The organism is Thiomicrospira sp. S5 (assembly GCF_003991075.1).
GTDB classification, from domain to species: domain Bacteria; phylum Pseudomonadota; class Gammaproteobacteria; order Thiomicrospirales; family Thiomicrospiraceae; genus Hydrogenovibrio; species Hydrogenovibrio thermophilus.
In genome coordinates, this window is record NZ_CP014470.1 from 1,435,863 (window position 1) to 1,491,408 (window position 55,546).

Genomic DNA, 55,546 nt, shown 5'->3' on the forward strand with positions numbered 1-55,546 from the left:
AGGAATTTGGCGGTGATTTGTCCGACACGACCAAAACCGAGCAGAACCACGTGGTCGGAAAGGAATTTGGTGTCTTCTTTGATGACACTTTCCATTTCGGCAAAGTCGTTTTGATAACTTTTACGGCAAAAACGGTTGGCGATGCGACCGTTGTATTTGATGAGGAAAGGTGTGGCAACCATGCTGAAGACGGCGGATGTTAACAAGATTTGGCCGAGCTGGTGTGGCAGCAATTCGTAAGTGAGCGCCAGGGTGATTAAGACCAAACCGAATTCGCCGACTTGAGACAGGGAAACGGCCGTGCGCAGGCTGACGCCGTCCGGTTTTTGAAACAGGCGCATAATACCGAAAATGACAATGGTTTTGACCAGCATAATGCTAAGGGTAATGGCCATAATGGTTAAAAAGTGGGTTTGAATCAGCTCCGGTGAAATCATCATCCCGACGGTGATGAAAAATAACCCCAGCAAAATGTCCTGGAAGGGGCGGATGTCGGCTTCGATCTGATGACGGTATTCGGTTTCGCCGAGCATCATCCCGGCCAGGAAGGCGCCGAGTGTCATGGAAATTTCCATTTCTTCGGTAAAGGCGGCTGCGCTTAAGACGACGGTGAGGACGGTTAAGGTGAACAGCTCTTGGGATTTTGATGAGGCGACCTCATGGAACAAAGGTCGCAGGATATAGCGCCCGGCAAACAGCATGACCACAACCACGATGGCCCCTTTTAAAAAGGCCATGCCCAGTTCGGTCGGCAGCGATTGACCGGCGGCCGTGCCGAGTGCGGGAATCAAAATCAATAACGGAATGGCCATGATGTCCTGGAAAATCAGGATGCCGACGGTGGCGCGGCCATGCCGGGTTTGGATTTCGGACTGTTCCGTCAATTGTTTGATGACGATGGCGGTTGAGGACAAAGCGAAAGCACTGGCGATCACGACGCTGGTTTCCACGCCAAAGCCCAACAGATAAGAAACGCCGAAAACGACCAGGCCTGTCATGAGAACCTGTAACCCGCCGAAGCCGAATACCATCCGGCGCATGGACATCATTTGCGTCAGCGAGAACTCCAAACCGATTGAGAACAGCAGAAACACGATGCCGAATTCGGCGAGGAAACTGATGCTCTTTTCGCTTTGGATGAGGCCAAAACCGAAAGGCCCGACAATGACCCCGACCAGAATGTAGTTCAGGATGGCCGGCAAATGCAGTCGTCGGGAAATCGAAACCAGGCCGACAGTGATGATGAGCAGTAAGACGATATTTAAAAGGATGTGATCAAACATAGTGTCCGGGTTAACCTGTCTCTAAATTAAAGCGCATGGAGTAATCAATCGCTCGAATGTGTTTGGTGATCGCGCCTGTGGAGATAAAGTCAACGCCCGTTGTTGCCAACTCCGCCAAATGGGGCAGTTCGACATTGCCGGAGACTTCCAGCTTTGCCTGATGATTTACCATTCTAACCGCTTCATGCATGTCCGTCAGCGAAAAATTATCCAGCATAATAATGTCCGCGCCGGCTTCGAGTGCTTGCTTGACCTCGTTGAGGTTTTCGGTTTCCACTTCAACGGTTTTTCCGGGGTGATGCTGGCGCGCTTGCTGAACAGCGGCGTCAATGCCGCCTGCGGCCATGATGTGGTTTTCTTTCAGTAAAATAGCGTCGTACAGGCCGATGCGATGATTGGTGCCACCGCCGCAGTGAACCGCGTATTTTTGCGCTAAGCGTAAGCCCGGTAGAGTTTTACGGGTGTCCAGCAAGCGCGTTTGAGTGCCCTGGAGTTGTTCGACGTATTGACGGGTGATGGTGGCGGTGGCCGATAAGGTTTGCAGAAAATTCAAAGCACTGCGTTCACCGGATAAAATAGCCGCGGCCGGACCTGTGAGCTCACACACAAGCGTGCCGTTGGTGGCGGCTTGGCCTTCATTGCAATGCCAGTGGATTTTAATGCGTTCATCAACCTGTCGCATGACCTCGTCAAACCAGGGACGTCCGCAGACGATTGCGTCTTCTTTCGCAATGACGCTGGCTTTCGCCATTTGGTGTTCGGGTAGGAAGCTGGCGCTGAGGTCGCCGTCGCCGATGTCTTCGTTCAGCGCGTTTTCGACGTTGGTGTGCAAATCATTAAAATAGTTTATTTCTGACATAGGCCTGATGTTCGGTGTATTTAGTCTAAACGGTTCGATTCTTATCCATGTGAGTTCTCATGGCCGATTCTTTTGGATTATACTATCTGGCATATGAAAAGCCCATTAACACTTGACCCGAATAGCCATCTTTTTCAAGGCGCACGCTACATCCCAAGCCCGAATGCCGACGACCGTCCGGAAGAGTCCGATTTGCAATTGATTGTGATTCACGGTATTAGTTTGCCGCCCGGCCGTTTCGGGGGGAAGGGCGTGGAACAGTTATTTACCAATTCGCTGAATCCTGACGAAGATGAATACTATAAACAAATTCAATCACTTAAAGTGTCATCACATTTGTTTATCAACCGCGCAGGCGAGTTGTTTCAATTCGTGCCGCTCAACAAGCGGGCGTGGCATGCCGGGGTGTCGCAGTTTGAAGGTCGCACGGCGTGTAACGACTTTTCCGTCGGTATCGAGTTGGAAGGCACGGATGAAACGCCTTATACCGCATCGCAATATGAAACTTTGAAACAGGTAATTCAGGCAATGACGGAAACCTATCCGTCGCTTTCGTTGGATCGCATTCGCGGCCACAGTGATATTGCGCCAGGTCGCAAGACCGATCCGGGACCTTATTTTATGTGGGAATTTATCGAGTCGCTGAAATCGGGTTAGGGAACCGGATTATGCAATCCAACCGTTGCCTCCGGAATCGGATGGCGGCGGGCGGCGTTTGGGCCTGAATTTCATACAGGGCTGACCGGACGATTCGAAAACGACGACACTCGGCAACTGTTTGGTTTTGAAGCCAAAGGCTTTGCAACCGCGCGGTTGGTTGGCATCCCAGGTCACAAAGAAATGTTCGCATTGAAAGCAGTCGATGTGCGGGTTGTCGGAATTAGTTTTCTTCATTGTTGGCAATAAGTTTTTTTTGAAATGCGATAGTTAAAATTTATGCTATGATGCCCGACACGAAATAACTCGCGTGACGGGTGGTTTCCCCGGATGGTTTTTCGTATACTTAAATTCACATCGTCGGTCTTGTGAGGCGCGGGATTCAACGCCTAATCACGCATTTTACAAGAAATGGATAACTTTTAAAAAGGGTTTAAACATGAGTCAAGTCGGCCTATTCTATGGAACGGATACAGGAAACACCGAGCGTGTTGCGGATATGATTAAAGACAAGATCGGAAGTGATCTGGTGGATGTTCATGATGTTGCCACGGCCAGTCCGGAAGATTTTGCCAAATACGATAAGATCATTCTGGGGCAACCGACTTGGTATTACGGCGAGCTGCAAAGCAGTTGGGATGATTTCTGGGAAGACTTCAAAGCCATTGATTTCACCGGCAAAACCGTGGCGTGTTTTGGTTTGGGTGACCAGGCGGATTATGCGGAGTATTTTTTGGATGCGATGGGCATGATGCATGACATCGCCTTGGAAAACGGTGCGACGCCAGCCGGTTATTGGTCCACGGACGGTTATGAATTCGACGAATCCAAAGCCGTGACCGAAGACGGTGACTTCTTCGTCGGTTTGGCTATCGACGAAGATCAACAACCGGAAATGACGGCCGAACGCGTTGACCAGTGGGTTGATCAAGTCAAAGAAGAAATGGGGCTGTAAGCCATTTTTTTTGAGAGGAAACCCCGGTTTGAACGGGGTTTCCGAATTCGAGTTTTCCATCAAAACCACCAGGCCTGGTGGTTTTTTGCATTTAGCCTGCCATCAAACTTTCAAAAAGCCGTTGTTTTTTCACATAAGTGAATGATTTTCTGTTTGAAAACGGCAGGAAAGTGTTTATAATACTGCGCTTTCAGTTTGTTTAAATTCTGAATTTCCTTGCTTCACCGGTCCAAATCGGGCTTGGGAAGCTTAGTTTTAATCCATAAGGAGATCAATAAATGCGTCATTATGAAGTCGTATTTTTAGTGCACCCTGATCAAAGCGAACAGGTTCCTGCAATGATTGAACGTTACCGTGGTCTGATCGAAGAGAAAGGTGGAGCAGTTCACCGTCTTGAAGACTGGGGTCGTCGTCAACTGGCTTATCTAATCAACAAAGTCCACAAAGCACACTATGTTTTGATGAACATCGAATGCGACCAGGAAACACTGGACGAGTTGGATAATTTGTTCTACTACAACGACGCGGTTTTGCGCAACATGTTCATCAAGCGTAAAGAAGCTGTTACTGAGCCGTCCGTTATGGCTTCTCAGAAAGAAGATAAGCGTAGAGGAGAGTAATCATGGCTAGAGGTTTTGGAAGAAAAAAATTCTGTCGTTTCACGGTAGAGGGTGTTAAAGAGATCGATTACAAAGATCTGGATACCTTGAAAAGCTACATTACTGAAACAGGTAAAATCGTTCCGAGTCGTATCACTGGAACCAGTGCTAAATACCAGCGTCAGCTAGCTACGGCTATCAAGCGCGCTCGTTACTTGGCGCTATTGCCTTATACGGATCAGCATAAGTAATTCGTATTTGTATTAGGAAGCAAGCAAAGGACAGACAATGCTAGGTGTTGCCAACTATGTGATGAAAGGACCGATGCAGGCCTTTATCGCAATACTGTTGTTATCCGCACTGACTGTCTGGATCGCACCGCTGGGAATTCTGGTGGGCGCGATTATTTCACTGGTGACGCTCAGAATCGGTGAAATTGAAGGATTGAAAGTTTTAGCCGCTGCGGTGGCGACGACACTGGGGCTGACGCTGTTTATGTCCGGTTCGATTTGGCCGGGCGTGGTCGGTGTCATCGAGTATATGCTCCCGATTTGGCTGTTAAGCTGGGTCTTACGCAACACCAGTTCCATGGCGTTGAGTTTGAGCCTGAACATGTTGATTGTCGGAGCGGGTGTTATCGCCTTCCACCTGGCCGTCGGGGATACCGCGGCTTGGTGGCAGCAAGTGTTCAAGGAATTTGTGCAACCGGTTTTCGAGCAAACCGGAACACCGTTCCCACAAGCAATGTTTGAAGACCTGACTCAGGTCGCAACCATGTTGCTCGCCATGTTTGTGGTGGTACTGTGGTTCTCAATCGTGTTGTTGGGGCGTTGGTGGCAAAGTGCCTTGTATGTGCCGGGACAATTCCGCACCGATTTTTATGAAATTCGGTTGCCGAAAGGAATCGCCGCGCTGGCCGTCTTTGTGGCGCTGGTCGGGTTGTTTACCCAAAACGGTTTGATTCAGGATTTGTCCGGCGTATTGATGGCGGGGTTGATGTTCCAAGGCTTGGCCGTGGCGCATCACACTGTCAACAAGCGGCAGATGAGCTCAATGTGGTTGGGTGGCTTGTATGTGCTTTTGTTTCTGTTTCCGCAGGCAGTTTTAATTTTAGCAACCATCGGTTTGATAGACATTTGGGTGGATATCCGAAACCGATGGACAGAGACCGAGTAAGGTCTTAAAGAATTTAACTTTAGAGGTTTTAGCCATGAATGTTATTTTACTTGAAAAAGTACAGAACCTAGGATCCTTGGGTGATCAGGTTACTGTTAAATCAGGTTTTGCACGTAATTTCTTGATTCCGCAAGGAAAAGCCAAGCCAGCGACCAAAGAAAACATCGCTGAGTTTGAAGCGCGTCGTGCTGAGTTGGAAAAACAAGCGGCCGAAGCATTGGCAGCGGCTCAAGCGGTTTATGAACAAATGAACGGCGTGGTTGTCACGATCGAATCCGTTGCCGGTGACGAAGGGAAACTGTTCGGTTCCATCGGTACGGCGGACATTGCAGACGCTTTGTCAAATGCCGGTTTTGAAGTCGAGCGTAAAAACGTTCGCATGCCAGAAGGGGCAATCCGTTTCGTTGGTACATTTGAATTCGACGTTGAGTTGCACTCTGATGTCGTTGCATCCATCACGGTGGATGTGAAACCAACAGAGCAATAATAAATTGTCCTGAAATTTCTGACGTTTTGTCAGCTTGAAAGCGAGGTTTATCCTCGCTTTTTTTTGTGTTTTTTTCATGAAAACACGCTGCAAGCCGCACTGTTTGTCCGGCTTCGAATCCAATATGAAATTGAGTCCAAAATCGGGTAATTCCCCGTATAATAGTAACCTTCTTCCGACACGATAATGATGGAATGGTTTGACCGCCGAATGACTCAAGAAGCCTTATTCAAAACTCCGCCGCACTCGATCGAATCCGAACAGTCCGTTATCGGTGGCTTGCTGTTGGACAATGAAAAATTTTCCGACATTTCCGTGGTGCTGAAAGTAGAGGATTTCTATACCCATCAACATCAATTGATTTACGGGGCGATCAGCCAGCTCAGTGAACGCAATAAGCCGTTCGATCTGGTCACAGTCATTGAAATGTTGGAATCCACCGGAAAGTTGGAAGATGTCGGTGACAAACAGTATTTGATTGACCTGGTCTCCAATACACCGGGTTCGGTGAATATCGAGTTCTACGCCGAAACCGTTCGTGAAAAGTCGATTTTACGATCGCTGATAGCGGTGTCCAATGAAATTTCCGAAACAAGTTATTTCCCGCAGGGAAAAGACATTCGCGAAGTATTGGATTTGGCGGAATCGCGTGTCATGGGCATTGCCGAACACGGCTCCGGTAAACAACGCGAATACGAAACCATGGAAACCTTGTTGAACCGTGCGGTCAGCACCATCGACGAGCGTTTTAATTCCGATGGTTCCATTACCGGTTTGGCGACCAAGCTGACGGAATTCGATGAGGTGACATCCGGGTTGCAGAACGGCGACCTGATTATCGTGGCCGGGCGACCGTCGATGGGGAAAACTACCTTTTCGATGAACCTGGCGGAGAATGTCGCCATGCAAGGCAGTCCGGTGGCGGTTTTCAGTATGGAAATGCCAGGTGAGCAGCTGGTCTTGAGAATGATCAGTTCCATCGGCAAAATCGATGCCGAGCGCATTCGAACCGGTAAACTGCAACAAGAAGACTGGCCAAGTCTGAACAAGGCCGTCAGTATGCTGTCGCAAACCCAGTTTTTCATTGATGATACACCGGCATTGATGATTACGGATCTGCGTGCCAGGGCACGCCGTATCGACAAAGACATTCGTGACGCCCAATACAAAAAAGCAGTGGAAGCCGGAGAAGAAAATCCCGAAGAAAAGGTCACGGGGCTTGGGTTGATTGTGATCGATTATCTGCAGTTGATGCGGGGTTCCACCAATACCGATAACCGGGTCAATGAAATCTCGGAAATTTCCCGTGGCTTGAAAGCGATTGCCAAGGAATTGAATGTGCCGGTCATTGCGCTGTCTCAGTTGAGTCGTAACCTGGAACAACGTCCGGATAAGCGTCCGAAAATGGCGGATTTGCGTGAATCCGGGGCGATTGAGCAGGATGCCGATTTGATTATCTTCATCTATCGTGACGAAGTGTATAATCCGGATACCGATGACAAAGGTACGGCGGAAATCATTCTCGGCAAACACCGTAACGGTGCCTTGGCCAATATTCGCCTGACCTTTATGGGGCAATACACCAAATTCGAAAATCATGCCGGCTTCGATGTGCCCGACGACCCTTATTAACGTAACCGTAAATCGCCTGCAAAAAGGTAATCACAGGATGTCTCAACAACCTTTCTCGATACGCCGGGTGACGATGCCATGACCGCGTACCGTCCGATTCAAGCCCGAATTCACTTAAATGCGCTTCGCAATAATCTGAAGGTGGTAAAAACCTTTGCGCCGAAATCTAAGGTGCTGGCCATTATCAAATCCAACGGTTATGGACATGGCGCCGAACGTGTAGCACGCGAGTTGGCCGAGGCCGATGGTTATGGCGTGGCCTCGATTGATGAAGCGATTTTTTTGCGCCAAAAAGGTTTTTTACACCCGATTGTGATTTTGGAAGGACTGTTTTCCGAAGTGGAACTGGACTTGGCGATTCAGCATCGGCTGGAATTCGCCGTGCACAACTGGGAACAATTGAATTGGCTGAAAACCAGCCATGTAACCACTCCGTTAACGATCTGGCTGAAGCTGGATACCGGCATGCATCGCTTGGGCTTTGACGAACGAGATATGGAACGGGTGTTGACTGCCATCGATCGTTTGCCGATGTCGATCCATTTGAACCTGATGTCGCATTTCGCCTCCGCGGATACGTCCGACGATTTCACTCAGCAGCAGCTGACCACGTTCAATCGTGTTGCACAGACACTGAACTGTCCGAAAAGCCTGGCCAATTCGGCTGGTGTTCAGCGTTACCCACAAAGCCATTTCGACTGGGTGCGTCCCGGCATTATGCTGTATGGCGCTTGCGCAACCGACGAAATGGTGCCGGGCTTACAACCGGCCATGACGTTGGCATCGGAAATCACCAGTTTAAAATGGATTGAAGCGGGTGAAACCGTCGGATACGGCCAAACCTGGCGGGCGGAACGTCGCAGTCTGATTGCGGTGGTGGCGGCCGGTTATGGCGATGGTTATCCGCGATGTGCCCCGGCCGGCACCCCTGTGCTGATTCATGGGCAGCGTTTACCGATGGCGGGGCGGGTGTCGATGGATATGCTGACGGTGGATGTGACCGATATGGCCGACCATGTCGCGCTGGGCGATGAAGTGATCCTCTGGGGGCAAGGTTTACCGGTGGACGTGATTGCTCAGGCGTGCGGCACCATTGGTTATGAATTGTTGTGTGATGTGACTCAACGCGTACCGAGAGTTGAGGTGAAGGACTGATGGCCGACGATAAGCGCATTGAGCTTAAGCAGAAACAGCGAGGGTACGATGGCTTTTTCAAAATCGACCGTCTGACTTTTCGCCATACCCTGTTTCGAGGTGGCTGGACACCTTGGATTGATCGGGAATTGTTTGGCCGTGGCCAAGCGGTGGTGGTGCTGTTGTACGATTTGGCGGCGGGAAAAGTGGTGCTGGTCGAACAATGTCGGGCGGGCGCTTTGACGCATGCGATGGTACAAAACGACCAGGCCTGGCTGATTGAGCCGGTCGCGGGTATGATCGATGAAGGCGAAACCAAACTTGAAGCTTGTGCGCGGGAAGCCTATGAAGAAGCCGGTGTTGCCGACGCCGAATTTGAGTTTATCTGCGAGTTTTACCCCAGTCCCGGCGGCAGTGATGAGATTTTGCATTTGTATGCCGCAGAAGTTGATTCCGTGGCCTTGCCCGATCATGCCGGGCAAGCTCATGAGGTGGAGGATATCCGTTTGGTGAAAATGGATTTCGAAACCGCAAAAGGCAAATTGATGCACGCTGAATTCAATGTTGCCAGCACCATTATTGCCTTACAATGGCTGTTTTTTCAAAAGCTCTAAACGCTCCAAATGCCTTGAGGATAACGTTGTCTGATGTTTTGTTTATTTAAAAATTCCCTTATCGCTTATCCGCTGAACTGGCTGGTGTGGTTGGCCAGTTTGGGCGGAACTCTTTATTGGCTGTACTTCGCCTTCATTGAAAAAGCCTTTTTGCAGAAAGTCTTTGCCGGGCAGGCTTTGTTTGTCGATTTGTTGCTGGGGCTGCCGGTTGTGCTGGTGTTTGCACTGGTGGTGTATGCCATGATTTTCTGGGGGCTGAAGGTTTTAATCATTTTGTTCTGGTCGGATAAAATCATTCAGTTGCCAAGTGATGCCTCCGAATTGAGTGATGAGTTGGATCCAGCTTTGGAAGACGGTTATTGGGAACAGGAAGCGTCCGAATCGAATGGTTCTCAAAAAAATGCTCCTGCCGATGTGGATTCCGAGGAGTTAAAATCGGCATCCGATTCCGACAAACCGACGTCGCATGACAAGTAACGCCAACGCTCCGGCCGGAGCCGCTTATTGGTTGGAACTGAAGCAGCTGGTTCGATTGGCGATTCCGATTTTGCTGGCACAGTTGGCGTTGACTGGGCTGGGTGTGGTGGACACGGTGATGTCCGGCCAAGTCGGCACCGATGATCTGGCGGCCATCGGTTTGGGTTCAAGTTTGTTATTGCCGGTGTTCATGATTTCCACCGGTGTTCTCTTGGCGTTGACGCCGATTGTGGCTCGCCAAAAAGGGCGTGAAGCCTGGGGCGATGTCACGCAATTCCTTCATCAGGCGATTTGGTTGGCTCTACCGCTGGGGCTGGTGTCTTTATTCGTTCTAATGCATCTGCAATGGGTCTTGGACTGGCTCGCTTTACCGCAAGCGGTGTACCGTCTGACCGACGATTATCTGTTTTACATTGCTTTCGGTTTGCCTGGCATTGCGCTCTATCAGGCGTTCCGTTTTTTCTGGGAAGGGCTGGGGCTGACCGTTCCAACCATGATTATCAGCGGATTGGCGTTGGTGATGAATATTCCGTTGAATGCGGTGTTTATTTATGGCTGGGGGCCAATCGAAGCTTATGGCGCTGCGGGGTGTGGCATCGCCTCCGCCATTGTGATGTGGTCGATGTTATTGATGGCGGTGCTGTATGTACTGGCATCGCGCCATACCTCGCATTTGGTCTCCTTACATTGGAGCCGGTTCGGCTTGCCCAGTTGGCGAAACGGCATTCGTGACCTGTTGGCGCTGGGAGTACCCAATACGCTGGCGTTGCTGTTTGAGGTCAGTCTGTTCAGCTTTATCGCGCTGTTCATCGCCCAGCTCGGAGCGGTGGTGATTGCCGCGCACCAGGTTGCCATCAGTTATACCTCCATGGTCTTTATGATTCCGTTGAGCATGGCGATGGCGATTACCGTCCGCACGGGGTTGGCCTACGGGCAAGGGCGTTTACAGGCTGTGAAACAGTCGTTGGCAACGGGAATCGGTTTTTCAGGCCTGGTCAGTTTGGTGACGGCCGGGCTGACGTATTGGTTGGCTTATCCGATTGCCGCGCTTTATTCGCCGGATGCGGACGTGATTGCACTGGCCGGCAGTTTATTATGGCTGGCGGCGATGTATCAGCTTTTTGATGCGATTCAGGTCGGGTGCGCCGGTGCCTTACGCGGGTTACACAGTACCCGAATCATCATGGTGGTTACTTTCATCAGTTATTGGGTTATCGGCCTCGGGTTAGGCTATGCGCTGGCATTCGGCGATTGGTTTTGGGCGCCGCAAGGGGTAATGGGGTTCTGGATTGGTATTTTGCTGGGCTTGATGTTGGCCGCAGTGCTGTTATCGCTTAATCTGCGTCAGCGGGTTCGTTATTTGGTGACAACCGGGGAGTTGCAATGAGTGAGTCGCTTTGTCCATGTGGTTCGAAAAAACCTTATGCCGAGTGCTGCCAACCGTTTCACCAAGGCGAAGCGTTTCCGGCCTCCGCTGAGCAATTGATGCGCTCGCGTTACAGTGCCTATGCATTGCATCTGAAAGACTATTTATTGCAAACTTGGGATAAAACGACCAGGCCTGGTGATTTTTCATTTGAATCCGGCCTTAAATGGCGTAAGTTGCGAATCGTGAAAACCAAACAAGGCGGTGTGCAAGACGGGAAGGGCATGGTTGCGTTTCGTGCCGAATATGAATTAGATACCGAATCCGGTGTTGAAAAAGGCGTGATGACGGAAAAAAGCCAATTCCGGCGTGACGATGAAGGACACTGGGTGTACGTCAGTGGCGAGGTGTCCTAAGGCTTTTTATTCAGTGATCGGAGGTCTGCCCCTTCGAATCTGTATTTTGGTCGGTCTGAGCGGTTTTGTCATCCTTGTTTTTGAAGACTCGGTACAGCCACCACATGGCCAAACCGACCACGGTCAGGCTGACAATCAGCATTATCAGGGTAATCAAAAGAGCGGAACCGACATCATCCAAACCGATACTGTGCATAGACTTTTTTCTATCCTCGTTCGTTCCCGCCAGCGTCAGCAGGAATCCGTAAAATTTCCCTTTGCAAAGGTCATGTAACATTCTACAATACAGAAGCGATTGATAGTGAAATTTAAATCGCTCCCATTAATCCGTTACGAAGTGTTTGTCGAATGGCCCAAACCATCTCAGAATTGGAAAAAGAAAGAGCCGAGTTGCTGAAAGCAATCGAAAGCCAGGCTCAGCAAATGTCTTCATCGCGCCAAAGCCGCGATACCCACACCTCCGAACATACTTTGAATGATTGGCTCAATGCCGCAGAGGAAGTTATGCCCAGTACCCCGAAAAGACCGACGTCATCCAATAATACCCAAGCACCTAAATCCAAAAACAAAGCCTCTTTTTTCGGCGTAGTGATTATGTTGTCACTGCTGTTGACGATTCTCGGGGTGGTGTACATCGCTTACACCAGTATTCATAATGAGCTGCAAAAAGTCTTGGCGGTCAAAGAGGATTCGATGCGCGAAGTCACTTTGTTGAAAGAATCGGTGGCGGAGTTGCAGAAATCCGTGGCAACCGGTGGTAAAAGCGAATTGTTTGACCAGCTTCAAAAACGTGTCACTGCCTTGGAAAACGAGTTGGCGGCCTTGAAAAAACAACCGGTAGCCGCGGCTGAAACAGTAGAAAGCCAAACCGTCACCGAAACGGTTCAATCTGCTGATACCTTGGCGCCGAATGTGGTGACCACCGATATTTTGGAACAGAAGCTTCAAGAGTACACCCAGGGGATTGATAAAAAGCTTGAAGTGATTCTGAAGCACTTACATATTAATCCGGCTGAGATGGAAGCGGGGGCTCAGGAGCAGGGAGCCGCGAATGTGTCTATTAAGGAAGAGACAATTGACGAACCGTCCGTAGCGGAACCGGCTCAACCGAAAGTGAAACCGTTGGACCTACCGGTGGTGCGTTTGGTAAAAAAAGTTCAAAAACCGGCCGAACCGACCACTGAAGCTCCTGTGAAAAACTACACAGCTGACGTGAAATGGTTGTTGGAAGAACCCGCTTTTAATTACACCTTGCAGTTGGCCAGTATGCAAGAGCGCAGCTCGGTTGAAAAAATGATTCGTGAAAAAGGTCTGGACGGGGCCAAAATCATTCCATTGGAACGAAAAGGCGAGGCCTATTACGTTTTGTTGACCGGCAGTTATGCCTCTCGCACCGAAGCCGATAAAGCCGCTAAGCGTTACAAGCAAAATTTCGGCATTTCGCCTTGGGTACGTAAAATCAAAGACTTAAGCAACAAACTCGATTGATGCGCGAAAAAAGGCGCTTTTTAAGCGATTTTTCGTGGAAAAACGTTTGACTTGCCCAGGGAATCTCTCTATAATTCGCACATCTTTTCACAGCGCCAGTGTGATGAAATTGGTAGACATGACGGATTCAAAATCCGTTGGTGGCAACACCGTGGCGGTTCGAGTCCGCCCACTGGTACCATTTACTTTTCGTATATTCTCTATATACGACCGTAGCTCAGCTGGTTAGAGCACCACCTTGACATGGTGGGGGTCGGTGGTTCGAATCCACTCGGTCGTACCAAATTTCTTGATTTTAATTCTGCAGATCAAATTATTTATTCTCGTTAAGCTTCTGTTTTTACTTTTCTGATAAGCCCTAAAGGTTTTGTTATAAAAAATCCATATCCAGAAACCATCGTTATGGCATAGATTGGATAAGTAGGATGTCGTATACTTTATGGATGGTAACTAACCTTTCTTTTTGTAAGGAATAATGGAATGTGTCGTTGCCTGTTTTAATAAAGCATGGAGGAGCGTATTCAGTGAGAAAAATCACGATATTAATGATCGGTCTAGGCCGTATTGGCGGCAAGTTTTATGAGCAGTTTAGTGATATGAACTCGGATCAAGTGGAAATCATCGCGATTAGCGAGCCGAATTTTGAAAACCCTTTGGTGGACGATGCTGAAAAGAAGGGAATTCCGAATTATCCGCAGTTTGAAGAAGCCATTGAGCGTTTCGGTGAGGGAATCGATATTATTATGGATACCTCGAATCGGCCGGAGCTGAAGCAAGCGATTCGTCAGAAGTTGGTGGATAGCGGCAACCAGCACAGTGTGGTTGTGCCGATGGTGGTGGATTATCTCATGTGGTATTTGTTGCCGGGTGCCGAAGCGATTCCGCAATCGCATCATAAAAATATCGGTTACTGAAACACTTAATCGAAATTCGTTTAAAAAAGCGTTGTTATCGGCGCTTTTTTTATGGATTTTTTTCAGGTCGAAATCTACCTGAAACCCCCTGTTTTAAAGGTTTTTGCGTCGGTCTTTGTCGACCTTTGAGAACAAAGCAAGTTTTTAAGCATTTTTATTTATATTTTTTATGAATCGCCATTAATTTATTATTAATTTCTTATATAATCCTTGGCCAAACATAATGCAACAGTGGTGTCACACTGTGCCAACGTCACTCTGAATGTCTTGTTTTCAATGTTTTGACCTCGTTTTGAGGCTGAGGATACTATGACCATTCGAACAAAATTAATTTTGTCTTTCGCAGCTATGTTGCTTCTTACAGCCATTCTCGGGCTGACAACCTTATGGGAAACGCAGCGGCTTTCCACTTCTCAAGACTTAATCGTCAGTGACCGCTTGCCGAAACTGGCTGCGGTGAATACTATTCAAGCACTTAACCCTCGTATACAGCGGGACTTTCGGGAGTATTTATTGGTTACGGATGAAGCGTCTCGTGATGTTTTAATGAAGCGTATTTCGAATTACCGTCAAGATGTTGCTAAGCAGTTCGAGTATTTGAAACAAAATACACATTCCGAGAAAGGGAAGCGTTTGCTGGCGGATTTGGAAGCGAAAAACACGGATATGATTGACGTTAATAATCTGGTGGTCGAATGGGTGAAAAATGGTTATGAAGAGCAAGCCAAACAGACGTTGCTGGATTCATCCTCTCGCGAAAAACGAGTTGCTTTGAGAGAGGCGTTGCGGGCCATTGCAGAGCATCAGGATGCGCAAGCGCGTCAAAGCGGTGATGAAGGCATGCGAATTGCCAATGAAACCCGAATTGTAGTGACGGCGATTTTGGTCGCCGGGTTGATTTTCGGTGTCTTGATGGTGATGTACATTCTAAGAAGTGCGGTCAAGCCGATTAAGGAAATGCAAAACGTGATGCAAGCCGTTGCGCAGGACGGTAATTTCAAACGTCAGGTGCCGGTCAATAACGAAGATGAAATCGGCTTGGCGTTGGTAGCGTTTAACCAGTTGTTGAAAAACTTGGATGAAGCCATCGAACAAACCGGTGTGGTCGTGATGGCGCTGTCGCAAGGGGATTTCTCCAAGCGCATTACCGGCGAATTTGTCGGCAGCTTGAATGACGTCAAGCAGGGCGTTAATACTTCGGTGGAGCAGGTTTCGAGCACAATGGCGGAACTGAATCAATTGATGCAAGCCATGGCGGGTGGTGATTTTAAAGCCAGTTTCGATGTCGATGTAAAAGGCGAATTTGCTGAAATCGCCAGCAGTGCAATGGCCACGGTGAAGGGACTGGATCGTGTGATTTCCGAAATCAACGGCGTGATGGCGCAAGTGGTCGATGGACAGTTCTCGGGGCGTGTTAAGGCCGATGCGGAAGGGGATTTGGCTAAGTTGAAAACGTCCATTAACGAAACGCTGAATAACCTGGAAAGTGTGATGCGCAATATCGGGGAAGTACTGCAAGCGCAGGCGCAGGGCGATTTCACCAAAGAAATCACCACGGAATGTCATGGGCAGTTGAAAGAGTTGAAAGACGCGATTCATTTCTCCTCAACCAAAATCAGTGAAGTCATTGCCCAAATCAGCCACAGTAATGAAGTGGTGGCGTCGGCCGCGAATGAGTTGGCACAAGGCTCGAGTGATTTGTCGTCTCGTGTTCAGCAGCAAGCAGCCGCGTTGGAAGAAACTTCGGCCACCATGGACCAAATGGCTTCGACCGTGAAACAAAACACCGACAATGCCATTCAGGTCGCGGACATGTCGCAGCAAGCCAGTGAAGAAGCCGGGCAAGGCATGACGGTGATGAAGCAAACCATTGAAGCCATGAATGGCATTAAGGATTCCAGTCATCGTATTGCCGATATCGTGACCTTGATTGACGGTATCGCTTTCCAGACCAACTTGCTGGCCTTGAATGCGGCGGTGGAAGCGGCGCGTGCCGGTGACCACGGGCGTGGTTTTGCGGTAGTCGCCGGTGAAGTCCGTGCCTTGGCGCAAAAGTCGGCGGAAGCGGCTAAGGAAATTAAAGATTTGATCGAAGAAAGCGTTAGCCGTGTCGAAAACGGTAGCCGTCTGGCGGAAGATTCCGGGCAATCCCTGGAATCGATTACCGAAGTGATTCGCCAAGTGAATGGCATGATTAATGAAATCTCCAAAGCGTCACAGGAGCAAACCACCGGCGTGGAACAAGTGAATCGTGTGGTGACGGATATCGACCAGATGACGCAGCAGAATGCGGCGTTGGTGGAAGAGTCTGCTTCGGCTTCGGAAGAGTTGAACGAGCAGGCGAATGAAATGCGTGAAGCGGTGGCCTTCTTTAAAGTGGTTGGGGGCTATACGACTAAGGCACTTGAAGCGGAAGCTGCATTGAATGCACCCAAAGCTTCTAACCTGGCCGCTCTGGAAAGTAAACCGGCGAACAATACCGAGAAGCCGGCTCTCACCAAACCGGCCTCTAACTCGGAAAAAGCGTTGGAAAATGAGGGTGAGTGGTCCACCTTCTAAAGGGTGACGCTCTTATTGACCTGATTAAATCCCGGCTTTAGCCGGGATTTTTGTTTGCGGCCACTGAAATAAAACGTGATCCCAACAAGGCGGTTCCAAGCCCGAACAGGAAGCCGAAGGTGATGGTGTATACAAACGACAACCAGCCGAAATAACTGATGAGCGTAAAGCTCAGCATACCGACCAGAATGGTTAAAATCGCCCAGGCCTGGTTGATTCGTTGTTTTAACGCCAGCCAGATAATCAATGGACCGAACGCTGAGCCGAGTAGCCCCCAAGCATCCAAGACCAAGCTGAATACGGTTTGGTTGTTGGATAAAGCGATGGAAACGGCGACGACCAGAATGGTGAAGGTGGCGAGTTTGGTCAACATCAGACTATTGGTCGGCGTGTTACGCAAATCCCGTGTCAAAGACGCAGAGCAGGACAGAATCAGGGAATCCACCGTTGACATGGTGGCGGCAAACAGCGCCGCCAACATCAAACCGGCGAACATGTCCGGCATCAGTTGATCCGCCAATAACGGCAGAGCCATTTCGGCATCGAAGTTGTCGGTGGAGGGAATCAGCAGTCGGCTCAGCAAGCCGACAATGATGGTCAGGCTATAAAATACCGTAAACCAGCCGTAGTAATAAAATTGCATTTCTCTGGGCGTGCGATCCGGGTGAAGCGTCATAAAGCGAATCACCACATGCGGTTGACCGATAACGCCCATGCCGCCGAATACCCAGCCGATAATGAACAAGAGGGCGGAAAATGGGTTTAAGTCGGATGGGAACCAGAACATATAGTCGCTGGATACCTCATGCAATAAATGATTGATGTCGCCAAAACTGCCCAGTGATGCCACGCCGAAATACACCATTAGCAACATCCCGCCTAGCATCACAATGGATTGCGCCACGTCGGTCCAAATTGAGGCGCGCAAGCCGCCAACCAGACTGTAGACGAAGATAATGACCGCCGCCAACAAGATGCCGGTTTCCCTTGGCCAGTCCAATAAGGCTTCGGTGGCTTTGGTGCCGGCTTTTAATTGCGCTGCCGCGTAGATGGTGAGGAACAGAATGGTCAATAGGCCAATCAATTGACGAAGCCGGTGTGCGCTGGGGGCTTTCATCCAATGCAGAATCAGCCCGCCGAACGAATGGACTTCATCGTTTTGCGCCTGGGTTTGAATGGCTTTGACGGCTTGGCGCTGCACCAGCCAGTCACCGAAAATCCAGCCGACCATCAGCCAGATGGATGATAATCCCATAAAGTAGGTGGCGCCGATCATACCGATGAACATGAAACCGCTGTTATTGGTGGCCACCGCGGACAGCCCCACTAAAGCCGGGTGGACGCTCTTGCCGGCTACAAGGTAGTCTTCGGTGGTTTTTCGCGAGAAGAAGTAACTGGCGACACCGATGAAAAAGAATAGGGACAGAAAAAACAGAAAGGTATATAAAATCATAGACATCCGAAGGGGTGGCAAAAGTAAAAAGGAGTGTTGTTGGAAAAAGGCTGATCGACCAGGGGACCGGTGAAGAGAGTTGAGCGGAACGAATAGGACTGTGCGAGAGTCGTCGTCCGATCGTGCGAAGCTATTAAGCTGTCGATAATAAGGCCTTTTTTTAGGGTGTTTAAATTGGCATTCATCCTAACAAACCGTTTCCGGGATGGCAAATTTGGTGTGAAACGGGATTTTCATTTTGCGTGATTAAGCGTATGATTTGAAGGGTTGTTCAGACGTCTCTTCGGAGGCATTTCAAAGCAGTGTTTAGGAGGCAAAGATGGCAGTTCAAAAACACGGTATTTCGTTGGGCATCCAACGGGTCGGCGCGCAGTTTTTTCTGGCGTTGACCGCAGTAGGAAAACTGACGCACGAAGATTATGAAATGATGACCCCTATGATTGATTCGGCTCTGGAAGGGGTTAAGGAAGCGAAGATTCATGCCTTAGCCGATTTAACCGAAATGGAAGGCTGGGAAATGCGAGCCGCTTGGGATGATTTTCGGCTGGGCATGAAGCACCGCAATCAGTTTGAAAAAATCGCCATTTTAGGCAATAAAAAGTGGCAGGAGTATTCGGCGAAAGTGGGTAAATGGTTTGTATCCGGTGATATTCAATACTTTGAAGACGAGCAAGCGGCGTTGGATTGGTTACAAGAGCCGTAATCGTTAACGTTATCTCTAATATCAAAAACCACCAGGCCTGGTGGTTTTTTGTTTTAGGCTTGGGACGCCTCATGGTCCTTGTATTCTTCGACCATACTGGGATCGAACCGGGTTTGGTTGATGTCGATGCCAAGATTGACCAGACGTTGTACCAGTTGTTCTTTTTCGGATTTAATCTCAATCAGTTCGTGGCTGTTTTCTTCCAATTGATACATTTGGGTGAGCCCCAGGTGATAAAAACGTAAGATTTTCAGCGCTTTTTCGTCGTCATGGTTGGCTTTGGCCTTGACCTTGTCGATGACATTGGTGATGTGCATGAGGTTGCGTTTCAGGCGCCAGCCGTACATGGCTTCGTTCATCCAGGCGCTGTCCTTAAAGAAGAAGCGCACAATTAAGCCGGTAATCACCAGGCCGACAAATGCGCCCAATAAATTCAAGACGATGTGGTTCGAGCTGTAGGGTCCGAGGTATTCCACGAAACTGGTGGCGGTAATCATTCCGATGACAATGAAAATCGCCATGATTTTCAAGGTCGCATTACGGGTTTGTTTGCGGTAAAACGCCGGGTCAATGTCTTTGATTTCGAACATAACCAATTCCTCAGTGAGATTCCCGACTAAGTCGGGCGCGATTCTGGTAATGGCAAAATCTTAGCATGACCGTTACAGGGTTGCGAGTTAAACCCATCGATTTTTCGGAAACGACCAGGCCTGGCGAATTTTGATTTTCCATCTGACGGGGGAATGAAATCACGGTATAATCTTGCGTTTTTAAGCCGTTACCGAAAAACATTACTCGAAAACAGAGTCCAAAACCGAACCGGCGCTCAGCGCCCGGTAAGCAAAACTATGCGACGACAAGATTTTTACTTTGACCTGCCCGAAGAACTGATTGCGCAGCAACCGACGGAAGAGCGTACCCAAAGCCGACTGCTGGTGATGGAAGCGGACGGTGGCGTATCCGATCAACATTTCCGGGACTTACTGTCGTATCTGAATGAAAACGATTGTTTGATTTTCAACGACACCAAAGTGATTCCGGCCAGACTGTTCGGGCAAAAATCAACCGGCGGTCAGGTGGAACTGTTGATTGAACGGGTGCTGGATAATGAACGGGTCTTATCGCATGTGCGTTCCAGTCGGGCCCCGAAGGCCGGTGCCGTTCTGCACATCGCCGATGCGTTCGAGGCCGAAGTATTGGGGCGTGAAGGCGCGTTGTTCGAATTGAAGCTTTCACAAAAAGAGTCGGATTTGTCGGCGTTGGAATTGATTGAAGCGCATGGTCATATGCCGTTGCCGCCGTATATCGAGCGCGAAGACGAACTGGAAGATAAAGAACGCTATCAAACGGTGTACTCCGCCAAACCGGGGGCGGTTGCTGCACCGACGGCGGGGCTGCATTTTGATGAGGCCCTGTTGGAACGCATTCGTGCCAAAGGCGTATCGACCGGGTTTGTAACGCTGCACGTTGGCGCCGGCACCTTTAAGCCGGTGCAGGTGGATGACATTGCCGAGCACGTTATGCATTCCGAAGTCATTGAAGTCTTGCCGGAAACCGTGGCGTTGATTGAAGAAACCAAACGTAAAGGCGGGCGGGTGATTGCCGTGGGCACCACATCGGTTCGCTGTTTGGAAAGCGCCGCGCACTTTTCCGGTGACGGGCCATTGCAACCTTATCAAGGTGAAACCGATATTTTCATCACCCCGGGGTACGAATTCCAAGTGGTGGATGTGCTTTTGACCAATTTTCACCTGCCGGAATCCACCTTGATTATGTTGGTGTCGGCGCTGGCGGGGTATGAGCGCACCATGCAAGCCTATGCCCACGCCGTGGCGCAAGGTTACCGCTTTTTCAGTTACGGCGATGCCATGCTGGTGCATCCTGCTCAGAAAACGGCTGCGAAGGCTGGATGACGCCAAACACATAACGAATGGATACAATTGAATGAAATTTGAATTGGATAAACAAGATGGGCGCGCGCGTCGCGGCCGATTGATTTTTGACCGCGGCGTGGTGGAAACGCCAGCCTTTATGCCGGTCGGCACCTACGGTTCGGTCAAAGGGATGATGCCAGAAGAAGTGGCCGACACCGGCGCCCAGATTATTTTGGGCAATACTTTCCATTTGGCGATTCGTCCGGGGACCGATATTATCGAACAGCACGGCGATTTGCATGATTTCATTAACTGGCCGGGCCCGATTCTGACCGATTCCGGCGGGTTTCAGGTGTTCAGTCTCGGCAAAATGCGCAAGATTGTCGAAGAAGGGGTGCATTTCCGTAACCCGGTCAATGGATCGCGTTTGTTCATGGGGCCGGAAGAATCGATGGAAATCCAGCGCAAATTGGGTTCCGACATCGTGATGATTTTCGACGAATGCACGCCGTATCCGGCGTCGCACGAGGTGGCGGCCGAGTCGATGCGTTTGTCGCTGCGTTGGGCGGAGCGTTCCAAAAACGCGCATGAAGGCAACCCTTCGGCCTTGTTCGGTATTGTGCAGGGCGGTATGTATGAAGATTTGCGTGAAGAGTCCATTCAGGCGTTGATGGAAATCGGTTTCGACGGCTACGCCATCGGCGGCTTGTCGGTGGGCGAGCCGAAAGAAGAAATGATGGCGACATTGGATTTCACCGAACCGCATATGCCGACCGACAAGCCGCGTTATATGATGGGCGTCGGTAAGCCGGAGGACATTGTCGAAGCGGTCCGTCGCGGCATTGATATGTTCGACTGTGTGATTCCGACTCGCAATGCTCGAAATGGCTTCCTGTTTACGCACACCGGTGTCGTCAAAATTCGGAACGCGGTGCACAAGACCAGTTTGGAACCGTTGGATGCCAAGTGTGATTGCTATACCTGCCGCAATTATACTCGGGCTTATCTGCATCATTTAGACAAGTGTGGTGAAATCCAGGGGGCACGCCTGAACACCATTCATAATCTGCATTATTACCAGTTATTGATGAAAGGGTTGCGGGACGCCATCGCATCGAATTCATTGGACGCTTTTGTAGCGGATTTTTATGCTGAACGAGACGAGGCGGTACCGCCGTTGTGACAATCCGATGATGTCAGATTTTGTTAATAGAATTTTCAAATTTTTTATGCAACAATAACGCAGTTAATTTTAAGGAGAAAAATATGATTTTGATTTCGGATGCCATGGCAGAAGGCGGCGCGGCCGCACAAGGAAGTGGTTTTGAAGCGTTGCTTCCGTTGGTTCTATTGTTTGTGGTGTTTTACTTCTTGTTGATTCGTCCACAGCAAAAGAAAGTCAAAGAGCATAAGAAGTTGGTTCAAGCTCTGGGGAAAGGCGCGGAAGTCGTCACTTACGGTGGTTTGGCCGGTAAAATCCGTGAATTGGATGAAAACTTCGTCGATTTGGAAATCGCCGACAACGTGACTGTGAAAGTTGAGCGTCAAAACGTTGCACGTGAGTTGCCGAAAGGAACATTGAAAGGGACTGCTGAATAAGCAGGCACCAAAACGACAAGGGGCTGATTGGCCCCTTTTGTTGTTTTAAGGGAAGCACTTGCACGTATCGAAATCCACGGTGCGTGTTCTCTAGGCTAGCACCTTAGCCGTTTTTTGGAAAAATACGACCATGTTTGAATCAAGACAAAAAGTCATCAGTAACCAGTATCCTGCCTGGAAATATCTGTTATTACTCGTTGTCATTGTGCTCGGGCTGATTTATGCAGCTCCGAACCTGTTTGGCGACGATCCGGCGGTACAGGTATCGCCGGCCAAGTCGGTGCAGTTTGATGCCAGCACTGAAAAAACCATTGAGTCCACTTTGGCAAAAGCCGACCTGGAACCGAAATCCTTAAAATATCAAAACGGTCAGTTCCTGATTCGTTTTCATAATGCGGACGACCAGCTGAAAGCCAAAAGTGTGCTGAAAGACGTTTTGGGCCGTCAAGCTGTTGTGGCCTTGAACTTGGCACCGGCTACGCCGGAGTTTTTGAGAGCGATGGGCGCACAACCTATGTACCTCGGTTTGGATTTGCGTGGCGGGGTGCATTTTTTGATGGACGTCGACATGGAAGCGGCCATCGAGAAAAACTACAACCGTTATGTGGATGAAATCAAAGCCACTTTCCGAAAAGAGCGCATTCGTTACCTAGGCGTGGAATACCAGCAAGATCACTTGATGGCTAAGTTCCGCGATGCGGCCAGCGTGGAAGCCGCTGACAAAGCGCTTCAGGAGGCCTATCCGGCTCAGTTCAATCTGATTCAAAAACCGGACGAGCATGCATTGGAAATCCGCTTGCTTCCAAAAACATTGGAAGAGGCGCGTACCTATGCGCTGAAGCAAAACATCACCACTTTGCGTAACCGTATCAACGAACTGGGGGTCGCTGAGCCGGTGATTCAGCAGCAAGGTGATCGCCGTATTGTGGTGCAGTTGCCGGGCGTTCAAGACACGGCTAAAGCAAAGGAAATCCTAGGCGCGACAGCGACGTTGGAATTCCGTCTAGTGGAAGAAAAAGGCGATGCGGCACGTGCTGAAAAAACCGGTTATGCGCCGAACGGTTCGCGTTTGTACCATTTCCGAAACGGTCGCCCGATTTTGCTGAAACGCAGTGTGATTGTGACCGGTGACAATGTTATCAATGCGCAGTCCGGTATCGATCCGGAATCCGGTTCGCCGGAAGTGACGGTGACCTTGGATGGCGTCGGCGGACGTAAGATGCTGGCGACCACCAAAGAGAATATCGGTAACCGCATGGCGGTGGTGTTCATTGAAAACCGTATCGACACCATCGAAAAAGGCGATGAAACCATTAAAAAACGTGTGACGACTAAAGATGTCATTAACGCCGCAGTGATTCGCGGTCAGTTCGCCAACCGTTTCCAAATCACCGGTTTGGACAGTCCGCAAGAAGCGCAGGATTTGGCGTTGCTGTTGCGTGCCGGGGCTTTAGCGGCACCGATGGAAATCGTTGAAGAACGTACTGTCGGACCGAGCTTGGGGCAAGACAATATCGATCAGGGCATGATGTCCGTGGTTGTTGGCTTCTTGCTGGTATTGGTGGTGATGGTCTGGCGTTATAAAGTGTTCGGCATGATCGCTAATGTGGCTCTGACCTTGAATTTGGTTCTGATTGTCGCGGTGCTATCGTTGTTGCAGGCGACTTTGACGTTGCCGGGGATTGCGGGCATCGTCTTGACCGTCGGGATGGCGGTGGATGCCAATGTATTGATTTTCGAGCGGATTCGCGAAGAGTTGCGTAATTCGTCGGTGCAGTCGGCCATTCACGCCGGTTATGAAAAAGCCTTCGTGACCATTGCCGATGCCAATATCACCACCTTGTTGGCGGCGGTTGTCCTATTCAGTTTCGGTACCGGGCCGATTAAAGGCTTTGCGATTACACTGTCCATCGGGATCATTACCTCCATGTTTACCGCCATCTTGGGTACAAGAGCGTTGGTGAACGCGCTATACGGCAATAAGCCGGTAGAAAAATTATCGGTTTAGTCAGAGGAAACACAATGAGCGCACAAGTAGAAAAACAGTATAACTTTATGGGCCATCGCCGCTTGGCGATGGGGGTTTCATTGGCTTTCGTCATTTTGTCGGTCGTCGGTTTGTTTGTGAAAGGGCTGAACCTTGGGATCGACTTCACCGGCGGGACGATTATCGAATTGTCGTATCAAGAACCGGCCGATGTCGATAACATTCGTGACGCCTTACAGGTCAGCGGCTTTGACGAAGCGGTGGTTCAGAACTTCGGTTCGGCGGAAGACGTTTTGATTCGCATTGCGCCGCGCGACGGCGTGAATTCCGCGCAAATCAGCAATATGGCGATGGACGGATTGCGGGATAACCATTCCGACGGTTTTGAGTTGCGTCGTGTCGAATTCGTCGGTCCGCAGGTTGGGGATGAATTGACTGAAGACGGTGCTTTGTCGGTGATTTATGCCTTGATCGGGATTTTGATTTACGTGGCGTTACGTTTCGAGTTCCGCTTCTCCATCGGCTCCGTGGCGGCCTTGGTGCATGATGTGGTCATCACGCTGGGCGTGTTCGCCTGGACGCAAGCCCAGTTCGATTTAACGGTGCTGGCGGCGTTACTGGCGGTCATCGGTTATTCCCTGAACGATACCATCGTGGTCTTTGACCGGGTGCGGGAAAATTTCCGAACCCTCCGAGACGGCACACCGGAGGAGGTCACGAATTTGGCCATCAACCAAATGTTGTCGCGTACTATCATGACGTCCTTGACCACCTTGCTGGTGCTGATTGCCTTGTTTGTTTTGGGCGGTGAAATCATTCACAACTTCGCACTGGCCTTGATTGTCGGTATCGTGGTCGGGACCTATTCCTCTACCTATGTCGCCAGCTCCATTGCATTGGCATTGGGCGTATCGAAGGAAGATTTGATGAAGCCGGTAAAAGAGGGGGCGGATGCCACTGCGCAGGAAGAAGAACTGAACCGCATTTTCCTGGAGCAGGAAGCGGAGCGTGAAGCGCGCGATGCGGCCAAGCAGAGCAAGCGCAAAAAATAACCCAATTTCAAAACAGCAAATTGGAAATATAAAAAAAAGACCAGGCCTGGTCTTTTTTTATGTCTGCCGTTCAGTGAACGACATGGAACCGATTGAGCTTAATGGTGCGTGGACGACACCGGCAGTTGTTTGATGTCGGAGGCCATTAAGGCTTCGATCTGTTCTTGTGTCAGATATTCATGTTCGTGCTCAGGCTGTTCACGCTTGACGGCGCTGGGCATGTCGAAATCCAGGTGCTTCAACTGTTTTTTATTCATGGTGTTAATAAAATTCTGTAGTGCCTGAATGACTTGGCCGTTCAAATCTCGGTTGGTTTGTTCCAAAATAATGTCGTGCAATTGATTAACCCATTTCATCTGCGTGGTGCGGACGCGCTCGGCGTGCTCTCTTAAACGATTGTTCTTCAAGGCTTCCGGATAAGCGGCGGTCAATTCTTTGATGTCGTTAATAATCATTTCTGCAATCTGGATGGTCTGTTCGGACGTGGTTTCCAAACGACGATCGATGTAATCCAAACAGGTACTGACTTTTTGTGATGTATTCATTTTACTCGCCATAATGATGTTCCCCAGTGTTTGATTGTCAATTTGTTGACGTTTTAACGCCTGTTGGTTTTATTCAAACAGAACTATTACAAGAAGCATGCCAGAATGTAATTGTATTTAAGTGATTGAAAGTGAAATATTTTTTGTGAAATTTGAGTGTCATTTAATTGTTGTTTTTGGGTGGGGTATGCTGAATTAAATGACACTTAAGGCTTTGAATTCGGTAAACTTTCGCTTTTTTAGACCATAACGGTTGCAAATGGCACAACGGATTTCAACGGTATTTCGAGGACAGGATTTCTGGGTGGTGAATAAGCCGGCCGGCTTGGACTTTCACAGCGAAGCGGATGAGGCGGGCGAAAAACAGCCAGGCCTGGCCGTTTTGTTACAACAGCAGTATGAATTGCCCGAACTGTATCCAGTGCACCGTTTGGATAAGATGACATCAGGCCTGGTGGTTTTTGCCCTTAACTTGTCGGCGGCTCAGCGTTTTCAAATGCTGTTTGAGCAGCGCGACGTGGAGAAATATTATCTGGCGATTTCCACGCACAAGCCGAAGAAAAAGCAAGGTTGGGTGAAAGGCGATATGCTTCCGGCACGGCGAGGCAGTTGGAAATTGGCCACCACACAAACCAACCCGGCCGTGACGCAATTTATTTCCCAAAGTTGTCGGCCCAATGAGCGTTGGTTTCTGTTGAAACCGCATACCGGCAAAACCCATCAGCTGCGAGTGGCCTTGAAAAGCCTTGGCGCACCGATTGCGGGGGACCGTCGCTATGATGCGGTGGAAAAAGCACAACACGAGGACCGAGGTTATTTACATGCCTATGCGCTGCGCTTTGAGTACGATGGCGAAGACTATGAGTTTGTTCTGAAACCGGAGCAGGGCGAGCGCTTTTTAAGTGACGCCGCCGACGCTTGCCTGATTGAATGGCAAGCGCCTTGGCGATTTTTTAAGATGAAAGAGAAGCAAGATGACCGATAAAACGCCTGAAAAACCTTTTTGGGAAATCAAAACTTTGGCGGAAATGACGTCGGACGAGTGGGAGGCGGTTTGCGATGGCTGTGGTTTGTGCTGTTTGACCAAATTACAGGACGATGAGAATGACGAAATTGTCTACACTCGCGTGGTCTGCCCGTACTCGGATACCCAAACAGCGGCGTGTTCCGATTATGCCAATCGTTCGGTGAATGTACCCACCTGTGTGAACTTGACGGTGGACCGGGTGGCGGAGTTCGATTGGTTGCCGGACACCTGCGGTTATCGAGTGTTATTGCGTGGCGATCCTTTACCAGACTGGCATCCTTTGGTGTCGGGCCATAAAGACTCGGTTCAAAAGGCAGGGGTCGGGTTGTTGGCGATTCCGGTCGTGGTGGACAGACCGGGACTGGATTATGAAGAGTATTTAATGGAAAAGCCGTAAGTCATGCCGTGAGCCATATTAAATACGGGTTGAACGCAGATAATGCAGATAATCGATACAAAAAAAGCGCTGGAATGTCACCATTCTCAGCGCTTTTTCGTTGAAGCTTTTGGTCAGCGTTTAGTGCTGGTGACCGCCGTCTCCGTGTGCGTGGCCGTGCTCTAGCTCTTCTTCGGTGGCATCACGCACGCCCATGACTTCGATGTCGAAGTTCAAATCTTTGCCCGCCAACGGGTGGTTACCGTCCACGGTGACCGTTTCGTCTTGAATGTCGGTGATTTCAACCGAGTGAACGCCTTGTTCCGATTGGGCTTCGAAACGCATGCCAACTTCCAGATTATCGACACCTTGGAACATGCTTTTCGGAACGCCTTCCTGAATCAGGTTCGGTTCCACTTCACCATAGGCTTCGCTGGCCGGGATATTCGCATTGAATTTATCGCCGGTGCCTTTGCCTTCAAGCTCTTTTTCCAAACCAGGAATAAGATTGGAATGACCGTGTAAATAAGCCAGCGCCTGACCGTTTGAAGAATCGATTAAGTTGCCTTCGGAATCCGTCAAAGAGTAGTTGATCATGCCAACTTTATTTTGTTCAATTTTCATCTTAAATCCTGTTTGTTCGTGTTTTGAATCATTAGAACCTGTATCATACAGATTCTAAAAGCCGTATTGGAGAAAATAGACGTGTTGTGGTTAAAAACTTTTCATATTCTGTTTGTGATGTCCTGGATGGCGGGAATCTTTTATTTACCCCGTATTTTCGTGCATTTTGTCGAAGGTCAGGCGGCCGGGCAGCAGGTGGATCGTTTGGCCATCATGGCGAAAAAACTCTATCGTTTTATGACCATTATGATGGTGTTGGCAATCGGGACGGGAATCTGGTTGTGGTTGGCGTATTGGCCGCTGGCGCAGGGCATGGGATGGCTACACGCCAAAATCGTCTTTGTGATTTTGATGTTGGCGTATCACTACTGGACGAAAAAGCGTACCGATGAAATGCAACAAGGCCATTTGGACCATAGCGGGGTTTATTACCGTTGGGCGAATGAAATCCCGCTGGTACTGACCATCGTGATTTTGATTCTTGTTGTGGTCAAACCGTTTTAACCACCGAATCGGATTGATGCGATGAAAGCTTATCCAGACATTCAGCTCGACTTCAAACTGGCCCCGAAAACCGAAGCGGACGTTTATTTGAATGATGGTGTGCAACCGCTGGAGATTGAGCAAACGGGGCCGTTTGTGCGTAACCGGCAAGGTGATCTTGTCTGTATCGATACGCGCCATGCACTGATTTCCAAGGATGAAGGTAAAAGCTGGCGACCGGTTTCCTTGTTTGATAGTGATGACTTTGAGGTGCAAGACACCCAAAGTTTATGTGTGACCGAGTCAGGCGTCATTGTGCTGGGGTTCTTGAACATGGCAAAGGTGCACTTCAACTGGCACCGTAAAACTAATAAACCGACCAAAAACACTTTTTTAGCCTTGTGGACGGTTCGCAGTTTGGATGGCGGTTATTCCTGGGAGGCGCCAGTATGTGTCTCAGAAGGGTATTGTGGGGCGACAACTACAATGATTCAGCTTGACAGTGGCGAGCTGGTGATGGCTGCACAAAACTTGGATTATGAGGCCGGTCGTCATTACAGTTTGACCTATCGCTCGGAAGACGAAGGCCAGACTTGGCAAGCCAGCAATAAGCTTGATAACGGTGGGCAAGGTCATCATGGCGGATGCTATGAAGGCAGTTTGGTTGAACTGAAAGACGGGCGGGTTTGGTATTTGATTCGCACCAATCTTGATTGGTTCTGGAACGTTTATTCCGAGGATAAAGGTCGCACCTGGACGCAGTTGACGCCGGGTATGGAAGCCAGCAGTTCGCCGGGCATGTTGTGCCGTTTGCAAAGTGGTCGGCTGTTGTTGGCTTACAACCCGCTGGCGAACACGCAAGATGGTACCGCGCCGCGAGTGGCCGGACTGTTCTCCGAAGTCGCCGCTTCGTGGTACCGAGCCGAATTGTGTTTGATTTGGTCGGACGATGATGGCCAGACTTGGTCAAAACCGAAAGTGCTTGCGCAGTGCGATGGCGCCTGGTTGTCTTATTGTTATCTGTTTGAAGCCAGGCCTGGCGAGATTTGGCTAACGACCATGCAAAGTCATTTGAAAATATCGTTTTTGGAAAAAGACCTGCTTTAACCCTCGTTTAAACGTTTCTATTCTCTCAATTCTTTGAATAAGAATGTCCTCTTTGTGTGTTTCTTTACGGTGGAATCGAATAAAATACCCGCAGTTTAAAGCAAGGCATGCGGGCCAGGAACGCAAAGGAAATTATTATGTCGCAACAGAACCCGACCGTTGGAATCGTGAGTTTGGGGTGTCCGAAAGCTACCGTCGATTCGGAGCGGATTCTCACCCAGCTCAAAGCCGAGGGCTATCATTTAACCAATTCCTATGAAGAGGCGGATACGGTTATTGTCAACACCTGCGGATTTATCGACAGCGCGGTGCAGGAATCGTTGGATACCATTGGGGAAGCCTTGGAGGAAAACGGTAAAGTCATCGTTACCGGCTGTTTGGGTGGGAAAGACGATAACCAAATCAAGGAGATTCACCCGAAAGTTTTGGCGGTTTCCGGCCCGGCAGCTTATGAAGAAGTTTTGACGGCGGTGCATGAAGTGATTGCGCCACCAGCACACGATCCGTTTGTGGATTTGGTGCCGCCGCAGGGCATCAAGTTGACGCCGAAACACTTTGCTTACCTGAAGATTTCCGAAGGCTGTAACCATCGTTGTACCTTTTGCATTATCCCGTCAATGCGCGGTGATTTGGTCAGCCGCCCAGCGTCGGATGTGGTGGCGGAAGCCAAACGTTTGAAAGAAGCCGGCGTCAAGGAATTGTTGGTGGTGTCGCAAGACACGGCCGCTTATGGCGTGGACGTCAAATATAAAACCGATTTCGCCGACGGCCGTCCGACCAAAACCTCCATGCTTGGCTTGGCCGAAGCACTGGGTGAGTTGGGGAATCAGGACGACTTCTGGGTGCGCTTGCATTATGTTTATCCCTACCCGAATGTCGAAGAGGTGATTCCGCTGATGGCTCAGGGCAAAATCTTGCCGTATCTCGATATGCCATTACAGCATGCCGATCCGGATATCCTGAAAGCCATGAAGCGTCCTGGGAATGTCGATAAAACCCTGGAACGTATTCAGAAGTGGCGCGAACAGGTACCAGACCTGACCATTCGTTCCACCTTTATCGTCGGGTTTCCTGGAGAAACCGAGGAGCAGTTCCAGAATTTACTGGACTTTATTACTGAAGCTCGCTTGGATCGAGTGGGCTGTTTCCAGTATTCGCCCGTGGAAGGCGCCGTGGCCAATGACCTAGCCGAACCGGTGCCGGACGACATCAAGCAGGAGCGGTTCGATCGTTTTATGCAATTGCAGCAGCAAATCAGTGCCGAGAAGATGCAAGCCAAAATCGGCCGGACCATGCAGGTGTTGGTGGACGAGGTGGACGAAGAAGGTGCGATTGCCCGCTCTCAAGCGGATGCGCCGGAAATTGACGGTCTGGTGTTTATTCCGGAAGGGCATCATCTGAACCCCGGCGACTTTGTCGAGGTAGAGATTTTTGCGGCGGATGAATATGACTTGTGGGGCAACCCGGTGGGTGAGTTTACGGCTCAAGAAACCTCTTATGTCGAGTTGGGGTAAAAGACACCTGTTTATTGATTTTTAATGAGAAAAGCAAGTTAATAGTTTTTTGCTATTAAAATTTAATGAATAATTAATTGGATTGAACGGGATCGCATTGCTATAGTTTGTTCCAAGCATTAAATATGCTTGTGGATGTAAAAATATATTTTATACCTAGGTATAAATAACAACTATAGGAGATTCCAAAATGGAAAACCAAGAAGCACAAGTTATTTCTCTACCTCGTTTGAATGAACCGGCTCCGGCTTTTGATGCGGTTACAACGGCTGGCCGTAAAACGCTTGAAGACTACAAAGGGAAATGGTTGATCCTTTTCTCTCACCCAGCGGATTTCACGCCGGTTTGTACCACTGAGTTTATGGCGTTCCAAGCCCGTAAGCCACAGTTTGACGAATTGAACTGCGAACTTTTGGGTCTTTCCATTGACTCACACCATTCGCATAACGCTTGGGTGTTGAACATCAAAGAAAAATTCGGTGTGGACATCGAATTCCCGATCATCGCTGACCTGGATATGAAAGTCGCGACATCTTACGGGATGATTCACCCGGGTGCGGCTGATACGTCTGCTGTACGTGCTACCTTCATCATCGATCCGGAAGGAGTTTTGCGTGCTATGATGTATTATCCGATGAGCAACGGTCGTTCTATGGACGAATTCGTGCGCATCGTGAAAGCCATGCAAACCTCTGACACGAATGCGTGTGCGACGCCGGAAGCTTGGCAGCCAGGCGATAAAGTCATCGTTCCACCGCCTTCCACCACGGAAGAAGCGAAAGAGCGCATGGCCTCCGGCGAGTACGAGTGTGTTGATTTCTACTTCTGTAAAAAATCCATCTAATTGGATGAACTGACAGAAAACGTAGAATAAGAAGCGAGAACTGCCTGTTTTTACAGGCAGTTTTTGTATCTGAAGGTTTGTTTTAACAACGATTTTGGAGCTCAAAAATGTTAAAGAAAATCATGATGACCATGATGTTGTTGGTTGGTGTTCAGTTCGCCGCGTATGCACAGGCCCCGGCCAAACTGCAGGCATTGCCCGCACATGAATTCAAAGACCAATGGGATAAGCCGATTCGTTTGACGGCGGGGACCGAATGGGTGATTTTTTCGCACCATAAAGATGGTGGTCAATGGGTGAAAGAAAGTTTCGACAACTTGAAAATCACCGATCCGAAAGCGCATCAGTGGTTATATGTCGCGGATGTGTCGCAAATGCCGAGCCTGATTACCAGTTTGTTTGCGATTCCGAAAATGAAAGATTATGCTTTTCCGATTGCGCTGTCTTATGATGAACAAATGACGGCGACCTGGCCGCAACAGCCGGAAACGGTTTCGGTTTATAAGCTGTATAATCTGGTGATTAAAGACGTGGAATACTTTTCAAATCAAGCCGATTTGCAAGCCTTCTTAAAGTCGATTCAATGAAGTTTGATGCGGCGTTAACACATGACAAAACCGCCAGGCCTGGCGGTTTTTTGCTATTCGCTCTTTTAATCTTTCTGATTCAGCCTCTGTAAAAGGTTACTCTCTCTTATGTCCAGTTGTTCCGGCTTTGCGCCCATTCTGCCTGAAAACCCGACAATCATGATTCTCGGCACCATGCCCAGTGTGGCGTCTTTGGAAGAAGCGTTTTATTACGCCCATCCGCGCAATGCCTTCTGGCCGATTCTGGCGGAAGCCTTTCAGCAGCCGATTGAAACGGTCGAGCAGAAAATCGCTTTGTGCCGACAGCACGCAATTTTGCTTTGGGATGTGTTGGCGTTTTGCGAGCGGTCCGGCAGTTTGGATTCGGCCATAAAACAGCCGGAAGCCAATGATTTCGAATCGCTTTTTAAGCGCTTTCCCGGTTTGAAAACGGTGTTATTTAACGGCAAAGCCGCCCAGAACCTGTTTGAAAAGCAGGTGATGAAAACGCAAACCTTACCGGACGATCTGGTGTTTCATTCGCTTCCCTCCACCAGTCCGGCCAATGCGCAATTATCCTTTGAAAACAAAAGGGTTTTATGGCATCAAACACTTGAACAAACCGGAGTGAAATAGAGTAAAATACCCGGTTCACAACTCGGAAATGAACGATAAAGGATTTGCCTTGAAAGCAGACAACTTTAAACCGGAATTACTCTCGCCCGCCGGGACCTTTAAAAACATGGAATACGCCTTTGCTTATGGCGCGGACGCGGTTTACGCCGGTCAGCCTCGTTACAGCCTGCGCGTGCGCAATAACGAATTCGACGAAGAGACCCTGGATAAGGGCATCAAACGCGCACACGAATTGGGTAAAAAATTCTATGTGGTCAGTAATATCGCGGCGCATAACGCCAAAATCAAAACCTATATGCGCGACATCGCTCCGATCATCGCCATGAAGCCGGACGCCTTGATTATGTCCGATCCGGGTTTGATTGCGATGGTGCGGGCGGAATATCCGGAACAGGAAATCCATTTGTCGGTGCAGTCCAATGCGGTTAACTGGGCCACGGTGAAGTTTTGGCACGACCAAGGCATCAGCCGAGTGGTCTTGTCGCGCGAATTGTCGATTCAGGAAATCCGTGAAATCGGTGAAGCGGTGCCGGGCATGGAGCTGGAAGTGTTCGTGCATGGCGCTTTGTGCATCGCTTATTCCGGGCGTTGTTTGCTGTCCGGTTATATCAATAAACGTGATGCCAACCAGGGCACATGCACCAACGCCTGTCGTTGGAACTACAATACCTACGAAGGTCAGGAAGATGAAACGGGTGACGTAGTGGGGGTTCCTGTTGGGCAGGTGGCGAATATCACCGATCTGACCGGAGCGGAGACAGAGATGCCGGATGTGACCATTGGGGCCGGGAAGCCGACTGACCAAATGATGTTGTTGGAAGAGGAAGGGCGCCCGGGCGAATACATGCCGGCGTACGAGGACGAACACGGCACTTATATCATGAATTCCAAGGACCTGCGTGCGGTGGAATTGATTCCGGAATTGGTCGATATGGGCGTGGATTCCTTGAAAATCGAAGGACGTACCAAGTCGCATTATTATGTGGCGCGCACCGCGCAGGTTTATCGTAAAGCCATCGACGATGCGGCGGCCGGTAAACCCTTTGACCAAAATTTATTGAGCGACCTGGAAAGCCTGGCGAGCCGTGGCTACACCGAAGGTTTCTTACGCCGTCATGTGCATTCCGAATATCAAAACTACGAATACGGGGTGTCCAAATCCGACCGTCAGCGTTTTGTCGGGGAAGTGGTCGATGTCGTTGAGCGTGATGGAAAAAGTCTGCTGGAAATCGACGTGAAGAACAAATTCTGTCTGGGCGATTCGCTGGAAATCATGACGCCGGCCGGCAACGTGACATTGAACCTGGCAGACATGCAGGACCATCACGATAAACCGGTTGAGTGTGCGTTGGGCTCCGGCTGGCGCGTACGCATTCCGAATCCGTTTAAAAATCTGGACGTGGAAACCTTGCGCTTCGGTTTGATTATGCGGAACGAAGCATGGGGCGGCGACTTGAAGAGGGATGCGGCGGCACGTGAAGCGAAGGCGGCAAAAGATGCGGCCGACGCTTCGGCTTAAGTCACTCGGGTAAGCTGGCGAAGGAACGATTATGGCCTTGAAAATACTGGAAGGGTGCACCAATTGCGATATGTGCGAGCCGGAGTGTCCGAACCAAGCGATTTATTACGGCGAAAAAATCTACGAAATCAATCCTGACTTGTGTACGGAGTGTGTCGGGTATTACGATACCCCGACGTGCGTCAGCGTCTGCCCGGTGGATTGTATTATCACCGATCCGGAACGAGTGGAAGATCAGGATACCTTACTGAAAAAGTTCGAAGAGTTGGTATTGGCCGACAAAATCTAGTCTTTGATGTGCGGTTTCTACGCATGTCTCTATTGCCTAAAAAACAGCCAGGCCTGGCCGATATAAGCTTATGAAATAACAGATAAAAAAGCTTCTATATTAGTAGAGTTTAATAAGGCTGGTGTTTGATTGGGTACCGGAGTAGAATGCGAGTAAAACTTGACTCTAAAGGTAGGTTATTCAATGCTGAATCCAACCGTCACCCGGCTCCGAAATCGATTTTTGCTCCTGATTTTTGCTCTGTGTTCAATGGCGGCAAAAGCCGAGACGCTGCCCGATGTACATCCGCAGGTTGACGTTATCCTATCTGAAGCGGCCGCTCCCGACGGTGTGGTGTTCGATATTGAAACCTTGGATGCCAATGCCTTGAACACCTTGGCCCCTTATGTTCGTAAGCAAATCCATTTGATTCGTGAGCGGTTCCCGGATGTCGATATTGCGGTGGTGAGCCACGGCGCGGAAGAATTTGCCTTACAAAAACAAGCGCAATCTGACAATGCGGCTTTGCATGATACCTTCAGCCAACTCACCCAATCCGATGGCGTTTCCATCTATGTCTGTGGTGCTGTCGGCGGTTTGAAAGGACTTTCACGGGAAGATTTCCCGGATTTCGTCAGCTATTCCGAATCCGGCATGGCACAACTCAATGATTACAAGGCGCTCGGCTATCAAGTGGTCATCATCCGGCAATTGTCCGATTCGGATCGCAAAGCTTTGTTCGACACGCCGGAAAAATTCATTCAACCATAACGCGCTCAGACCATGAGCACGTACCGATTTTTATCCTCCTCCATTTAGGATAGGCGCTTAAGGTGATACTTGAGCGCTCTTTTTCGGCTGCTCGCGGTCGAATCCCGTTTCGATTCCGATTCCTTGGCTTGACCTGCGGCGATGAAATTGTATGATGGGAAATCATTATTTTCTTCAAAGGAGGCAACATGGCGAGCACGACAACGGAAAAGATGGAATTAATCAGTTTCAAATTGTGTCCTTTCGTACAAAGAGCGGTGATTGTTTTGAAGAAAAAACAGGTCGATTTCGATTTGACGTTTATCGATCTGAGCAACCCGCCGGAGTGGTTTGAAAGTCTGTCCCCGCTCGGGAAGGTGCCGGTGCTCAAGGTCGGTAAGGAAGTCTTGTTCGAATCCATGGTGATTCAGGAATATGTCGACGAAGTCACGCCGCCGTCCTTGCACCCCAAAGATCCGCTGAAAAAGGCCATGAATCGGGCCTGGATGACGTTCGGTGACGACCTGAATATTCTGCAGTTCAAAATGTCACATGCCACCGATCAAGCCGCGTTTGAATCTTTCCGGGATGAAATCAATGGTAAGCTGGCGCGGTTGGAAAGTGTTCACAGCGGAGAGCGCTTTTTCAATGGCGAAGATTTCTGTTTGATTGATGCGGCTTATGCGCCGTTTTTCATGCGATTGTCGTTGATGAAAAATCTGTGTTCCATTGATTTTTTGGACGGTTTTCCGAAAATGCAGGCCTGGTCAAAAGTACTTTTATCACAGGATTGCGTGATCGATTCTGTGGTCCCGGAGTTGCCGAGCATGTACCAAAACATGATTCGCAATGTCGAAAACGGCTATCTGGCGAATATGGCCTGATAGAGCGCTGGATGGAAACGTCAAGATGAAATGCCTAACGTGAATCGCCTGTTGACCCCCTTTGTCATCGCCGTTGCCGGGTTGGCGGTATCGGTGTTTAGTTTGGCCGCCGCGGCAAGCGGTTTGGGGCTGTCGAATCAGGCCATTGATTACCAATGGGTGGCCAAGCACATCGAACAAAACGAAACCGGCGGTCATGCCAAGTATCTGACTTACTGGAGTCGGAACGAGCCGTTTCCCTCGTTCGGCATCGGCCATTTTATTTGGATTCCGAAAAACGTTTCGGTTCCGTTTGAGCAAACCTTTCCGCAAATGGTGGCGTTTGTTTCCGCTCGCCGGCCGGCGCCGGAATGGTTGCAAAGCCTGACACCGTTCGAGCCGCCCTGGCCGAATCGTGCCGCTTTTGACCAGGCCTGGTCAAAACCGAAACTGACCGAACTGCGTCAATGGCTGGCGGCCACCAAGTCCGAGCAAGCCGAGTTTATTTTTCAGCGTTTGGTGTCGGAATTGGATCGGCTGTGGCCAACGCTGACTTCCGCCCAACAGCAGCATTTGTCGTATAATGTTCAACAATTAACGCACACCCCGCAGGGCGTGTTTGCGATGATTGATTACGCTAACTTCAAAGGCATCGGTCATAATGCCAAAGAACGTTATCTGGGCGAAGGCTGGGGCTTGGTGGATGTGTTGCTTGCCATGCCGGAAACTTCCAGAGCCACGGCGTTACCGGACTTTGTGGCTTCGGCCAAAGCACGATTGCAACTGCGGGTGAAATTGTCGCCGCTGGACAAAAATGAAAAGCGCTGGCTGCCCGGTTGGGAAAAACGTTTGAACCGTTATCTGACTCTCTCTTAAACAACATGAGGCCAACTGTTCCGTGACATCGATGTTCAAGCAGGCGGGGACCGTTTTGCAAGCCATGCGCCTGCCGTTTTTGCTGTTGACTCTGGCGATGATGCTGTTGGTGTCGGCCATTGCGACCTACGAAGGGTTCGAGTGGTCTTTGCCGTTGTTTTTCTTGATTTGTGTGGCGGCGCTGGCGGCGCATTTGAGCGTGAATCTGCTCAACGAATTTGAGGATTTTGAGTCCGGTTTGGATTTTCAGACCGATAAAACGCCGTTCAGCGGCGGCAGCGGCGGGCTTCCGGCGAACCCCGCCGCCGCGGAATCGGTGGCGGCGGCTGGGTACTTTTTTCTGGGAATGGTCATCAGTCTCGGCGGTTTTTTTGTGTATTTGCGTGATTGGTCGATTTTGCCGCTGGGACTGCTGGGCGTGGTCTTGATTGTAACCTATACATCGCATATCACGCGGTATCCCTGGTTGTGTTTGATTGCGCCAGGCCTGGCGTTTGGCCCGTTTATGGTGGTGGGCGGCTTTATGGTGCTGACCGGTGAATTCAGTTGGCTGGCGTTTTGGGTGTCGTGGATTCCATTTTTGTTGGTCAATAATCTGTTATTGTTGAACCAATTCCCAGACGAAGCGGCGGACCGGCGCCTTGGGCGTTTCAATATCATCATGCGACTGGGGCGGGAAGGCGGTTTACGGGTCTTTAAAAGTTTTCTGGTGTTGAGTTATCTGGCGCTGGCGTATCTGATTATTGACGGCTGGTTGCCGTATCAAGCCGCCTTCGGCTTTTTGTCGCTGCTTTTGGTGGTGCCTTTGTGGCAGAAACTGCGCACACCCGCTCCGGATTTAATACAATTGATGCCTGCATTGGGAATCAATGTGGCGGTGGTGTTGACGATGCCGGTTTTGATTGCGATTGGCCTTTATCAAGGCTTGTCTTAAGGAAGAAACAATGTATAAGACCTTAATGGATACAGTGGGCAATACGCCTTTGGTTCGAGTGCAGCGCATGGTGCATCCGGACACCAACAGTGTGGTTTTGGCGAAGCTGGAAGGGAATAATCCAGCGGGTTCGGTCAAGGATCGTCCGGCCGTCAATATGATTCGCCAAGCGGAAAAACGTGGTGAGATTCGGCCCGGCGATACGTTAATTGAAGCCACCAGTGGCAATACAGGTATTGCGCTGGCCATGGCCGCCGCCTTGATGGGCTACCGCTTGAAATTGATTATGCCGGATAATATGTCGATGGAACGCCGCGCTTCGATGGCGGCTTACGGGGCGGAGTTGATTCTGGTGTCGAAAGAGACCGGCATGGAAGGCGCGCGGGATTTGGCTCAGAGTATGCAAGCGTCGGGCAAAGGGTTAGTGCTGGACCAGTTTGCAAATCCGGACAACCCAATGGCGCATTACCAGTCCACCGGCCCGGAAATCTGGCATGGCACCAGTGGTGAAATCACACATTTCGTCAGCGCAATGGGCACCACCGGGACCATTATGGGGACGTCCATGTATTTGAAAGAGCAGTCCGAAGCGGTGCAGATTGTCGGTGTTCAGCCTACCGAAGGTTCATCCATTCCGGGCATTCGTCGTTGGCCGAAAGAATATTTGCCGGACATTTACGACGACCGTCGCATCGACCGGGTGATCGATATGTCGCAGACTTTGGCGGAAGAGACCATGCGAGCGATGGCGGTGCAGGAAGGAATTTTTGCCGGCGTGTCTTCGGGTGGAGCTATGGCGGCGGCGTTGCAAATTGCCCGTGAAACCGAGAATGCCACCATCGTGACGATTGTGTGTGATCGCGGTGATCGTTATTTATCCACCAATGTGTTTTCCGAAGGGAAAGTCACGTATCATGACGCGCCGAGCGTTTAAAAAAAGAATCAGAATAAAACAGCATGGCAAGAGAGATAGAACGTAAGTTTTTGGTCAAGGGCGAAGCCTGGATGGCGCAAGCCGATAAGGAAGTGCATTTTGCACAAGGGTATTTGAACGATATTCAGCAGACGGGCAGTAAAAGTTCGGTGCGTATCCGTTTGGAAGGGCAGGAAGCCAATATCAACATCAAAAGTTTGGAAATCGGCCTCAGTCGTGATGAATACGAGTATCCCATTGATGTGGACGACGCGAAAAAGATGTTGAAAACACTATGTGTCGGTCCGGTGATTGAAAAAATTCGATATTATGTTACATTTAAGTCACATATTTGGGAAATCGATCGCTTTTTAGGCGATAATAACGGTTTGATTGTGGCAGAAGTCGAGTTGTCGTCGGAAGATGAGGCACTTGAATTGCCGGAATGGGTCGGGCGGGAAGTCACCGAAATCCCCCGATATTACAATATTAGTTTAAGCCAACGGCCTTATTGCAACTGGAGTGATAATGAAAAGAACATCTGAACCGCATGCTCGGAAAATGCAAAAAAACGTATTATTAAAGCCTTTGGCGGCGGCCTTGTTGATGGCGTCTTCCACGGCTTGGTCCGCGCCAGGCCTGGTGGATATTTACCAAATGGCAGTATTGCACGATGCGCAATTGGCGCAGGCACGTGCTACCTATGAAGCCAACCAGAAAGTGGTCGACATTGCGCGTGCACCTTTGTTACCTCAATTGACGGCCGACGGCAGCTACGTCAAGAACGACAGTAACAAAAAAGCCTATGACGTCACCACGCAGGAACTGGGCGTGAATCTGACGCAATCGTTGTATCAGCACGATAACTGGGCCAAGTACTCGCAGGCCAAGTACCAATTGCAACAATCCGAATATCAAATGAAATTCGCCGAGCAGGACATCATTGTTCGTGTGGCCGATTCCTACTTTAAGGTGGTGTTGGCGCAGGAAGATTTGACGCTGGCCGAAGCGAAAGAAGAAGCCGATAAAACTCAGTGGGAAAGAGCCAAAGCCTCGGCGGAAGTTGGTTTGGCGAGTAAGACGGATGTGTTGCAGGCCAAGTCGAGTTACGACTTGTCGAAATCCGACCGAATCACCGCCCAGAATAATCTGGATGTGGCCTATGATGAATTGATGAAATTGACCGGTAAAGAAGTCCATGAATTGAAAGTCATTTCATTGAACACGAAGTTACCGGCGCAGACTCTGAATATCGATGATTGGGAAATGAAAGCTCAGGATCAGAATCTGACGGTGCTGCAACAAGAAGAAGCCGCCAATGTGGCATCCGAAGAAATCGAAGTGCAGAAGTCCGGTTATTGGTTCAATGTGAACTTACAAGCCGGTTATAACGATATGAGTTATACCGATACGGCTTCCGGGTACGCTTCCCAATACTCGGACCGTAATAACCTGACGGTCGGCGTCTATGCTAGCATGCCGCTGTATTCCGGTGGTGGCACCAGTGCCCAAGTGGCGCAAGCGCGTTCCAATTACAAAGCCGCGAATGCCGGTTTGCGTGATGCCCGCGAAACCGCTCGTCTGGATGCCCGTATCCAGGTTCGAAATGTACAACGTGGTCAAGAACTGGTGACCGCCAACCGCGCCGCCGTACAGTCGAACGACGCCTTCCTGGAGGCGGCGGAAGAAGGTTATAAAGTGGGTTTGAGAAACCTGCTGGAAGTCTTGACCGCACGGACCAATATGTTCCAGGCACGACGCAACCTGGCGGAATCCTTACATAATGTGGTGTTGAGCCGTTTGAAGCTGGAAGCGGCGGCAGGCACTCTGACCCCGGATAAGCTTGAAAAATACGACCAGGTGTTGTCCGATCCGACCGATGAGAAAATGCCGAAACTGGATCCACTTGATCCGTAAAAGGTGAACATGACGTCCGACTTTTTTGGCGCGATGGGCGAGCAACGGAATGCTTAGCCGTCGCCAACTGTTTCAATGGGCCGCCGTATCGGCGAGCGCACCGTTTTTGACAGCCTGTTCGTCGTCTGAGACGAAGTCGGATACCATTCGTGTCGGCGTCACCAGCCGACCGCGCATGTTGGACCCCCGTAAGGCGACCGATGCCTTATCCAGTCGTGTGAATCGATTGATTTACTGCCAATTAATCGATTTCAATCAATCTTTTGAACCTGTACCGGAACTGGCTTCCTGGCAGGTCATTTCGCCAACCCATTACCGTTTTACTTTGAATGAGTTTCCACCATTTCACAATGGCGAAAAACTGACATCGGAAGATGTGGCCGCGACCTATGGTTCCGTTTTGAAGGAAAGTTTCGGTTCGCCGCACCGTGGGTCTCTGAAACACATTACGGCCATTGAAGTGGTGAGCGAATCGCAGGTTGATTTCAAGTTGTCCCGACCGGATGCGCTGTTTGTCGGGCGATTGGTCATCGGTATTCTGCCGAAATCGCTGGTGGACGCCGATCATCCGTTTCAGCTCTCTCCGGTCGGTTGCGGGCCTTGCCGCTTTGTATCCATGACCGAACAGAAACTGGTGTTACAACGTCCGGACGAAACGCAGTTGGTGTTTATGCCGGTGAAAGACGCCACCGTGCGGGTGCTGAAGCTTCGGAAAGGCGAGTTGGACATCATTCAGAACGATTTGTCGCCGGAGTTGGTGCATTATTGTGATGAACGTCAGGATTTGAAGGTGTTATGGCACAGTGGCACCAGTTTTGGTTATATCGGCTTCAACTTTGAAGACCCATTGTTGTCCCAATTGGAGGTGCGCCAAGCGTTGGCTTACGGTATTGACCGTCAGGCGATTATCGATAGTGTTTTCAGTGGACACGCTCGTTTGGCGGGTGGTTTGTTGGTGCCGGAACATTGGTGCGGCGTGCCCGGGTTGCATGGCTTCGACTATCGTCCGGAGAAAGCACGGGCCTTGGTTGCGGCGGTGAAACAAAAACACCCAGGCCTGGTCAATTCGGATGGCCTGTTGGAGTTCAGTTATAAAACCTCGTCGGATCCAACGCGCATTCGTCTGGCGACCATTTACCAATCGCAGTTGCGGGAAGTCGGCATTCACTTGAAAGTGCAAAGCTATGATTGGGGTACCTTTTACAACGATATCAAACAGGGCCGTTTTCAGCTGTACAGCCTGGCCTGGGTTGGCGTGAAAAGTCCGGATATTTTCCAGTACGTGTTTGACAGCGATGCGATTCCGCCGAAAGGGGCGAACCGCGGTCGTTACCGTGATGCCGAAGCGGACCGTTTGATTCGTGAAGCGGGTGAGACACAGTCGTTGGCCAAGCAGGCCGAACTGTATCGTGCTTTGCAAGTGCATTTGCAGGAAACGCTGGCGGTGATTCCGTTGTGGTATGAAGATCAGTATGCGGTGACTGCGGAGACGATTCGTGGTTATAAAATGTACGCCGACGGTCGTTTCGACGGCTTATTGAATGTGACGAAAGCGCCTCGCGGCTAGGTGCCTGCGGCGGTTTTCTAAATAGGAGTTCGACCATGTGGAAAACCTTATGGGGGCTGATTTTTATTGGCGTGATGCTGTGGTCGGCCATCGGTGCAAAGGATACCGTCATCTGGTGGTTGGAAGCGCTGCCGTCGTTGGCCGGCGCCTTGGTGCTGGTGGTCACTTACCAGGTGTTTCGTTTGACGCCAATGCTGTATGCATTGATTTTGGCGCATATGGTGGTGTTGTTTGTCGGTGCCCATTACACTTATGCGGAGGTGCCGTTATTCGATTGGGTGGCGCAGGCGTTAGGGCAAGAACGCAATAATTTCGACAAGTTGGGGCATTTTATGCAAGGCCTGGTGCCGGCGTTGATTGCACGTGAAATTTTGCTGCGAAAAGCGATTGTGAACGGCCAGGCCTGGTTGAATTTCCTGGTAGTGTGTTTTGCGTTGGCGTTGAGCGCGTTTTACGAATTGATCGAATGGTGGGTGGCGTTGTTGAGTGAACAGGCCGCTGAAGCATTCCTGGGAACGCAAGGATATGTTTGGGATACTCAGTCCGATATGGGCTTTGCTTTGTTGGGAGCCTTTGTCGCGGTCAGTCTCCTGTCGGGCTGGCAGGATAAGCAGATTCGAGCCCTGAGATAAGCGCTTTGAATCCCCGCGGACTTGACAGATGGTGTATCATATTAGGCTTCGGAAGGGCGCTGAGTTCATTATTAGCGCATTCTTTTCGATTCTAATCCAGACCGTCAGTAAGAATTAAGTAAAAAATAAGGATGTTGTTTTGAAAAATACGCGTGAAAAAATCATCAGTGCGGCCGTTTCTGTCTGGAATGAAGACTACGGCGCCCCGTTGAAGTACATCGCGCGTGACGCCGGCATCAGTCGCATGACATTGCATCGCCATTTCTGTGGTCGCGATGCGATCTTGCTGGCGATTACCGATGAGTTTGTCGAGCGAATCGCCAAGGTGTTGGACGACGCCATGAATGAAGCACAACAGCCGGTTCAGCAGATGGAATATTTGGTGAAGAATACCCACCTGCTGGGTGAAGATTATAATTTTCTATTCGATTTGTTCGAGCAAAAAGGACGCCCGGACGACTTGGTGGAACGATTTACTTTCTTTGAAGAAAAGTTTGCGGCCTTCTTCGATAACTTGATTGCCCAGGGGGTTGTGAAGCCCGGTGTCAATGCCAAATGGGCGAATGCCTTGCTGGAAGGCATGATGAAATCGGCTTTTCGTATGCGACAACGTGGTTGGGAAAGCGATTCGAATCTGGGGAACCTGTTGTGGGACGCCTATCAATCAGCCATTTTCGAACCGCAAGCCTTGCAGGACGCCCGCGCGGCCAGCTAATCTACTCCCTGACGTTTGTTCGGTTAAAGTCCACCTTCTACTCGCATTTTCGACCAGGCCTGGTAATTTTGTTTCTTTCCAAGCAAAGCCTGCACGGACACGTTAAAATAAGTGTTTTTTAGAACAGCAGAGCGTTCCGTTTGTTTTTGCATTTGTCGATTTCCAAACAGCAGTTGGCGTTATATTCGGTGGAAGGTGATTCCAAACCGATGAAAACCTATTCCATAAGCACGGCTTTAAACGGTATCGGTGCGGATAAAGGTTCTGGAAAAACCCCGCTGGGGCGCCACATCATTCGTGCCAAAATCGGCGAAGGTCAACCCATCAATACGGTATTCGTGGGGCGACGACCCACCGGGGAAGTCTATGATGCAGCACTGGCGGAAGCGCATCCGAAGCGTGATTGGATTTTGACACGGATTTTATGGCTGTCCGGCTTGGAGAAGGGCGTGAATCGTCTCGGTCAGGTGGACACCATGCAACGTTATATTTACTTGCATGGCACGCCGGATTCCGAACCAATGGGCCAACCTTTGTCTCATGGTTGTGTCCGTATGCGCAACACCGATATTCTGGATTTGTTTGACCGTATTCCGGCAGGAACGGAAATGGTGATTGAGGCATGATTCAGTATTTGATACGGCTGGTCGGGTCGGTGGTGTTGATTACCTGGGTGGTCAGTTCGCTGGTGTTCTTATTGATTCACTTGGTGCCCGGCGACCCGGTCGCGGTCATGTTGGGCGATTGGGCCAGTCCGGCGGACGAAGCGTTGTTACGCAAACAGCTGGGACTGGATTTGCCGATTTGGCAGCAGTATCTGCATTACATGGGCGGATTATTGCACGGCGACCTCGGACAGTCGTTGTTTTACCAGCAGCCGGTTTCCAATCTCATTGCCGAACGATTTTCCTATACGCTGAAACTGACCGTGATGGCGCTGTTGATTGCCGTGTTGATTGCCTTCCCTTTAGGGTTTTGGGCGGCACGTCGAGCGGGCCACTGGCCGGATTATGTGTCGATGACCGTGTCGTTGCTGGGTGTGTCCATTCCTAATTTTTGGTTGGGACCGATGTTGATTTTGATTTTCGCCATCGGTTTGGCTTGGTTACCGGTCAGCGGGGCGGAGCAGCCTTGGTCTTGGGTGTTGCCGGCGGTGACTTTGGGCACGGCCTTGGCGGCGATTTTGGCCCGAATGCTCCGTGCTTCTTTATTGGAAGTCTTTCATGAAGACTTTATTCGAACTGCGCAGGCGAAAGGCTTGCCGCCCCGGGCGGTTTTCGGAAAACACGCCTTGCGCAATGCGTTGTTGCCGGTGGTGACGATTCTGGGGTTGCAGCTTGGTACTTTATTGGGCGGCGCGGTGATTACCGAAGTGGTCTTCGATTGGCCAGGCCTGGGGCAATTGTTGGTGGACTCGATTCAACGTCGCGATTATCCAGTGGTGCAAGCGTGTATTCTGATTATCAGTGTGGCCTATATTACGGTGAACGGGCTGACTGAAGTGGTCTATGCTTGGCTGGACCCCCGAATCCGTTTGGCGAAGTAGCGATGAGGCAAATTAAAATCACATGACGTTTCCGACATTCAAATGGTTACCTTATGGCATTGTCCTCGCCTGGATATTGATGGCGTTGGGCGGTTATGCCGTCGGTCATGCCGCCATCGAGGTTCAACTCGACAAATTATTGGCCTTGAGCGATGCGGGAAGCTGGCTGGGCTATGATGAGTTGGGACGACCCGTGTGGGACAGGCTACTGATGGGCGCGCAGACGTCGTTATTGGTTGCGGTGTCGGTGGTGGTATTCTCCGCATTGATCGGCACGACCATCGGTGTCTACAGCGCCTATGTCGGCGGTTGGACCGATAAAGTGGTTTTGAAAATCATTGATGTGTTTTTGGCGTTTCCGGGGTTGTTGTTAGCGATTGCATTGGCGGCGATTTTAGGGCCGGGCATTGAAAATGTCGTATTCGCGTTGGTGACGGTCGGTTGGGTCGGTTATGCGCGTTTGGCACGCGCTCAAACGTTGAGTTTGCGGCAGCGCGAGCATATTCTGGCCGCCAAGGCGATGGCCGTGCCGACGCATCGTATTTTGTTTCGGCACTTGATCCCCTTGATGTTGGCACCGCTTGGGGTGGAAGCGACCTTTGGAATTGCCGGTGCGGTCATTTCCGAAGCCGGGTTGTCTTTCCTAGGGCTGGGGGTTCAGGCACCGGATGCTTCCTGGGGCAGTATGATACGGGAAGGTACGCGTTATTTACTGGTGGCGCCGCACTTGGTGTGGGCGCCGGGCATTGCGTTGATGTTGGTGGTACTGGGCGTGAATCTGCTGGGGGATCAGTGGCGGGATCGTCTGGACGTCAAAGCCCGCCCGCGCACCGTTTAAATATTTATCTGGCTCTGGGAGCCGAAAGTGTTCCTTAAGCCTCGCCTTTCAATTTGGCGGTCATGTCATCGTAAGTGACGGGTTTGCTGTATAAGTAGCCTTGAATCATATAGCAGCCTTCCGAATTGACGAACGCACGCTGTTCGTCGGTTTCAATCCCTTCCGCAATAATATCCAAATTCAAGCTCTGGCTCATGGAGATGATGGCCTTGGTGATTTCCGCGTCATCCTTGTCTTCCGGCAGGTTGCAGATGAAGGAACGGTCGATTTTCACCTTATTGATCGGTAGCTTTTTCAGGTAGGCCAAGGAGGAATAGCCGGTGCCGAAATCATCGATGGAAATGGTGATGCCGCGGCGGCGGATTTGATGCAACAGCTTGATGGTGTGTTCGGTGTTCTTCATGACCGAACTTTCGGTGATTTCCAATTCCAGCCATTCGGGCAGACATTGGTTCTTATCCAAAATGGCGCTGAGCGTTTGGGTAAAGCTGGCGTCTCGCAATTGTTTGGCGGACACGTTGATGGCCATTCTGGCTTTCGTCAAGCCGCTGCGTTGCCATTCGGCAATGGCCGTTGTGGCCATGTCGATGATTTGACGGCCGAGTGGCACAATCAGGCCGGTTTCTTCGGCCACAGGAATGAATTGTTGCGGCGGAATCAGGCCTCGTTCCGGGTGGTTCCAGCGTACCAGAGCTTCGAATCCGACGATTTCGTTGGTGTTGGAGTCGTATTGCGGTTGATAATACATTTCGAATTCGTTACGGTTGAGGGCTTCACGAAGATTGTTTTCCATGAAGATACGTTCGAAAGCCTGTTCGGTCATTTCTTTGGTGTAGAAGTGATAGGTGTTCTTTCCGTCGTCTTTGGCTTTATACATGGCGGCGTCGGCATTTTTGAGCAACTGTTCGGCGTTTTGACCGTCGTTCGGGAAGAGGCTGATACCGATGCTGGCGGTGACGTGGAAGACGTCGTCACCAAGGTAAATGGGGGCCGACAAGTGGTTGATGATTTTCTCGACGATGTTAATGATGACGTTATTGCTCTTTAGGGCATCGAGCAGGATGGTGAATTCGTCGCCACCGAGGCGGGCCACGGTATCGATTTTGCGAATACAGCTTTGCAGGCGTTCGGCGCAGACAATCAATACTTCATCACCGCTGTTGTGGCCGAACGAATCATTGATTTCCTTGAAACGGTCCAGGTCAATGAACAGCAAGGCGATTTTTTCGTTATTGCGCTGTGCCTGGTTGATGGCTTGATTCAAGCGGTCCAAGAACAGAATGCGGTTCGGCAAGTCGGTCAAAGGGTCGTGGTAGGCGATGAAATCCAGGTCGTTTTTCTGTTGCTGTAATTGCTCCTGAATGTCCAGGTAGTTGGTGATTTCGTGCCCCAATTGAATGACGGAGGTCACCTCGTGTCGACTGTTTTTAATGGGCGTGGTGGTCAGTTCGACATAATGTTTTTTCAGTTGAGGGTCAAGATAATGCAAAACCGTTTTTTGCGAACGGCCGGATTCAAAGCTTTGGGCTGCCAGTTTTAAAGCGGGCGGCTCGTTGTCTTGAATGGTAAGGGTATCACGGTTATTCAGCAGATGTTGACTGAGTTTCAGCTCGGGGAGGGCGCGAGCCGCATGGTTCATCAGGGAGGTCGAAAGGGTTCTATCGTACACTGTGACGGCGTCGGACACACCATCGATAACGTTTTGCAGGAAGTGTTTCTGGGTGGACAGTTGTTGCGTTTTTTGGTCTACCGTTTTCGACAAGTGGCGGTTGAATTCGAATATTTCACGGGTACGGTTTTTATTGGCCCAGTAGAAATAACCGCCGAGCAGGAACAGGTAAACCAGAATCGTATAAATATAAAGATTGAACGGTTTCAGCTGCTGTGAGCTGACATCAATCAAATCCAGCGGGTAGAAAAAGAAGAAATGTCCCATTGGTTCGCCGTCGATATTAGGCAACTTAAAGAAACTGATTAGCTGCTGGTCGGCGGTGTCGATGTAGTAATGGTGGGATTGGCTGTACGTCAGTAGATTATGGTCGAGGATTTCTTGAAGGTGAGCCGTCTGTGCTTGGCCGTTAACCAAGTAGTAGTCATTTAGGAAGCGTTTGGAAAACGGAAATTTGATTTGGTCCCGGTAGTGTTTATCGGCCAGCAAAACGCTTTCGATGTGACGGCTTTTGAGCTTTTCGACAATGGAATTGAATTTGCCGATGACTTCGAAAACACCGATAAAACGGTCATTGTCGTAAATCGGTACGCTGGATTTGAAGGTCATATCGAAAATGCCGGTGCTGATGGTTTCAATAACCGTCGGTTCCTGTAGCATTTTTTGCAAATCACGGCGCTTTTCCAGAATGTTATCGCCGCGTTTATCCGTCCAGCTACGGTAGAAACTGTGGCCGGTATTGTCGACGATATGCAGCCAAAGGTTTTTTAAATCAGAGTGTTGCGAAAGTGTTTTCAAGTAATCTTGATAAGAAAGCTGCGTGTTTTGATTCAATAAGGCGTCTTTGAGTTGGGAGTCCTGCGCCAAGGAAAGAGCGATGAACGTCATCTTGTCCTTTTGGCCTTGAATCAGCGTATCCACTAGGTTTTGGATTTCCAGAGCTTTGTTTTCGTATTTTTCTCGGGTGATTTCTTCTGTGCGCTTTTCGGTATAGAAGTGAATGCTCACCAGCAAAAGCGATAGAATCAGTAAGGAAAACAGGGTGGGGATAATCAGGTTCTTCTGGGGCATAAACGTTCGGTTTGAATCCTTTCAAACACCTTGCAGGGTTTTCGACTGTTCCGGGTCGATACATCAGGAAAATTGTCCAGGCCTGGTCGTTTTTGTTGTTATAACGTCTTTACTTTTTTCTCATGTATTTGACGTGACCGGCTCGCAGTGCTTTTCAGAAAATTATAACGAAGTTTGCATAAACTTTATATGGAAATGTGAAGCGAATGTCACAAAGGCTGTTTTAAATCAAGAATAACCAAAATTTATGGTTTGGTACCGGCGTTCAAGTTTCGTCCAGGATTTTCAATGGCTGGGAGACTGCATTTTGACGTGAAACGGTTATAATCGTGGCAGGTATTTAGGTAAACACGGAAGCATATGGAAAAATTGTTTGGTGAGTCCATGCCGTTGGGCTGTGTAATGGTCGACTTGGAAGGCACGCAGATGCAGCCGCACGAGCGTGAACGCTTGATGGACCCGTTGGTCGGTGGGGTGATTCTGTTCAGCCGAAACTTTGAATCGGTGGAACAATTGATGGCTCTGACTCGGGAGATTCATCAGTTACGTCACCCGAAACTGTTGATTGGTGTCGATCATGAAGGTGGACGCGTTCAGCGCTTTCGAGATGGTTTTACACGGTTGCCACCGATGGGGTTGATTGGAGACTTGTATCATCAACATCCAAAGCAGGCACAGGAGTTGGCCGAGAGTGTCGGTTGGCTGATGGCAGCGGAATTACTGGCCGTGGGTATCGATTTCAGTTTTGCGCCGGTGGTGGATTTGGATTACGGTGACAGTCGCGTCATCGGTGACCGAGCCTTTGATGCCGATCCTTTGGTGGTGGGGAAGCTGGCGCAGCATCTGGTTTCCGGTATGAAAAAAGCCGGGATGGCCTCGGTGGCCAAACATTTCCCCGGGCACGGTTACATTCAAGCTGATACCCATTTGGAAGTTGCAGTCGACGAACGCGATTTCAATACCATTCTGCAAACCGATATTCAGCCGTTCTTAAAACTGATTGAATATGGTGTGGATGCGGTGATGCCGGCGCATGTGCGTTACCCGAAAGTCGATGATTTACCGGCTGGGTTTTCCAAAACCTGGTTACAAGATGTGCTGCGACGCCAGTGCCACTTTGAAGGCGCCATTATCAGTGATGACATGTCGATGCATGCCGCCACCGAATTTGGTGATGCGCCTACCCGAGTGCGAGCGGCTTTGGAAGCGGGCTGTGATTTGGTGTTGGTGTGTAATGACCCGGTTTCGGCCGATCAGGTTTTGACGGAAGTGGCTTGGGATACCGGTCCGGTTTCCCATGCCCGTTTGATTCGTTTGCACGGCAAAGGTAAACTGCAGCAGCATCAGTTGCTGACAAATCCGTTATGGCAGTCGGCGTCGGCACGTATCGAGCATTTTATGAATGAAGAAAATCAGCAGGACTTTACAGTATGAATATCCTCATGTCCATTATCGGTTTTTTGAACGAAACGTTGCTGTCGCTTGGCGGCCCTTTTGTGAATTCGGGAATCGAAAAAGCGCTGAATCAAGATGAAGAGACGCTGTTCGAGGACTTCGCGAAAAACACTTTCACCAGTACAATCGACGTTTTTCCGGAAGCTTGGCGTTATCTGGCCGAATTGTTCGGCGGGCAAATCTGGTTGCTGTTGTTACTGATTGTCTTTGCCATCACCTTGGTGGTGGATGTGGTGTTTAGAATTGCCATCGGTGGGGTGGATTATTATTTAGATAAGCACAAAAAACGTTTTGTGGGCAGCATTACCAAGTCTTTGAAAGCACCGGTTTCATTTTATATCTGGTTGTCCGGTTTGACACTGGCCATCATCACCATGATGAACCATTTCAGGGTGTTGCTCGAACTCAAGCCTTATATTACAGAATTTAAGTCCACCCTCGGTGTGATTGCCGTGGCTTGGTTCTCGGTGCGCTGGGTGCGGCACATTGAAATTCACCTCAAACGCTTGGAGCGGAAGGACTCACGCTGGGATTCGGTGACGGTCGAAGCGGGTGCCAAGGTGTTCAAGCTCACGGTGTTCGTGGTGACAGGGCTGTTTGTGTTGAGTGAGATGGGTGTGAACCTGGCCGGTTTGATCGCCTTCGGCGGTGTGGGCGCCATGGCGGTCGGTTTTGCCGCCAAAGACGTCATTGGTAATGTGTTGGGTGGCTTGATGCTGTATTGGGATAAACCTTTCAGTACCGGAGATTGGATTCGTTCACCGGATAAAGAAATCGAAGGTACGGTGGAAAGCATCGGCTGGCGTTTGACTGTGGTGCGAACGTTCGACAAGCGTCCGCTGTACATTCCCAATGGTATCTTTTCGACCATTTCCATCGAAAATCCGTCGCGTATGACGAATCGCCGAATCAAACAGGTCATTGGGTTGCGGTATTGCGATATTGATAAAATGGCCGCGGTGACGTCAGGTATTAAAGAAATGCTGAAAAATCACCCGGAAATTGATCAGAATCAGACCACTTTTGTGAACTTTGTGGCCTACAACAATTCCACTTTGGATATTATGATTTACACCTTTACGAAAACGACCGTATGGGTACGTTATCAAGAGATCCAGGAAGATGTATTGTTGAAGGTTGCCGATGTGGTGGCCAGTCATGGCGCGGAAATGGCCTTCCCGACCCGTACTTTGTATGTGGAAGACAGCGTGAAGCTGGAATCGCCAGGCCTGGCGGAAATCCCGACAAACAAATAACGTTTGGTTTCAGGCCGACGGGCTAGACAAAATAAGGGCGCAACAGCGCCCTTATTTCATGACAATGACTTCTTTTTCCAGATGGATACCGAATTTGTGGTCAATGTCTTCTTGAATGCATTCCGCCAAGCGGACGATGTCGCAACCTCTGGCATCGCCCAGGTTTACCAGAACCAAAGCATGTTTTTCCGAAACCGCTGCATTTCGCAGTTTACGACCTTTCCAGCCGGATTGCTCAATCAGCCAAGCTGCCGGGATCTTATATTCATTGGTAATGGTTTTGTGGTGTGGAATGTCGCCGTGAGTGGCAGTGAGTTCGTTGAAATATTCTTCGGTGATCAAAGGGTTCTTGAAAAAACTGCCGGCATTGCCGTAAATGCGCGGGTCGGGAATCTTTTGCTGGCGGATGGTGACGACGGCATCGAAAATGTCCTGCGGGGTTAAGCCTTCTTTACCGGGGTAATGAGACAAGATGGCTTCTTTGAGCGGTTCGTACACCAGGTTGGGTTGCCCGGATTCGAGCTTTTTCAAACGGAACGTCACGCGGTGGACCAGCAAACGGTTTTCGTGTTCTTCCTTGAAAATGCTGGTGCGGTAACCGAAGCGGCAATCACTGTTACGGAATTCGCGACGTTCGCCGGTGAAGAGGTTGAGGGTTTGCACTCGGGTGATGGTATCGCGCGCTTCGGCACCGTAAGCGCCGATGTTCTGAACCGGTGCGGCCCCGACGGTTCCCGGAATCAAGGCGAGGTTCTCCAAGCCCCAATAACCGTGTTCGACCGTGTATTTTACAAAATCGTGCCAAGGCATGCCGGCACCGACCGACAGCCAAATGCTGTCTTCGTCTTCTTTCATGACGCGAATTTTATCGTACTGACAGGTGACGATGACCTTCTCCAAATCCTGCGTAAACAGGATATTGCTGCCACCGCCCATGATCACCCACGGAATGGCCGACAGTTTCATGTCGGAGCGCAAAATCGGGATGTCAGACTGTTTGCTTATTTCGACAAAATACTGCGTTTTGATGTCGATTTTGAACGTATTCCGGTTTTTTAGGGAATAATTCGCGTGAATATGCATATCTGCTATAATTTTGTAACAAAGAGTGTGGTTATTATAAAGGAATATTTATGGCGCAGTTGAAACTTTCAACTCAGGCTTGGACGTCCCAAACGATTTTCATTTTAGCGGCAATCGGTTCGGCAGTTGGCCTCGGGAATCTTTGGAAGTTTCCTTACATCACCGGCGAAAACGGTGGTGGTGCGTTTGTCATTGTTTATCTGCTCTGTATTCTGCTCATCGGTCTGCCGATTCTCATCGCTGAAATCACACTGGGGCGAGCCGGTAAGGCCAGTCCGCCGCAAGCCATCGCCAATATCGTACGTGAAACCGGTTCCAGCAAACTGTGGGTGCTGCTGGGGTTCAATGCGGTGATGGGCGGTTTATTGATTCTGACGTTTTATTCGGTCATTGCCGGTTGGGGCATCGCTTATTTCGTGGACAGTCTGTTTGGTGTCTTCAGCGGCATGAACGCGGATCAGGCTCAGCAGCACTTTGATGATTTTGTCGCCAGCCCATCCGGCTTGACCTTTTGGCATTCGGTAGTGATGCTGCTAACGATTCTCATCGTGGTGAAAGGGGTGCGCAGCGGGATTGAACGCGCTATCAATATCATGATGCCGGGGCTGTTGATTATTTTGCTGGTCTTGCTCGGTTATGCCACTACCACCGGTGCTTTGGGGCAGAGTTTTGAATTCCTGTTCAAACCCAACTTTTCCGCTTTGACGACCGATTCGGTGTTGATTGCCTTGGGGCATGCGTTTTTCACGCTGAGTCTCGGTTTCGGTACCATGATGGTTTATGGCTCCTATATGCCGAAAGATTACTCCATTGTGCGCGCCAGTTTGTGGATCGTGGCGGCGGATACGATTATTGCCTTGATTGCAGGCCTGGTGATTTTTTCAATTGTATTCGGAAATGGCCTGGAAGCGGGTTCCGGCCCGGGATTGTTGTTCCAGACCTTACCGATTGCGTTCGGGCAAATGACCGGTGGCTGGTTTTTCGGTACCTTATTCTTCGGCATGGTGGTATTTGCCGCCCTGAGTTCGGCGATTTCCATGATTGAACCGGCCATCAGTTGGTTGGAACAGAACTGGGGCTTTACGCGTCGAAAAGCGGCCTGGACGCTGGGGTTGTTTTCCTGGACGTTGGGGTTGGGCAGTGTGTTGTCGTTCAACCTTTGGAAAAACGTCCACTTTTTGCAGGACAAGACCTTCTTCGGTACCATGGATTTCCTCACGTCGAATGTCATGCTGCCATTGGGCGGAATGTTCACGGCCTTGTTTGTCGGCTGGGTCTGGACACAACAACAGCGTGATGGGGAGTCCGGGATGCCGCCGAAATGGTCGAATCTTTACGGTGTTCTGGTGAAATTCGTGGCACCGGTTCTGGTGTTTATCGTATTCGTTGAGAGTGTGACGTAATTTGTTCGTGATGGACGACGATTGAATATAAAAATGAATATAAAAAAAGCGGGCAAAAGCCCGCTTTTTTGTGGATGCTATTTAAAACCGTTGGGATGCGGTTCAGTATTGCGCCATGTAACTGCTTTGAATGTGTTTTTGCATTTCCAGATTTTCCTGTAGCATCCGACGTTGCAGGTGATGGGAAAAGCGCAGAATGGAGCGCATGACATTGAACATCAGCTTTGGATTTTTTTCGACCAATGCTTCAAATTCATCACGGTGTAGAATCAATACCGTAACGTCGTTCTGAGCTTGCAGACGCATGGTGTGGGCAATGCCATCCAAGAAGCTTAGCTCGCCAATCAAGGCTCCTTTTTTCAAGGTATTGATGTGAATGGTCTTTTCCGGGCTGATGACTTTTTGGATTTCCAGCTTACCGTCCACCAGAATATACAGATTGCCGTCCAGTGTCTCCGGTTCAAACAGGATTTCGCCTTTGGACAGGACGCGTTGCTTCACGATTTCGGACAAGGCTTCGCAGTCTGCTTGGGTCAAGTCGGCACCGAGTACAGATTCGGCAATCAATTGGGTTTCGGCTGGTTTCGGCATGGTTTGGCTCCTAAACGTTTTTTCTTGTTGTTGTTTTACTTTTTAACATTATCGGTCAAGTCGTTCAATCGGGTAAAAGTTCTCGAAGAGTAGTGACAGTCCGAATGTGAACAAGAGTATCAGTACAAAAACGATGAGAATCGAACGGGCTTGTTTGTTGTCGATGAATTTTTCTTTCCAGTTTTCCTGCTTGGCATAGGGCCAGATCAGTGCGATGAAAATGACCAGAGCCAGGATTTGCAGCAGTATCGATAACATCAGTCCACCAATAGGTTAATCAAGGTTTGTTCGTAAATATCCGTCAATTGATTCAAGTCGTCCACACTCACGTGTTCATCAATTTTATGGATGGTGGCGTTCAATGGGCCCAGTTCGATGACTTGTGCGCCGGTTTGGGCAATGAACCGACCATCCGATGTTCCGCCGCCAGTGGAAAGTTGGGTTTGCAAACCGGTTTCCTGCTTGATGGCTTTGGAAACGGCTTGAATCAACTTACCTTCCGCCGGTGTAATAAACGGCAGTCCGGATAAATTCCATTGTAAATCATAATGAAATTCGCAGCCATCCAAAATTGCGTGCACCGCTTGTTTTAAGCTGTCCGGTGTCTGTTCGGTGGAGAAGCGGAAGTTGAAATCCACCACGCAGTCGCCGGGAATGACATTGGTGGCACCGGT

General features: G+C 49.8%; 60 protein-coding genes and 2 tRNA genes (2 of these 62 only partly in view). 49 read left to right on the forward strand and 13 right to left on the reverse strand.

All coding sequences use genetic code 11. From position 1 onward, the window contains the following. Together AYJ59_RS06505 and nadC are read right to left on the reverse strand one after the other, a co-directional pair. A protein-coding gene (locus tag AYJ59_RS06505; RefSeq protein ID WP_127119627.1) for a monovalent cation:proton antiporter-2 (CPA2) family protein crosses the window boundary here: on the reverse strand, positions 1-1,283 show its 5' portion. 703 nt of this gene lie to the left of the window's left edge; 1,283 of the gene's 1,986 nt are visible here — the first part of the coding sequence; the start codon lies at positions 1,281-1,283; its stop codon lies off the left edge, out of view. Between the two features lie 10 nt (positions 1,284-1,293). Beyond that, entirely contained in the window at positions 1,294-2,142 is an 849-nt protein-coding gene (gene nadC, locus AYJ59_RS06510) for a carboxylating nicotinate-nucleotide diphosphorylase (protein WP_127119628.1), read from the reverse strand. A gap of 93 nt (positions 2,143-2,235) precedes the next feature. Between nadC and ampD the strand changes: the two genes are divergently transcribed. Then, entirely contained in the window at positions 2,236-2,799 is a 564-nt protein-coding gene (gene ampD / locus AYJ59_RS06515) for a 1,6-anhydro-N-acetylmuramyl-L-alanine amidase AmpD (protein ID WP_127119629.1), read from the forward strand. A 9-nt stretch (positions 2,800-2,808) separates the two neighbouring features. On the opposite strand, the gene AYJ59_RS06520 is transcribed toward ampD, so the two are convergent. Next, positions 2,809-3,036 carry a uracil-DNA glycosylase gene (locus AYJ59_RS06520; protein ID WP_127119630.1) on the reverse strand — a complete coding sequence of 76 codons (228 nt, stop codon included), beginning with the start codon at positions 3,034-3,036 and terminating at the stop codon, positions 2,809-2,811. 202 nt (positions 3,037-3,238) lie between these two features. Between AYJ59_RS06520 and fldA the strand changes: the two genes are divergently transcribed. The 11 genes from fldA to AYJ59_RS06575 all read left to right on the forward strand — a co-directional run bounded on the left by fldA (position 3,239) and on the right by AYJ59_RS06575 (position 11,655). Continuing rightward, entirely contained in the window at positions 3,239-3,754 is a 516-nt protein-coding gene (fldA, locus tag AYJ59_RS06525; RefSeq protein ID WP_029938254.1) for a flavodoxin FldA, read from the forward strand. 278 nt (positions 3,755-4,032) lie between these two features. Next, on the forward strand, positions 4,033-4,374 hold the full coding sequence (rpsF, locus tag AYJ59_RS06530) for a 30S ribosomal protein S6 (RefSeq protein WP_029938253.1): 342 nt from the start codon (positions 4,033-4,035) through the stop codon (positions 4,372-4,374). Positions 4,375-4,376: 2 nt separating this feature from the next. Then, positions 4,377-4,604 carry a 30S ribosomal protein S18 gene (gene rpsR / locus AYJ59_RS06535; RefSeq protein WP_029938252.1) on the forward strand — a complete coding sequence of 76 codons (228 nt, stop codon included), beginning with the start codon at positions 4,377-4,379 and terminating at the stop codon, positions 4,602-4,604. A gap of 37 nt (positions 4,605-4,641) precedes the next feature. Further along, the gene (locus AYJ59_RS06540) at positions 4,642-5,529 is read left to right on the forward strand and encodes a hypothetical protein (RefSeq protein WP_029938251.1); all 888 of its coding nucleotides are present in this window, start codon (positions 4,642-4,644) and stop codon (positions 5,527-5,529) included. Positions 5,530-5,563: 34 nt separating this feature from the next. Then, complete coding sequence (gene rplI / locus AYJ59_RS06545; protein ID WP_029938250.1) at positions 5,564-6,016, forward strand: 50S ribosomal protein L9; 453 nt, start codon at positions 5,564-5,566, stop codon at positions 6,014-6,016. Positions 6,017-6,226: 210 nt separating this feature from the next. Continuing rightward, positions 6,227-7,648 carry a replicative DNA helicase gene (gene dnaB, locus AYJ59_RS06550; protein WP_029938249.1) on the forward strand — a complete coding sequence of 474 codons (1,422 nt, stop codon included), beginning with the start codon at positions 6,227-6,229 and terminating at the stop codon, positions 7,646-7,648. A 78-nt stretch (positions 7,649-7,726) separates the two neighbouring features. Further along, complete coding sequence (gene alr / locus AYJ59_RS06555) at positions 7,727-8,803, forward strand: alanine racemase (RefSeq protein ID WP_127119631.1); 1,077 nt, start codon at positions 7,727-7,729, stop codon at positions 8,801-8,803. Next, entirely contained in the window at positions 8,803-9,396 is a 594-nt protein-coding gene (locus AYJ59_RS06560; RefSeq protein WP_127119632.1) for an NUDIX domain-containing protein, read from the forward strand. The genes alr and AYJ59_RS06560 overlap by 1 nt, the downstream gene beginning before the upstream one ends. A gap of 33 nt (positions 9,397-9,429) precedes the next feature. Beyond that, a complete protein-coding gene (locus AYJ59_RS06565; protein WP_127119633.1) occupies positions 9,430-9,873 on the forward strand; it encodes a hypothetical protein in 444 nt (147 codons plus the stop codon). Next, positions 9,863-11,260 carry an MATE family efflux transporter gene (locus AYJ59_RS06570; RefSeq protein ID WP_127119634.1) on the forward strand — a complete coding sequence of 466 codons (1,398 nt, stop codon included), beginning with the start codon at positions 9,863-9,865 and terminating at the stop codon, positions 11,258-11,260. Before AYJ59_RS06565 ends, AYJ59_RS06570 begins: the two co-directional genes overlap by 11 nt. Next, positions 11,257-11,655, forward strand: coding sequence for a YchJ family protein (locus tag AYJ59_RS06575; RefSeq protein ID WP_127119635.1), 399 nt, complete (start codon positions 11,257-11,259; stop codon positions 11,653-11,655). Before AYJ59_RS06570 ends, AYJ59_RS06575 begins: the two co-directional genes overlap by 4 nt. Before the next feature lie 10 nt (positions 11,656-11,665). Here the strand turns inward: AYJ59_RS06575 and AYJ59_RS06580 are convergent, their stop codons facing one another. Beyond that, positions 11,666-11,851 carry a hypothetical protein gene (locus AYJ59_RS06580; protein ID WP_127119636.1) on the reverse strand — a complete coding sequence of 62 codons (186 nt, stop codon included), beginning with the start codon at positions 11,849-11,851 and terminating at the stop codon, positions 11,666-11,668. Between the two features lie 152 nt (positions 11,852-12,003). On the opposite strand from AYJ59_RS06580, the gene AYJ59_RS06585 reads away from it, so the two are divergent. From AYJ59_RS06585 to AYJ59_RS06605, 5 genes are all read left to right on the forward strand, one after another. Further along, positions 12,004-13,143 (forward strand): SPOR domain-containing protein, encoded by a 1,140-nt coding sequence (locus AYJ59_RS06585; protein ID WP_127119637.1) that lies wholly within the window; start codon positions 12,004-12,006, stop codon positions 13,141-13,143. 94 nt (positions 13,144-13,237) lie between these two features. Next, positions 13,238-13,324 (forward strand) — tRNA-Leu (locus AYJ59_RS06590). A gap of 25 nt (positions 13,325-13,349) precedes the next feature. Continuing rightward, positions 13,350-13,426: transfer RNA gene (locus AYJ59_RS06595), tRNA-Val, on the forward strand. 313 nt (positions 13,427-13,739) lie between these two features. After that, entirely contained in the window at positions 13,740-14,057 is a 318-nt protein-coding gene (locus tag AYJ59_RS06600) for a homoserine dehydrogenase (protein WP_237260278.1), read from the forward strand. Positions 14,058-14,366: 309 nt separating this feature from the next. Then, a complete protein-coding gene (locus AYJ59_RS06605; RefSeq protein ID WP_127119639.1) occupies positions 14,367-16,616 on the forward strand; it encodes a methyl-accepting chemotaxis protein in 2,250 nt (749 codons plus the stop codon). 37 nt (positions 16,617-16,653) lie between these two features. Here the strand turns inward: AYJ59_RS06605 and AYJ59_RS06610 are convergent, their stop codons facing one another. Beyond that, on the reverse strand, positions 16,654-18,069 hold the full coding sequence (locus AYJ59_RS06610; protein ID WP_164730747.1) for a sodium/proline symporter: 1,416 nt from the start codon (positions 18,067-18,069) through the stop codon (positions 16,654-16,656). Between the two features lie 319 nt (positions 18,070-18,388). On the opposite strand from AYJ59_RS06610, the gene AYJ59_RS06615 reads away from it, so the two are divergent. Beyond that, positions 18,389-18,772: an STAS/SEC14 domain-containing protein gene (locus tag AYJ59_RS06615; protein WP_029938239.1), complete on the forward strand. Its 384-nt coding sequence runs from the start codon at positions 18,389-18,391 to the stop codon at positions 18,770-18,772. A 53-nt stretch (positions 18,773-18,825) separates the two neighbouring features. On the opposite strand, the gene AYJ59_RS06620 is transcribed toward AYJ59_RS06615, so the two are convergent. Further along, positions 18,826-19,362: a DUF3087 domain-containing protein gene (locus AYJ59_RS06620; RefSeq protein ID WP_127119641.1), complete on the reverse strand. Its 537-nt coding sequence runs from the start codon at positions 19,360-19,362 to the stop codon at positions 18,826-18,828. A gap of 258 nt (positions 19,363-19,620) precedes the next feature. Between AYJ59_RS06620 and queA the strand changes: the two genes are divergently transcribed. From queA to secF, 5 genes are all read left to right on the forward strand, one after another. Next, complete coding sequence (gene queA, locus AYJ59_RS06625; protein WP_127119642.1) at positions 19,621-20,685, forward strand: tRNA preQ1(34) S-adenosylmethionine ribosyltransferase-isomerase QueA; 1,065 nt, start codon at positions 19,621-19,623, stop codon at positions 20,683-20,685. 31 nt (positions 20,686-20,716) lie between these two features. Continuing rightward, entirely contained in the window at positions 20,717-21,829 is a 1,113-nt protein-coding gene (gene tgt, locus AYJ59_RS06630; protein ID WP_127119643.1) for a tRNA guanosine(34) transglycosylase Tgt, read from the forward strand. Between the two features lie 83 nt (positions 21,830-21,912). Next, positions 21,913-22,245: a preprotein translocase subunit YajC gene (gene yajC, locus AYJ59_RS06635; protein WP_029938235.1), complete on the forward strand. Its 333-nt coding sequence runs from the start codon at positions 21,913-21,915 to the stop codon at positions 22,243-22,245. A 130-nt stretch (positions 22,246-22,375) separates the two neighbouring features. Beyond that, positions 22,376-24,253, forward strand: coding sequence for a protein translocase subunit SecD (gene secD, locus AYJ59_RS06640; RefSeq protein WP_127119644.1), 1,878 nt, complete (start codon positions 22,376-22,378; stop codon positions 24,251-24,253). Positions 24,254-24,267: 14 nt separating this feature from the next. Next, positions 24,268-25,284, forward strand: coding sequence for a protein translocase subunit SecF (secF, locus tag AYJ59_RS06645; RefSeq protein ID WP_127119645.1), 1,017 nt, complete (start codon positions 24,268-24,270; stop codon positions 25,282-25,284). Positions 25,285-25,382: 98 nt separating this feature from the next. On the opposite strand, the gene AYJ59_RS06650 is transcribed toward secF, so the two are convergent. After that, positions 25,383-25,829 carry a hypothetical protein gene (locus AYJ59_RS06650; protein ID WP_225972281.1) on the reverse strand — a complete coding sequence of 149 codons (447 nt, stop codon included), beginning with the start codon at positions 25,827-25,829 and terminating at the stop codon, positions 25,383-25,385. 259 nt (positions 25,830-26,088) lie between these two features. Here AYJ59_RS06650 and AYJ59_RS06655 point away from each other — a divergent pair, with 259 nt between their 5' ends. Beyond that, a complete protein-coding gene (locus AYJ59_RS06655; protein ID WP_127119646.1) occupies positions 26,089-26,814 on the forward strand; it encodes a TIGR01621 family pseudouridine synthase in 726 nt (241 codons plus the stop codon). Next, complete coding sequence (locus tag AYJ59_RS06660; protein ID WP_127119647.1) at positions 26,804-27,253, forward strand: YcgN family cysteine cluster protein; 450 nt, start codon at positions 26,804-26,806, stop codon at positions 27,251-27,253. The genes AYJ59_RS06655 and AYJ59_RS06660 overlap by 11 nt, the downstream gene beginning before the upstream one ends. A gap of 120 nt (positions 27,254-27,373) precedes the next feature. On the opposite strand, the gene slyD is transcribed toward AYJ59_RS06660, so the two are convergent. Further along, positions 27,374-27,856 (reverse strand): peptidylprolyl isomerase, encoded by a 483-nt coding sequence (slyD, locus tag AYJ59_RS06665; protein WP_029938229.1) that lies wholly within the window; start codon positions 27,854-27,856, stop codon positions 27,374-27,376. A gap of 81 nt (positions 27,857-27,937) precedes the next feature. Here slyD and AYJ59_RS06670 point away from each other — a divergent pair, with 81 nt between their 5' ends. From AYJ59_RS06670 to AYJ59_RS06770, 21 genes are all read left to right on the forward strand, one after another. Continuing rightward, positions 27,938-28,360 carry a CopD family protein gene (locus AYJ59_RS06670; RefSeq protein ID WP_029938228.1) on the forward strand — a complete coding sequence of 141 codons (423 nt, stop codon included), beginning with the start codon at positions 27,938-27,940 and terminating at the stop codon, positions 28,358-28,360. Positions 28,361-28,381: 21 nt separating this feature from the next. Continuing rightward, a complete protein-coding gene (locus tag AYJ59_RS06675) occupies positions 28,382-29,446 on the forward strand; it encodes a sialidase family protein (RefSeq protein ID WP_127119648.1) in 1,065 nt (354 codons plus the stop codon). 137 nt (positions 29,447-29,583) lie between these two features. Beyond that, positions 29,584-30,960, forward strand: a complete 1,377-nt coding sequence (rimO, locus tag AYJ59_RS06680) for a 30S ribosomal protein S12 methylthiotransferase RimO (RefSeq protein WP_127119649.1) — start codon at positions 29,584-29,586, stop codon at positions 30,958-30,960. Between the two features lie 190 nt (positions 30,961-31,150). Continuing rightward, a complete protein-coding gene (locus AYJ59_RS06685) occupies positions 31,151-31,804 on the forward strand; it encodes a peroxiredoxin (protein WP_127119650.1) in 654 nt (217 codons plus the stop codon). Between the two features lie 107 nt (positions 31,805-31,911). Further along, on the forward strand, positions 31,912-32,391 hold the full coding sequence (locus tag AYJ59_RS06690) for a hypothetical protein (RefSeq protein WP_127119651.1): 480 nt from the start codon (positions 31,912-31,914) through the stop codon (positions 32,389-32,391). Positions 32,392-32,499: 108 nt separating this feature from the next. Beyond that, positions 32,500-33,006 carry a DNA-deoxyinosine glycosylase gene (locus tag AYJ59_RS06695; RefSeq protein WP_127119652.1) on the forward strand — a complete coding sequence of 169 codons (507 nt, stop codon included), beginning with the start codon at positions 32,500-32,502 and terminating at the stop codon, positions 33,004-33,006. A 49-nt stretch (positions 33,007-33,055) separates the two neighbouring features. Beyond that, a complete protein-coding gene (gene trhP / locus AYJ59_RS06700) occupies positions 33,056-34,525 on the forward strand; it encodes a prephenate-dependent tRNA uridine(34) hydroxylase TrhP (protein ID WP_257791217.1) in 1,470 nt (489 codons plus the stop codon). 31 nt (positions 34,526-34,556) lie between these two features. Then, on the forward strand, positions 34,557-34,814 hold the full coding sequence (locus AYJ59_RS06705) for a YfhL family 4Fe-4S dicluster ferredoxin (RefSeq protein WP_127119654.1): 258 nt from the start codon (positions 34,557-34,559) through the stop codon (positions 34,812-34,814). 183 nt (positions 34,815-34,997) lie between these two features. Beyond that, the gene (locus AYJ59_RS06710; RefSeq protein ID WP_164730748.1) at positions 34,998-35,564 is read left to right on the forward strand and encodes a DsrE family protein; all 567 of its coding nucleotides are present in this window, start codon (positions 34,998-35,000) and stop codon (positions 35,562-35,564) included. A gap of 188 nt (positions 35,565-35,752) precedes the next feature. Then, positions 35,753-36,427, forward strand: coding sequence for a glutathione S-transferase family protein (locus AYJ59_RS06715; protein ID WP_127119655.1), 675 nt, complete (start codon positions 35,753-35,755; stop codon positions 36,425-36,427). A 30-nt stretch (positions 36,428-36,457) separates the two neighbouring features. Next, on the forward strand, positions 36,458-37,282 hold the full coding sequence (locus tag AYJ59_RS06720) for a hypothetical protein (protein WP_127119656.1): 825 nt from the start codon (positions 36,458-36,460) through the stop codon (positions 37,280-37,282). A 31-nt stretch (positions 37,283-37,313) separates the two neighbouring features. Then, positions 37,314-38,216: a prenyltransferase gene (locus AYJ59_RS06725; protein ID WP_237260388.1), complete on the forward strand. Its 903-nt coding sequence runs from the start codon at positions 37,314-37,316 to the stop codon at positions 38,214-38,216. Between the two features lie 10 nt (positions 38,217-38,226). Further along, entirely contained in the window at positions 38,227-39,150 is a 924-nt protein-coding gene (gene cysM, locus AYJ59_RS06730; RefSeq protein WP_127119658.1) for a cysteine synthase CysM, read from the forward strand. A 23-nt stretch (positions 39,151-39,173) separates the two neighbouring features. Continuing rightward, on the forward strand, positions 39,174-39,674 hold the full coding sequence (locus AYJ59_RS06735; protein ID WP_127119659.1) for a CYTH domain-containing protein: 501 nt from the start codon (positions 39,174-39,176) through the stop codon (positions 39,672-39,674). Continuing rightward, positions 39,658-41,046 carry a TolC family outer membrane protein gene (locus AYJ59_RS06740; protein ID WP_225972279.1) on the forward strand — a complete coding sequence of 463 codons (1,389 nt, stop codon included), beginning with the start codon at positions 39,658-39,660 and terminating at the stop codon, positions 41,044-41,046. The genes AYJ59_RS06735 and AYJ59_RS06740 overlap by 17 nt, the downstream gene beginning before the upstream one ends. A 49-nt stretch (positions 41,047-41,095) precedes the next feature. Beyond that, on the forward strand, positions 41,096-42,613 hold the full coding sequence (locus tag AYJ59_RS06745) for an ABC transporter substrate-binding protein (protein WP_127119660.1): 1,518 nt from the start codon (positions 41,096-41,098) through the stop codon (positions 42,611-42,613). A 35-nt stretch (positions 42,614-42,648) separates the two neighbouring features. After that, a complete protein-coding gene (locus tag AYJ59_RS06750) occupies positions 42,649-43,245 on the forward strand; it encodes a DUF2238 domain-containing protein (protein ID WP_127119661.1) in 597 nt (198 codons plus the stop codon). Between the two features lie 139 nt (positions 43,246-43,384). After that, a complete protein-coding gene (locus AYJ59_RS06755) occupies positions 43,385-43,960 on the forward strand; it encodes a TetR/AcrR family transcriptional regulator (protein WP_029938210.1) in 576 nt (191 codons plus the stop codon). A gap of 140 nt (positions 43,961-44,100) precedes the next feature. Beyond that, complete coding sequence (locus tag AYJ59_RS06760; RefSeq protein WP_029938209.1) at positions 44,101-44,586, forward strand: L,D-transpeptidase; 486 nt, start codon at positions 44,101-44,103, stop codon at positions 44,584-44,586. Beyond that, positions 44,583-45,506, forward strand: coding sequence for a nickel ABC transporter permease (gene nikB, locus AYJ59_RS06765; protein WP_127119662.1), 924 nt, complete (start codon positions 44,583-44,585; stop codon positions 45,504-45,506). The genes AYJ59_RS06760 and nikB overlap by 4 nt, the downstream gene beginning before the upstream one ends. A gap of 22 nt (positions 45,507-45,528) precedes the next feature. Next, positions 45,529-46,344 carry an ABC transporter permease gene (locus AYJ59_RS06770; RefSeq protein ID WP_127119663.1) on the forward strand — a complete coding sequence of 272 codons (816 nt, stop codon included), beginning with the start codon at positions 45,529-45,531 and terminating at the stop codon, positions 46,342-46,344. Positions 46,345-46,378: 34 nt separating this feature from the next. Here AYJ59_RS06770 and AYJ59_RS06775 read toward each other — a convergent pair whose 3' ends face one another. Then, positions 46,379-49,084, reverse strand: a complete 2,706-nt coding sequence (locus tag AYJ59_RS06775; RefSeq protein ID WP_127119664.1) for an EAL domain-containing protein — start codon at positions 49,082-49,084, stop codon at positions 46,379-46,381. A 360-nt stretch (positions 49,085-49,444) separates the two neighbouring features. Here AYJ59_RS06775 and nagZ point away from each other — a divergent pair, with 360 nt between their 5' ends. Both nagZ and AYJ59_RS06785 read left to right on the forward strand, forming a co-directional pair. Next, entirely contained in the window at positions 49,445-50,518 is a 1,074-nt protein-coding gene (nagZ, locus tag AYJ59_RS06780) for a beta-N-acetylhexosaminidase (RefSeq protein WP_127119665.1), read from the forward strand. Next, a complete protein-coding gene (locus AYJ59_RS06785; RefSeq protein ID WP_237260279.1) occupies positions 50,515-51,795 on the forward strand; it encodes a mechanosensitive ion channel family protein in 1,281 nt (426 codons plus the stop codon). Before nagZ ends, AYJ59_RS06785 begins: the two co-directional genes overlap by 4 nt. 51 nt (positions 51,796-51,846) lie before the next feature. Here AYJ59_RS06785 and murB read toward each other — a convergent pair whose 3' ends face one another. Beyond that, on the reverse strand, positions 51,847-52,878 hold the full coding sequence (gene murB, locus AYJ59_RS06790) for a UDP-N-acetylmuramate dehydrogenase (RefSeq protein ID WP_127119666.1): 1,032 nt from the start codon (positions 52,876-52,878) through the stop codon (positions 51,847-51,849). A gap of 50 nt (positions 52,879-52,928) precedes the next feature. Between murB and AYJ59_RS06795 the strand changes: the two genes are divergently transcribed. Further along, entirely contained in the window at positions 52,929-54,281 is a 1,353-nt protein-coding gene (locus tag AYJ59_RS06795) for a sodium-dependent transporter (protein ID WP_127119667.1), read from the forward strand. Between the two features lie 102 nt (positions 54,282-54,383). Here AYJ59_RS06795 and AYJ59_RS06800 read toward each other — a convergent pair whose 3' ends face one another. The 3 genes in view from AYJ59_RS06800 to dapE are tightly spaced (at most 48 nt apart) and all read right to left on the reverse strand, a layout consistent with a single transcriptional unit that may run on beyond the window. After that, positions 54,384-54,872: a Crp/Fnr family transcriptional regulator gene (locus tag AYJ59_RS06800; protein WP_029938201.1), complete on the reverse strand. Its 489-nt coding sequence runs from the start codon at positions 54,870-54,872 to the stop codon at positions 54,384-54,386. A 48-nt stretch (positions 54,873-54,920) separates the two neighbouring features. Beyond that, complete coding sequence (locus AYJ59_RS06805; protein ID WP_029938200.1) at positions 54,921-55,130, reverse strand: hypothetical protein; 210 nt, start codon at positions 55,128-55,130, stop codon at positions 54,921-54,923. Further along, positions 55,130-55,546 carry the end of a succinyl-diaminopimelate desuccinylase gene (gene dapE, locus AYJ59_RS06810; RefSeq protein ID WP_127119668.1) on the reverse strand. It continues 720 nt past the right edge of the window, so the window shows 417 of its 1,137 coding nt (coding positions 721-1,137); its start codon lies beyond the right edge, outside the window; it ends in the stop codon at positions 55,130-55,132. Before dapE ends, AYJ59_RS06805 begins: the two co-directional genes overlap by 1 nt.

Bases quoted from the DNA above. Each gene is read 5' to 3' on its own strand.
- AYJ59_RS06740 (WP_225972279.1), top strand. From the start codon at position 39,658: ATGAAAAGAACATCTGAACCGCATGCTCGGAAAATGCAAAAAAACGTA.
- tgt (WP_127119643.1), top strand. From the start codon at position 20,717: ATGAAATTTGAATTGGATAAACAAGATGGGCGCGCGCGTCGCGGCCGA.
- AYJ59_RS06710 (WP_164730748.1), top strand. From the start codon at position 34,998: ATGCTGAATCCAACCGTCACCCGGCTCCGAAATCGATTTTTGCTCCTG.
- murB (WP_127119666.1), bottom strand. From the start codon at position 52,878: ATGCATATTCACGCGAATTATTCCCTAAAAAACCGGAATACGTTCAAA.
- cysM (WP_127119658.1), top strand. From the start codon at position 38,227: ATGTATAAGACCTTAATGGATACAGTGGGCAATACGCCTTTGGTTCGA.
- ampD (WP_127119629.1), top strand. From the start codon at position 2,236: ATGAAAAGCCCATTAACACTTGACCCGAATAGCCATCTTTTTCAAGGC.
- AYJ59_RS06560 (WP_127119632.1), top strand. From the start codon at position 8,803: ATGGCCGACGATAAGCGCATTGAGCTTAAGCAGAAACAGCGAGGGTAC.
- AYJ59_RS06675 (WP_127119648.1), top strand. From the start codon at position 28,382: ATGAAAGCTTATCCAGACATTCAGCTCGACTTCAAACTGGCCCCGAAA.
- AYJ59_RS06705 (WP_127119654.1), top strand. From the start codon at position 34,557: ATGGCCTTGAAAATACTGGAAGGGTGCACCAATTGCGATATGTGCGAG.
- AYJ59_RS06620 (WP_127119641.1), bottom strand. From the start codon at position 19,362: ATGTTCGAAATCAAAGACATTGACCCGGCGTTTTACCGCAAACAAACC.
- AYJ59_RS06770 (WP_127119663.1), top strand. From the start codon at position 45,529: ATGACGTTTCCGACATTCAAATGGTTACCTTATGGCATTGTCCTCGCC.
- AYJ59_RS06585 (WP_127119637.1), top strand. From the start codon at position 12,004: ATGGCCCAAACCATCTCAGAATTGGAAAAAGAAAGAGCCGAGTTGCTG.
- rimO (WP_127119649.1), top strand. From the start codon at position 29,584: ATGTCGCAACAGAACCCGACCGTTGGAATCGTGAGTTTGGGGTGTCCG.
- nikB (WP_127119662.1), top strand. From the start codon at position 44,583: ATGATTCAGTATTTGATACGGCTGGTCGGGTCGGTGGTGTTGATTACC.
- alr (WP_127119631.1), top strand. From the start codon at position 7,727: ATGACCGCGTACCGTCCGATTCAAGCCCGAATTCACTTAAATGCGCTT.
- AYJ59_RS06570 (WP_127119634.1), top strand. From the start codon at position 9,863: ATGACAAGTAACGCCAACGCTCCGGCCGGAGCCGCTTATTGGTTGGAA.
- yajC (WP_029938235.1), top strand. From the start codon at position 21,913: ATGATTTTGATTTCGGATGCCATGGCAGAAGGCGGCGCGGCCGCACAA.
- AYJ59_RS06605 (WP_127119639.1), top strand. From the start codon at position 14,367: ATGACCATTCGAACAAAATTAATTTTGTCTTTCGCAGCTATGTTGCTT.
- AYJ59_RS06750 (WP_127119661.1), top strand. From the start codon at position 42,649: ATGTGGAAAACCTTATGGGGGCTGATTTTTATTGGCGTGATGCTGTGG.
- secD (WP_127119644.1), top strand. From the start codon at position 22,376: ATGTTTGAATCAAGACAAAAAGTCATCAGTAACCAGTATCCTGCCTGG.
- secF (WP_127119645.1), top strand. From the start codon at position 24,268: ATGAGCGCACAAGTAGAAAAACAGTATAACTTTATGGGCCATCGCCGC.
- AYJ59_RS06745 (WP_127119660.1), top strand. From the start codon at position 41,096: ATGCTTAGCCGTCGCCAACTGTTTCAATGGGCCGCCGTATCGGCGAGC.
- rpsR (WP_029938252.1), top strand. From the start codon at position 4,377: ATGGCTAGAGGTTTTGGAAGAAAAAAATTCTGTCGTTTCACGGTAGAG.
- AYJ59_RS06695 (WP_127119652.1), top strand. From the start codon at position 32,500: ATGTCCAGTTGTTCCGGCTTTGCGCCCATTCTGCCTGAAAACCCGACA.
- dnaB (WP_029938249.1), top strand. From the start codon at position 6,227: ATGACTCAAGAAGCCTTATTCAAAACTCCGCCGCACTCGATCGAATCC.
- AYJ59_RS06655 (WP_127119646.1), top strand. From the start codon at position 26,089: ATGGCACAACGGATTTCAACGGTATTTCGAGGACAGGATTTCTGGGTG.
- AYJ59_RS06520 (WP_127119630.1), bottom strand. From the start codon at position 3,036: ATGAAGAAAACTAATTCCGACAACCCGCACATCGACTGCTTTCAATGC.
- AYJ59_RS06775 (WP_127119664.1), bottom strand. From the start codon at position 49,084: ATGCCCCAGAAGAACCTGATTATCCCCACCCTGTTTTCCTTACTGATT.
- AYJ59_RS06690 (WP_127119651.1), top strand. From the start codon at position 31,912: ATGTTAAAGAAAATCATGATGACCATGATGTTGTTGGTTGGTGTTCAG.
- AYJ59_RS06685 (WP_127119650.1), top strand. From the start codon at position 31,151: ATGGAAAACCAAGAAGCACAAGTTATTTCTCTACCTCGTTTGAATGAA.
- AYJ59_RS06735 (WP_127119659.1), top strand. From the start codon at position 39,174: ATGGCAAGAGAGATAGAACGTAAGTTTTTGGTCAAGGGCGAAGCCTGG.
- queA (WP_127119642.1), top strand. From the start codon at position 19,621: ATGCGACGACAAGATTTTTACTTTGACCTGCCCGAAGAACTGATTGCG.
- AYJ59_RS06575 (WP_127119635.1), top strand. From the start codon at position 11,257: ATGAGTGAGTCGCTTTGTCCATGTGGTTCGAAAAAACCTTATGCCGAG.
- AYJ59_RS06800 (WP_029938201.1), bottom strand. From the start codon at position 54,872: ATGCCGAAACCAGCCGAAACCCAATTGATTGCCGAATCTGTACTCGGT.
- AYJ59_RS06795 (WP_127119667.1), top strand. From the start codon at position 52,929: ATGGCGCAGTTGAAACTTTCAACTCAGGCTTGGACGTCCCAAACGATT.
- nadC (WP_127119628.1), bottom strand. From the start codon at position 2,142: ATGTCAGAAATAAACTATTTTAATGATTTGCACACCAACGTCGAAAAC.
- AYJ59_RS06540 (WP_029938251.1), top strand. From the start codon at position 4,642: ATGCTAGGTGTTGCCAACTATGTGATGAAAGGACCGATGCAGGCCTTT.
- AYJ59_RS06725 (WP_237260388.1), top strand. From the start codon at position 37,314: ATGTTCAAGCAGGCGGGGACCGTTTTGCAAGCCATGCGCCTGCCGTTT.
- AYJ59_RS06600 (WP_237260278.1), top strand. From the start codon at position 13,740: ATGAACTCGGATCAAGTGGAAATCATCGCGATTAGCGAGCCGAATTTT.
- rplI (WP_029938250.1), top strand. From the start codon at position 5,564: ATGAATGTTATTTTACTTGAAAAAGTACAGAACCTAGGATCCTTGGGT.
- AYJ59_RS06610 (WP_164730747.1), bottom strand. From the start codon at position 18,069: ATGATTTTATATACCTTTCTGTTTTTTCTGTCCCTATTCTTTTTCATC.
- AYJ59_RS06715 (WP_127119655.1), top strand. From the start codon at position 35,753: ATGGCGAGCACGACAACGGAAAAGATGGAATTAATCAGTTTCAAATTG.
- AYJ59_RS06650 (WP_225972281.1), bottom strand. From the start codon at position 25,829: ATGAATACATCACAAAAAGTCAGTACCTGTTTGGATTACATCGATCGT.
- AYJ59_RS06720 (WP_127119656.1), top strand. From the start codon at position 36,458: ATGCCTAACGTGAATCGCCTGTTGACCCCCTTTGTCATCGCCGTTGCC.
- rpsF (WP_029938253.1), top strand. From the start codon at position 4,033: ATGCGTCATTATGAAGTCGTATTTTTAGTGCACCCTGATCAAAGCGAA.
- AYJ59_RS06565 (WP_127119633.1), top strand. From the start codon at position 9,430: ATGTTTTGTTTATTTAAAAATTCCCTTATCGCTTATCCGCTGAACTGG.
- AYJ59_RS06615 (WP_029938239.1), top strand. From the start codon at position 18,389: ATGGCAGTTCAAAAACACGGTATTTCGTTGGGCATCCAACGGGTCGGC.
- AYJ59_RS06785 (WP_237260279.1), top strand. From the start codon at position 50,515: ATGAATATCCTCATGTCCATTATCGGTTTTTTGAACGAAACGTTGCTG.
- fldA (WP_029938254.1), top strand. From the start codon at position 3,239: ATGAGTCAAGTCGGCCTATTCTATGGAACGGATACAGGAAACACCGAG.
- slyD (WP_029938229.1), bottom strand. From the start codon at position 27,856: ATGAAAATTGAACAAAATAAAGTTGGCATGATCAACTACTCTTTGACG.
- AYJ59_RS06660 (WP_127119647.1), top strand. From the start codon at position 26,804: ATGACCGATAAAACGCCTGAAAAACCTTTTTGGGAAATCAAAACTTTG.
- AYJ59_RS06805 (WP_029938200.1), bottom strand. From the start codon at position 55,130: ATGTTATCGATACTGCTGCAAATCCTGGCTCTGGTCATTTTCATCGCA.
- AYJ59_RS06580 (WP_127119636.1), bottom strand. From the start codon at position 11,851: ATGCACAGTATCGGTTTGGATGATGTCGGTTCCGCTCTTTTGATTACC.
- nagZ (WP_127119665.1), top strand. From the start codon at position 49,445: ATGGAAAAATTGTTTGGTGAGTCCATGCCGTTGGGCTGTGTAATGGTC.